Annotated in this window: 64 protein-coding genes (2 of these 64 running past the window's edge); 43 read left to right on the forward strand and 21 right to left on the reverse strand. The window is 66.5% G+C overall.

From position 1 onward, the window contains the following. The 3 genes from gatB to gatC all read right to left on the reverse strand — a co-directional run. Positions 1-10 carry the 5' end (the start) of an Asp-tRNA(Asn)/Glu-tRNA(Gln) amidotransferase subunit GatB gene (gene gatB, locus G4D77_RS18270; RefSeq protein ID WP_016453590.1) on the reverse strand. It extends 1436 nt beyond the left edge of the window, so only the first 10 of its 1446 coding nucleotides appear in the window; it begins with the start codon at positions 8-10; its stop codon lies off the left edge, out of view. 6 nt (positions 11-16) lie between these two features. Next, positions 17-1513, reverse strand: coding sequence for an Asp-tRNA(Asn)/Glu-tRNA(Gln) amidotransferase subunit GatA (gatA, locus tag G4D77_RS18275; protein WP_016448551.1), 1497 nt, complete (start codon positions 1511-1513; stop codon positions 17-19). A 66-nt stretch (positions 1514-1579) separates the two neighbouring features. Further along, entirely contained in the window at positions 1580-1879 is a 300-nt protein-coding gene (gene gatC, locus G4D77_RS18280; protein WP_016448550.1) for an Asp-tRNA(Asn)/Glu-tRNA(Gln) amidotransferase subunit GatC, read from the reverse strand. 212 nt (positions 1880-2091) lie between these two features. On the opposite strand from gatC, the gene G4D77_RS18285 reads away from it, so the two are divergent. The 4 genes from G4D77_RS18285 (at position 2092) to mrdA (ending at position 6966) form a co-directional block, all read left to right on the forward strand. Then, positions 2092-3135, forward strand: a complete 1044-nt coding sequence (locus G4D77_RS18285) for a rod shape-determining protein (protein ID WP_012202293.1) — start codon at positions 2092-2094, stop codon at positions 3133-3135. Between the two features lie 183 nt (positions 3136-3318). Then, positions 3319-4392 carry a rod shape-determining protein MreC gene (mreC, locus tag G4D77_RS18290; protein ID WP_043791091.1) on the forward strand — a complete coding sequence of 358 codons (1074 nt, stop codon included), beginning with the start codon at positions 3319-3321 and terminating at the stop codon, positions 4390-4392. Next, positions 4389-4907 (forward strand): rod shape-determining protein MreD, encoded by a 519-nt coding sequence (mreD, locus tag G4D77_RS18295; protein WP_047218823.1) that lies wholly within the window; start codon positions 4389-4391, stop codon positions 4905-4907. The genes mreC and mreD overlap by 4 nt, the downstream gene beginning before the upstream one ends. Before the next feature lie 13 nt (positions 4908-4920). Beyond that, the gene (gene mrdA / locus G4D77_RS18300) at positions 4921-6966 is read left to right on the forward strand and encodes a penicillin-binding protein 2 (RefSeq protein WP_047326955.1); all 2046 of its coding nucleotides are present in this window, start codon (positions 4921-4923) and stop codon (positions 6964-6966) included. Positions 6967-7171: 205 nt separating this feature from the next. Here mrdA and G4D77_RS30890 read toward each other — a convergent pair whose 3' ends face one another. The 7 genes from G4D77_RS30890 to G4D77_RS18335 form a co-directional block, all read right to left on the reverse strand. After that, positions 7172-7435 carry a PIN domain-containing protein gene (locus G4D77_RS30890; RefSeq protein WP_227740882.1) on the reverse strand — a complete coding sequence of 88 codons (264 nt, stop codon included), beginning with the start codon at positions 7433-7435 and terminating at the stop codon, positions 7172-7174. Then, on the reverse strand, positions 7432-7680 hold the full coding sequence (locus tag G4D77_RS18310; RefSeq protein WP_016453586.1) for a FitA-like ribbon-helix-helix domain-containing protein: 249 nt from the start codon (positions 7678-7680) through the stop codon (positions 7432-7434). The genes G4D77_RS30890 and G4D77_RS18310 overlap by 4 nt, the downstream gene beginning before the upstream one ends. Before the next feature lie 111 nt (positions 7681-7791). Beyond that, positions 7792-8550 carry an amino acid ABC transporter ATP-binding protein gene (locus tag G4D77_RS18315; protein WP_047326956.1) on the reverse strand — a complete coding sequence of 253 codons (759 nt, stop codon included), beginning with the start codon at positions 8548-8550 and terminating at the stop codon, positions 7792-7794. Beyond that, positions 8547-9329 (reverse strand): amino acid ABC transporter permease, encoded by a 783-nt coding sequence (locus G4D77_RS18320; RefSeq protein WP_012202298.1) that lies wholly within the window; start codon positions 9327-9329, stop codon positions 8547-8549. Before G4D77_RS18320 ends, G4D77_RS18315 begins: the two co-directional genes overlap by 4 nt. A gap of 65 nt (positions 9330-9394) precedes the next feature. Continuing rightward, on the reverse strand, positions 9395-10165 hold the full coding sequence (locus G4D77_RS18325; RefSeq protein ID WP_154833226.1) for an ABC transporter substrate-binding protein: 771 nt from the start codon (positions 10163-10165) through the stop codon (positions 9395-9397). A 254-nt stretch (positions 10166-10419) separates the two neighbouring features. Beyond that, the gene (locus G4D77_RS18330; RefSeq protein ID WP_154833228.1) at positions 10420-11178 is read right to left on the reverse strand and encodes a sulfite exporter TauE/SafE family protein; all 759 of its coding nucleotides are present in this window, start codon (positions 11176-11178) and stop codon (positions 10420-10422) included. 297 nt (positions 11179-11475) lie between these two features. Further along, positions 11476-12504, reverse strand: coding sequence for a zinc-dependent alcohol dehydrogenase family protein (locus tag G4D77_RS18335; protein ID WP_250134228.1), 1029 nt, complete (start codon positions 12502-12504; stop codon positions 11476-11478). 99 nt (positions 12505-12603) lie between these two features. Here G4D77_RS18335 and G4D77_RS18340 point away from each other — a divergent pair, with 99 nt between their 5' ends. Beyond that, positions 12604-13527 carry a LysR family transcriptional regulator gene (locus G4D77_RS18340; RefSeq protein ID WP_213757720.1) on the forward strand — a complete coding sequence of 308 codons (924 nt, stop codon included), beginning with the start codon at positions 12604-12606 and terminating at the stop codon, positions 13525-13527. Here G4D77_RS18340 and G4D77_RS18345 read toward each other — a convergent pair. Next, positions 13524-15251, reverse strand: coding sequence for a GMC family oxidoreductase (locus tag G4D77_RS18345; RefSeq protein WP_017404919.1), 1728 nt, complete (start codon positions 15249-15251; stop codon positions 13524-13526). The genes G4D77_RS18340 and G4D77_RS18345 overlap by 4 nt on opposite strands. 326 nt (positions 15252-15577) lie before the next feature. Here G4D77_RS18345 and G4D77_RS18350 point away from each other — a divergent pair, with 326 nt between their 5' ends. The 7 genes from G4D77_RS18350 (at position 15578) to G4D77_RS18380 (ending at position 21584) form a co-directional block, all read left to right on the forward strand. After that, entirely contained in the window at positions 15578-16708 is a 1131-nt protein-coding gene (locus G4D77_RS18350; RefSeq protein ID WP_047326961.1) for an MlaE family ABC transporter permease, read from the forward strand. Further along, positions 16708-17511 (forward strand): ABC transporter ATP-binding protein, encoded by an 804-nt coding sequence (locus G4D77_RS18355; RefSeq protein ID WP_012202305.1) that lies wholly within the window; start codon positions 16708-16710, stop codon positions 17509-17511. Before G4D77_RS18350 ends, G4D77_RS18355 begins: the two co-directional genes overlap by 1 nt. A 198-nt stretch (positions 17512-17709) precedes the next feature. Beyond that, a complete protein-coding gene (locus G4D77_RS18360) occupies positions 17710-18672 on the forward strand; it encodes an MlaD family protein (RefSeq protein ID WP_016448535.1) in 963 nt (320 codons plus the stop codon). A gap of 13 nt (positions 18673-18685) precedes the next feature. Further along, positions 18686-19354, forward strand: a complete 669-nt coding sequence (locus tag G4D77_RS18365; RefSeq protein ID WP_016453581.1) for an ABC-type transport auxiliary lipoprotein family protein — start codon at positions 18686-18688, stop codon at positions 19352-19354. 523 nt (positions 19355-19877) lie between these two features. Beyond that, complete coding sequence (locus G4D77_RS18370; protein WP_012202308.1) at positions 19878-20096, forward strand: CsbD family protein; 219 nt, start codon at positions 19878-19880, stop codon at positions 20094-20096. Positions 20097-20241: 145 nt separating this feature from the next. Next, entirely contained in the window at positions 20242-20829 is a 588-nt protein-coding gene (locus G4D77_RS18375) for a hypothetical protein (RefSeq protein WP_016453580.1), read from the forward strand. Positions 20830-21083: 254 nt separating this feature from the next. Next, complete coding sequence (locus G4D77_RS18380) at positions 21084-21584, forward strand: hemerythrin domain-containing protein (RefSeq protein WP_126311665.1); 501 nt, start codon at positions 21084-21086, stop codon at positions 21582-21584. A 33-nt stretch (positions 21585-21617) separates the two neighbouring features. On the opposite strand, the gene G4D77_RS18385 is transcribed toward G4D77_RS18380, so the two are convergent. Together G4D77_RS18385 and G4D77_RS18390 are read right to left on the reverse strand one after the other, a co-directional pair. Continuing rightward, a complete protein-coding gene (locus G4D77_RS18385; RefSeq protein ID WP_016448531.1) occupies positions 21618-22265 on the reverse strand; it encodes a MarC family protein in 648 nt (215 codons plus the stop codon). A gap of 13 nt (positions 22266-22278) precedes the next feature. Beyond that, positions 22279-23031: an SDR family oxidoreductase gene (locus tag G4D77_RS18390; protein WP_154833232.1), complete on the reverse strand. Its 753-nt coding sequence runs from the start codon at positions 23029-23031 to the stop codon at positions 22279-22281. A 118-nt stretch (positions 23032-23149) separates the two neighbouring features. Between G4D77_RS18390 and G4D77_RS18395 the strand changes: the two genes are divergently transcribed. The 3 genes from G4D77_RS18395 to G4D77_RS18405 all read left to right on the forward strand — a co-directional run bounded on the left by G4D77_RS18395 (position 23150) and on the right by G4D77_RS18405 (position 24620). After that, the gene (locus tag G4D77_RS18395; RefSeq protein ID WP_016448529.1) at positions 23150-23842 is read left to right on the forward strand and encodes a dienelactone hydrolase family protein; all 693 of its coding nucleotides are present in this window, start codon (positions 23150-23152) and stop codon (positions 23840-23842) included. A 122-nt stretch (positions 23843-23964) separates the two neighbouring features. Continuing rightward, positions 23965-24255, forward strand: a complete 291-nt coding sequence (locus G4D77_RS18400) for a nucleotidyltransferase family protein (RefSeq protein WP_047326971.1) — start codon at positions 23965-23967, stop codon at positions 24253-24255. Continuing rightward, a complete protein-coding gene (locus tag G4D77_RS18405) occupies positions 24252-24620 on the forward strand; it encodes a HepT-like ribonuclease domain-containing protein (RefSeq protein WP_013800235.1) in 369 nt (122 codons plus the stop codon). The genes G4D77_RS18400 and G4D77_RS18405 overlap by 4 nt, the downstream gene beginning before the upstream one ends. A gap of 33 nt (positions 24621-24653) precedes the next feature. Here the strand turns inward: G4D77_RS18405 and G4D77_RS18410 are convergent, their stop codons facing one another. The 3 genes from G4D77_RS18410 to G4D77_RS31010 form a co-directional block, all read right to left on the reverse strand. Continuing rightward, complete coding sequence (locus tag G4D77_RS18410) at positions 24654-24968, reverse strand: hypothetical protein (RefSeq protein WP_047326964.1); 315 nt, start codon at positions 24966-24968, stop codon at positions 24654-24656. A 294-nt stretch (positions 24969-25262) separates the two neighbouring features. Further along, positions 25263-25907 carry a molybdopterin-dependent oxidoreductase gene (locus tag G4D77_RS18415; protein ID WP_154833234.1) on the reverse strand — a complete coding sequence of 215 codons (645 nt, stop codon included), beginning with the start codon at positions 25905-25907 and terminating at the stop codon, positions 25263-25265. Beyond that, positions 25904-28525: an Ig-like domain-containing protein gene (locus G4D77_RS31010; RefSeq protein ID WP_154833236.1), complete on the reverse strand. Its 2622-nt coding sequence runs from the start codon at positions 28523-28525 to the stop codon at positions 25904-25906. Before G4D77_RS31010 ends, G4D77_RS18415 begins: the two co-directional genes overlap by 4 nt. Before the next feature lie 210 nt (positions 28526-28735). Here G4D77_RS31010 and G4D77_RS18425 point away from each other — a divergent pair, with 210 nt between their 5' ends. Both G4D77_RS18425 and G4D77_RS18430 read left to right on the forward strand, forming a co-directional pair. Next, on the forward strand, positions 28736-29473 hold the full coding sequence (locus tag G4D77_RS18425; RefSeq protein ID WP_016448525.1) for a response regulator: 738 nt from the start codon (positions 28736-28738) through the stop codon (positions 29471-29473). Between the two features lie 19 nt (positions 29474-29492). Continuing rightward, positions 29493-31451 carry a sensor histidine kinase gene (locus tag G4D77_RS18430; RefSeq protein WP_154833238.1) on the forward strand — a complete coding sequence of 653 codons (1959 nt, stop codon included), beginning with the start codon at positions 29493-29495 and terminating at the stop codon, positions 31449-31451. Here G4D77_RS18430 and G4D77_RS18435 read toward each other — a convergent pair. Together G4D77_RS18435 and hemB are read right to left on the reverse strand one after the other, a co-directional pair. Next, the gene (locus G4D77_RS18435; RefSeq protein WP_154833240.1) at positions 31448-32665 is read right to left on the reverse strand and encodes a magnesium transporter CorA family protein; all 1218 of its coding nucleotides are present in this window, start codon (positions 32663-32665) and stop codon (positions 31448-31450) included. The two genes, G4D77_RS18430 and G4D77_RS18435, sit on opposite strands and share 4 nt — an antisense overlap. A gap of 4 nt (positions 32666-32669) precedes the next feature. Further along, positions 32670-33677 carry a porphobilinogen synthase gene (hemB, locus tag G4D77_RS18440; RefSeq protein ID WP_017405507.1) on the reverse strand — a complete coding sequence of 336 codons (1008 nt, stop codon included), beginning with the start codon at positions 33675-33677 and terminating at the stop codon, positions 32670-32672. 123 nt (positions 33678-33800) lie between these two features. Here hemB and G4D77_RS18445 point away from each other — a divergent pair, with 123 nt between their 5' ends. The 21 genes from G4D77_RS18445 (at position 33801) to G4D77_RS18545 (ending at position 48592) form a co-directional block, all read left to right on the forward strand. Continuing rightward, entirely contained in the window at positions 33801-34229 is a 429-nt protein-coding gene (locus tag G4D77_RS18445) for a CopD family protein (protein WP_016453572.1), read from the forward strand. Positions 34230-34260: 31 nt separating this feature from the next. Then, a complete protein-coding gene (locus G4D77_RS18450; RefSeq protein ID WP_074922622.1) occupies positions 34261-35415 on the forward strand; it encodes a VanZ family protein in 1155 nt (384 codons plus the stop codon). 10 nt (positions 35416-35425) lie between these two features. Further along, the gene (locus G4D77_RS18455; RefSeq protein ID WP_016448519.1) at positions 35426-35800 is read left to right on the forward strand and encodes a (2Fe-2S) ferredoxin domain-containing protein; all 375 of its coding nucleotides are present in this window, start codon (positions 35426-35428) and stop codon (positions 35798-35800) included. A gap of 80 nt (positions 35801-35880) precedes the next feature. Beyond that, positions 35881-36516, forward strand: a complete 636-nt coding sequence (locus tag G4D77_RS18460) for an alpha/beta hydrolase (protein ID WP_017405508.1) — start codon at positions 35881-35883, stop codon at positions 36514-36516. Between the two features lie 90 nt (positions 36517-36606). After that, on the forward strand, positions 36607-37776 hold the full coding sequence (locus G4D77_RS18465; RefSeq protein ID WP_016453570.1) for a D-alanyl-D-alanine carboxypeptidase family protein: 1170 nt from the start codon (positions 36607-36609) through the stop codon (positions 37774-37776). 157 nt (positions 37777-37933) lie between these two features. After that, positions 37934-38311 (forward strand): 30S ribosomal protein S12, encoded by a 378-nt coding sequence (gene rpsL / locus G4D77_RS18470; protein ID WP_003059441.1) that lies wholly within the window; start codon positions 37934-37936, stop codon positions 38309-38311. A gap of 160 nt (positions 38312-38471) precedes the next feature. Further along, on the forward strand, positions 38472-38945 hold the full coding sequence (gene rpsG, locus G4D77_RS18475) for a 30S ribosomal protein S7 (RefSeq protein WP_016448516.1): 474 nt from the start codon (positions 38472-38474) through the stop codon (positions 38943-38945). Between the two features lie 152 nt (positions 38946-39097). Then, on the forward strand, positions 39098-41206 hold the full coding sequence (fusA, locus tag G4D77_RS18480; protein WP_016448515.1) for an elongation factor G: 2109 nt from the start codon (positions 39098-39100) through the stop codon (positions 41204-41206). A 162-nt stretch (positions 41207-41368) separates the two neighbouring features. Beyond that, positions 41369-42559, forward strand: a complete 1191-nt coding sequence (gene tuf / locus G4D77_RS18485; protein WP_016448514.1) for an elongation factor Tu — start codon at positions 41369-41371, stop codon at positions 42557-42559. Between the two features lie 24 nt (positions 42560-42583). Beyond that, positions 42584-42895, forward strand: a complete 312-nt coding sequence (rpsJ, locus tag G4D77_RS18490; RefSeq protein WP_003059431.1) for a 30S ribosomal protein S10 — start codon at positions 42584-42586, stop codon at positions 42893-42895. A gap of 211 nt (positions 42896-43106) precedes the next feature. After that, on the forward strand, positions 43107-43781 hold the full coding sequence (rplC, locus tag G4D77_RS18495) for a 50S ribosomal protein L3 (protein WP_012202329.1): 675 nt from the start codon (positions 43107-43109) through the stop codon (positions 43779-43781). Beyond that, a complete protein-coding gene (gene rplD, locus G4D77_RS18500; RefSeq protein WP_012202330.1) occupies positions 43781-44401 on the forward strand; it encodes a 50S ribosomal protein L4 in 621 nt (206 codons plus the stop codon). The genes rplC and rplD overlap by 1 nt, the downstream gene beginning before the upstream one ends. Beyond that, the gene (rplW, locus tag G4D77_RS18505; protein WP_012202331.1) at positions 44398-44712 is read left to right on the forward strand and encodes a 50S ribosomal protein L23; all 315 of its coding nucleotides are present in this window, start codon (positions 44398-44400) and stop codon (positions 44710-44712) included. Before rplD ends, rplW begins: the two co-directional genes overlap by 4 nt. A gap of 2 nt (positions 44713-44714) precedes the next feature. Continuing rightward, positions 44715-45539 (forward strand): 50S ribosomal protein L2, encoded by an 825-nt coding sequence (gene rplB, locus G4D77_RS18510; RefSeq protein WP_012202332.1) that lies wholly within the window; start codon positions 44715-44717, stop codon positions 45537-45539. Between the two features lie 10 nt (positions 45540-45549). Then, the gene (gene rpsS / locus G4D77_RS18515) at positions 45550-45825 is read left to right on the forward strand and encodes a 30S ribosomal protein S19 (protein ID WP_012202333.1); all 276 of its coding nucleotides are present in this window, start codon (positions 45550-45552) and stop codon (positions 45823-45825) included. A 10-nt stretch (positions 45826-45835) separates the two neighbouring features. Continuing rightward, complete coding sequence (gene rplV / locus G4D77_RS18520; RefSeq protein ID WP_012202334.1) at positions 45836-46168, forward strand: 50S ribosomal protein L22; 333 nt, start codon at positions 45836-45838, stop codon at positions 46166-46168. 16 nt (positions 46169-46184) lie between these two features. After that, a complete protein-coding gene (rpsC, locus tag G4D77_RS18525; RefSeq protein ID WP_012202335.1) occupies positions 46185-47057 on the forward strand; it encodes a 30S ribosomal protein S3 in 873 nt (290 codons plus the stop codon). A gap of 2 nt (positions 47058-47059) precedes the next feature. Further along, positions 47060-47476, forward strand: a complete 417-nt coding sequence (rplP, locus tag G4D77_RS18530) for a 50S ribosomal protein L16 (RefSeq protein ID WP_012202336.1) — start codon at positions 47060-47062, stop codon at positions 47474-47476. Between the two features lie 10 nt (positions 47477-47486). After that, a complete protein-coding gene (rpmC, locus tag G4D77_RS18535) occupies positions 47487-47684 on the forward strand; it encodes a 50S ribosomal protein L29 (protein WP_012202337.1) in 198 nt (65 codons plus the stop codon). A 13-nt stretch (positions 47685-47697) separates the two neighbouring features. After that, positions 47698-47967, forward strand: a complete 270-nt coding sequence (gene rpsQ / locus G4D77_RS18540; RefSeq protein ID WP_016448513.1) for a 30S ribosomal protein S17 — start codon at positions 47698-47700, stop codon at positions 47965-47967. 118 nt (positions 47968-48085) lie between these two features. Beyond that, the gene (locus tag G4D77_RS18545) at positions 48086-48592 is read left to right on the forward strand and encodes a peroxiredoxin (RefSeq protein ID WP_154833244.1); all 507 of its coding nucleotides are present in this window, start codon (positions 48086-48088) and stop codon (positions 48590-48592) included. A gap of 107 nt (positions 48593-48699) precedes the next feature. On the opposite strand, the gene G4D77_RS18550 is transcribed toward G4D77_RS18545, so the two are convergent. Together G4D77_RS18550 and G4D77_RS18555 are read right to left on the reverse strand one after the other, a co-directional pair. Continuing rightward, positions 48700-49191, reverse strand: coding sequence for a GNAT family N-acetyltransferase (locus G4D77_RS18550; RefSeq protein ID WP_016448511.1), 492 nt, complete (start codon positions 49189-49191; stop codon positions 48700-48702). Positions 49192-49256: 65 nt separating this feature from the next. Beyond that, positions 49257-49955: a cytochrome b/b6 domain-containing protein gene (locus G4D77_RS18555; protein WP_016453566.1), complete on the reverse strand. Its 699-nt coding sequence runs from the start codon at positions 49953-49955 to the stop codon at positions 49257-49259. A gap of 159 nt (positions 49956-50114) precedes the next feature. Between G4D77_RS18555 and G4D77_RS18560 the strand changes: the two genes are divergently transcribed. Beyond that, positions 50115-50561: a c-type cytochrome gene (locus G4D77_RS18560; protein WP_016448509.1), complete on the forward strand. Its 447-nt coding sequence runs from the start codon at positions 50115-50117 to the stop codon at positions 50559-50561. Positions 50562-50624: 63 nt separating this feature from the next. Here the strand turns inward: G4D77_RS18560 and G4D77_RS18565 are convergent, their stop codons facing one another. Further along, positions 50625-51128, reverse strand: a complete 504-nt coding sequence (locus G4D77_RS18565; RefSeq protein WP_017403794.1) for a TlpA disulfide reductase family protein — start codon at positions 51126-51128, stop codon at positions 50625-50627. A gap of 152 nt (positions 51129-51280) precedes the next feature. Here G4D77_RS18565 and G4D77_RS18570 point away from each other — a divergent pair, with 152 nt between their 5' ends. The 4 genes from G4D77_RS18570 to ptsP form a co-directional block, all read left to right on the forward strand. Then, positions 51281-51874 (forward strand): hypothetical protein, encoded by a 594-nt coding sequence (locus G4D77_RS18570; RefSeq protein WP_227469533.1) that lies wholly within the window; start codon positions 51281-51283, stop codon positions 51872-51874. Between the two features lie 118 nt (positions 51875-51992). Beyond that, positions 51993-52454 carry a PTS sugar transporter subunit IIA gene (locus G4D77_RS18575; RefSeq protein WP_026061990.1) on the forward strand — a complete coding sequence of 154 codons (462 nt, stop codon included), beginning with the start codon at positions 51993-51995 and terminating at the stop codon, positions 52452-52454. Next, the gene (locus G4D77_RS18580) at positions 52423-52692 is read left to right on the forward strand and encodes an HPr family phosphocarrier protein (protein ID WP_016448505.1); all 270 of its coding nucleotides are present in this window, start codon (positions 52423-52425) and stop codon (positions 52690-52692) included. The genes G4D77_RS18575 and G4D77_RS18580 overlap by 32 nt, the downstream gene beginning before the upstream one ends. Positions 52693-52809: 117 nt before the next feature. Continuing rightward, positions 52810-52955, forward strand: the 5' portion of a protein-coding gene (ptsP, locus tag G4D77_RS18585; protein WP_154833246.1) for a phosphoenolpyruvate--protein phosphotransferase. It continues 1633 nt past the right edge of the window; the window shows 146 of its 1779 coding nt (coding positions 1-146); it begins with the start codon at positions 52810-52812; its stop codon lies beyond the right edge, outside the window.

Raw genomic sequence — 52955 nt, forward strand, 5'->3', positions numbered from 1 at the left:
TCGCGGTCATGGGGTCTCAGATGCCCTTCGGAGCTTGAAGGTGGAAATCGGTGGCCTGCTGGAAGCGGTGGGCGGCGTTGAGCAACTGGCCTTCCTTGAAGTAGTTGCCGATCAGCTGCAGGCCCACGGGCATGCCGGCCTCGCCAAAGCCTGCGGGCACGCTCATGCCGGGCAGGCCGGCCAGCGATGCGGGCAGCGTGAAGATATCGGCCAGGTAGTTGGCCAGCGGGTCGCTCTTTCCGCCCAGCTGCCAGGCCACGGTGGGCGCGGCGGGGCCGGCGATCACGTCGCACTGCTGGAAGGCGGCCTGGAAGTCGTCGGCGATCATGCGGCGGATCTTCTGCGCCTGCAGGTAGTAGGCGTCGTAGTAGCCCTCGGACAGCACGTAGGCGCCGATCATGATGCGGCGCTTGACCTCGTCGCCGAAGCCTTCGGCGCGGGTCTTCTTGTACATGTCCACCAGGTCCGTGTAGTCCTTGGCGCGGTGGCCGAACTTCACGCCGTCGAAGCGCGAGAGGTTGGACGATGCCTCGGCCGGGGCCAGGATGTAGTACACGGGAATCGACAGCTCGGTGCGCGGCAGCGAGATCGGCACCAGGCGGGCGCCCAGCTTCTCGTATTCCTTGAGCGCGCCATCCACGGCGGCGCGCACGTCGGCCGACAGGCCTTCGCCGAAGAACTCGGCGGGGATGCCGATGCGCAGGCCTTCGATGCCGTCGTTCAGGCGGGCCGTGAAGTCCTCGGCGGGCACGTCCAGGCTGGTGGAGTCGCGGTCCAGGTCGGGGCCGCACATCTCGGACAGCAGCAGGGCGCAGTCCTCGGCGCTCTTGCCCATGGGGCCGGCCTGGTCCAGGCTGGACGCGAAGGCGATCATGCCGTAGCGGCTGGCGCGGCCATAGGTGGGCTTGATGCCCGTGATGCCGCAAAACGATGCGGGCTGGCGGATGGAGCCGCCCGTGTCGGTGCCGGTGACGGCGGGCGCCAGGCCGGCGGCCACGGCCACGGCCGAGCCGCCCGAGGAGCCGCCGGGCACGCGGTCCAGGTTCCAGGGATTGCGCACGGGCGCGGGTGCGTCGAAGCCCACGGGCGCGACGGCCGAGTTCTCGTTGGCCGAGCCCATGGCGAATTCATCGCAGTTGAGCTTGCCCAGCGTCACGGCGCCGGCCTCGGCCAGGCGGGTGACCACGGTGGCGTCGAAGGGCGAGCGGTAGCCGGCCAGCATCTTGCTGGAGGCCGTGGTCGGGAAGTCGCGCGTGACGAAGATGTCCTTGTGCGCAATGGGCACGCCAGCCAGGCGACCGCCCTTGCCTTGGGCAATCAGGGCGTCGGCAGCGCGGGCCTGGGCCAGGGTGGCCTCTTCGTCGATGCTGACGAAGGCGCCCAGGTTCTGGTGCGCCTGGGCGCGGGCCAGGAAATGCTGGGCGGCTTCGACGGCGCCGAGCTTGCGCTCGCGCAGCAGGGCCGACAGGGCCGACACGCCGAGCGTGTGCAGATCAGTGGTTTGCTGGGTCATGTATGGGATGCGGAAAACGGGGACGGATGCCAGGGGACAGGAAGCAGGGCGAGCGACGCCCGGCGCTCACTCGATCACCTTGGGGACCAGGAACAGGCCGCGCTCGACGGCCGGGGCGCTGCGCTGATTGGCGTCGCGCTGGTCGGGCTCGCTGGCAATGTCCTCGCGCAGGCGCAGGGCAATGTCCTGGATGGCGGCGACCGGATGTGACAGCGGGCTGACGCCCGAAGTATCCACAGCCTGCATCTTCTCCACGATGCCGAAAAAATCATTGAGCTGGCCTAGCATGCGCTCACTCTCTGCGGAAGAGAGCTCGAGCCGTGCGAGGTTCGCGATGCGTGCGATGTCTTGTGCGTTCAGTGCCATAGGAATTTTGAAGGGGGCAACGGGATGTAAACCCGCATTTCAAGCCCCGGCAGTACAAGTTATTCACAGGGGATACGGTATTATCTCGGCTTTGCCGCAAGACCCTCTCCGAGCTGGTCATTGTGCGAAAAGCCAACCCCATCCAGACTCCCTAACTTTCATCCCGGCGATGGCAGGCCGACGAGCATGCCGTGCCTGAGAGGACTCTCGTAATGTTCGGAGCTTTCCGTCGGTATTTCTCCACCGACCTTGCCATTGATCTTGGCACAGCCAACACCCTGATTTTCGCCCGCGACAAGGGCATTGTTCTGGACGAACCCTCCGTTGTCGCCATCCGCCACGAAGGCGGCCCGCATGGCAAGAAGGTGATCCAGGCGGTGGGCCGTGAAGCCAAGGCCATGCTGGGCAAGGTGCCCGGCAACATCGAGGCCATCCGCCCGATGAAGGATGGCGTGATTGCCGACTTCGTCATCACCGAGCAGATGATCAAGCAGTTCATCAAGATGGTGCATCCGCGCTCGGTGCTCACGCCCAGCCCGCGCATCATCATCTGCGTGCCCTGCGGCTCCACCCAGGTCGAGCGCCGCGCCATCAAGGACGCGGCCGAGGCGGCAGGCGCCACCTCCGTCTACCTGATCGAGGAACCCATGGCCGCCGGCATCGGTGCCGGCCTGCCGGTGTCCGAGGCCTCGGGCTCCATGGTGGTGGACATCGGTGGCGGTACCACCGAAGTCGGCGTGATCTCGCTGGGCGGCATGGTCTACAAGGGCTCCGTGCGCGTGGGCGGCGACAAGTTCGACGAAGCCATCATCAGCTACATCCGCCGCAACTACGGCATGCTGATCGGCGAGCCCACGGCCGAATCCATCAAGAAGAACATCGGCTCGGCCTTCCCCGGCTCCGAAGTCAAGGAGATGGAAGTCAAGGGCCGCAACCTCTCCGAAGGCGTGCCGCGCAGCTTCACCATCTCGTCCAACGAGGTGCTCGAAGCCCTGACCGACCCGCTCAACCAGATCGTCAGCGCCGTCAAGAACGCGCTGGAGCAGACCCCGCCCGAGCTGGGCGCCGACATTGCCGAGCGCGGCATGATGCTGACCGGCGGCGGCGCGCTGCTGCGCGACCTGGACCGCCTGCTGGCCGAAGAGACGGGCCTGCCCGTGCTCGTGGCCGAGGAACCGCTGACCTGTGTGGTGCGCGGCTGCGGCATGGCGCTGGAGACCATGGACCGCCAGGGCAGCATCTTCACCAGCGACTGACGCGGCGCAGGCCGGGGCCCGTTGTCGCGGGCCCGGGCGGCAGCCGACCGACTGCAACGTTTTTCTTCTCCCTTCCGTGGTGACCTGCATGCTTGCCCTGCCTTCCTTCGCACCGGGCCCGGCCCGTGCTTTCCAGGCCGCAGCAAGTGCGGCAGGGCAGGCCCTGCCGCGCGGGAGGGGCGCATGAATCCCAACACCCTGGACCACTCGGCGCCCTCGCTGTTCAAGCGGCGGCCCTCGCGCGTCTCCCAACTGGCCATCTACAGCGCATTGGCGCTGTTTCTGATGGTGGCCGACGCGCGTTTCAGGATCACCGACCCCGTGCGCGTGGCCGTGTCCACCGTGCTGTACCCCGTGCAGTGGGTGATGCTCAAGCCGGTGGAGGCCGTGCACGACGCCAGCCGCTACCTGGGCTCGCTGGACGAGGCCCAGGCCCGGGAGCAGGGCGCGCGCAAGGAACTGGTGGCCATGGCCCAGCGTGCCTCGCTGGCCGACGAACTGATCCAGGAAAACGACCATCTGCGCGAGCTGCTGCAGCTGCGCGACCGCCTGACCACGCCCGGCACGGCGGCCGAAGTGGTCTACGACAGCCCCGACCTCTATACCCGCCGTGTGGTCATCGACCGAGGCCAGGTGGACGGCATCGCCCAGGGCTCGCCCGTGCTCGATGAAAAGGGCGTGGTCGGCCAGGTCACGCGCGTGTATCCGCTGCGTTCCGAGGTCACCCTGCTCATCGACCGCGACCAGGCCATTCCCGTCTTCAACCCACGCACCGGTGCACGCAGCGTGGCCTATGGCGACCCGTCGCCGCTGCGCACCGGCGGCATCGAGCTGCGCTTCATGCCCAGCAATGCCGATGTGCAGGAAGGCGACCTGCTGACCACCAGCGGCGTCGACGGCCTGTACCCGCCGGGCCTGCCCGTGGCCAAGGTGGTCTCGGTGGAGCGCCGCGCGGACTCGGCCTTCTCCCGCATCTACTGCGAACCCGTGGGCCGCGTGCAGGGCGTGCGCCACGTGGTGGTGCTCAAGCCGCTGGACCGCGCCACGCATCCCGAGGCGGAAGGCGCTGCCGAACCCCTGCGCGCCGGCAAGGGCAAGGAAAAAGACAAGGGCAAGGAAAAAGACAAGCCCAAGGATGGCAAGGGCAAGGAAGCCTCTAAGGACGGTGGCAAGGCCGGCAAGACAGATGCGCCGGCCACGCCTGCAGCACCCGCTGCTCCCGCCGCACCCGCCTCCGCCAGGAAGGAGCCCGCATGATCATGCCGCGCGGCCAGCAGCTGCTGCTGCCGGTCAATCCCCTGTTCATCGTCGTCAGCCTGCTGGCGGCGCTGGCACTCAACATGCTGCCCTTGGGACGCCAGGCCTGGCAACCCGACCTGCTCATGGTGCTGCTGGCCTTCTGGGCATTGAACCAGCCCCAGCGCGTGGGCATGGGCGTGGCCTTCCTGCTGGGCCTGTGCATGGACGTGGACCGCTCCTCCCTGCTGGGCCAGCATGCGCTGGCCTATGCGCTGCTGGTGTTCGCGGCCGGCGCCATGAGCCGGCGCCTGTCGTGGTTCTCCACGCCCGTGCAGGCGCTGCACCTGCTGCCGCTGTTTGCCGTGGTGCACGGCCTGCAGGTGCTGCTGCGCATGGTGGCCGGTGGCATCATGCCCGGCCCGCTGGTGGTCGTCGCGCCTTTGATCGAGGCCCTGCTGTGGCCCCTGGTCAGCGGCCTGCTGCTGGCGCCTCAGCGCCGCCCGCCGGACAGTGACGAGAACCGTCCCTTGTGAGGCTTGACGCGTGATGGAAATCCGCAATACAGAAGCCGAGCTGCAGCGATTCAGGTTGCGCGCATGGGTGATGAGCGTGGTGGTGCTGCTGGCCTTCGGGCTGGTGGTGGCGCGCTTGCTGGTGCTGCAGGTGCAGCGCCATGAGGAGCTGTCCGAGCGCGCCGAAAGCAACCGCACGGCCGTGGTGCCCATCGTGCCCAACCGGGGCCAGATCCTGGACCGCAACGGCGTGGTGCTGGCCACCAACTACTCGGCCTACACGCTGGAGATCATGCCCTCGCGCGCGGGCAACCTTGAAGAGACCATCGACAGCCTGGCCGAGATCGTCGAGATCACGCCGCGCGACCGGCGCAAGTTCAAGCGCCTGGTGGATGACTCCCGCAGCTTCGACTCCCTGCCCATCCGCACGCGCCTGACCGATGACGAGGTCGCGCGCTTTGCCGCGCAGCGCTACCGCTTCCCGGGCGTGGACATCAAGGCGCGGCTGTTCCGCACCTATCCCATGCAGGACACGGCCAGCCATGTCATCGGCTACATAGGCCGCATCAACCAGCGCGAGAAAGAGGCGCTGGAAGACTCCGACGACGCCGCCAACTACCGTGGCACCGACGTCATCGGCAAGCTGGGCGTGGAGCAGAGCTACGAAACCGACCTCCACGGCCAGACCGGCTGGGAGGAAATGGAAACCTCGGCCGGCGGACATGCCGTGCGCAAGCTCGGCAGCCGCCCCGCCACGCCCGGCGACAGCCTGGTGCTGTCGCTGGACATCAAGCTGCAGCGCATGGTGGAGGAGCTGTACGGCGACCGCCGCGGCGCCCTGGTGGCCATCGATCCGCGCAGCGGCGAAGTGCTGGCCATGGTCAGCCGTCCCACCTTCGACCTGAACCTCTTCGTCGATGGCATCGACCAGGAGAGCTGGACCACGCTCAACGAATCCATCAACCGCCCGCTGCTCAACCGCGCGCTGCGGGGCACCTATCCGCCGGGCTCCACCTACAAGCCCTTCATGGCGATTGCCGCGCTGGAGTCGGGCAAGCGCCGCCCGGACACCACCATCATGGACAACGGTAGCTGGACCTTCGGCGGCCACACCTTCCGCTCGGGCCACCCCAACGGGCCGACCAACCTGCGCCGCTCCATCATCAAGTCGTCCAACGTGTACTACTACATGCTGGCCAACGACATGGGCGTGGACATGATCCACGACTACATGAAGCCGCTGGGCTTCGGCCAGCTCACCGGCATCGATGTGCGCGGCGAGGCGCGCGGCGTGCTGCCCAGCACCGAGTGGAAGCGCAACACCTACAAGCGGCCCGAGCAGAAGAAGTGGTACGCGGGCGAGACCATCTCGCTGGGCATCGGCCAGGGCTACAACAACTTCACCATCCTGCAGCTGGCCAATGCCATGTCCACGCTGGCGGCCAAGGGCGTCAAGCACCGCCCCCACCTGGCCGTGGGCCGTGTCGATGCCGTCACGCAGCAGTTCTCGGCCATCAACAAGGATCCAGGCACCAGCATGGGCTACAAGCCCGAGAACGTGGAGGCCGTGCGCGCCGCCGTGGCCGCCGTGACGGTGGAGGGCACCTCGCGCGGCATCTTCGGCAACGCGCCCTACACCTCCACCGGCAAGACCGGCACGGCCCAGGCCGTGGGCGTGCGCCAGAACGAGAAGTACAACGCGGCACGCCTGTCCGAGTTCCAGCGCGACCACTCGCTGTACATCGCCTACGCGCCGGCCGACAACCCCACCATTGCCGTCGCTGCCATCGTGGAGAACGCCGGCTTCGGTGCCGCTGCCGCCGCACCGCTGGCGCGCCGCGTGTTCGACTACTGGCTGCTGGGCCGTTACCCCAGCGTGGAAGACATGGCCGCCATGCGCAAGGGCCAGGCCGGCGTGCCCATAGGCACCCCGCGCCGCGTCTCCGAAATCACGCTGGATGCGGAAACCGTGAACCTGCCCGGCCTGCCGCGCTATGAGCCGCCCGAGGCGCCGGTCCCCGTGCCCGCAGGCCGCCCGGCGGTGCTGTCGCCGCCTTCGGCTGCCGAGCTGGAGGATTGAGGCACGCTTGTGTGCCGCTGCAAGCGGGTCTGAGCCCTGCGCGGCAGATTCAGCGCTGCCAGGGATCGATGACCGTGACCCCGCAGTCCGCAAAGTCCCGCACATTGCGGGTGGCAAGGCTGGCTCCCCTTGAGCGGGCGATGGCCGCAATCATGGCGTCGAACTGGCTGATGGGTCTGCCGGACTGCCTTCGGGCCGCAGCGATCTACGCATAAGCGTCAGCGGCACCGTTGTCGAACTCCAGGACGCGGCCTGCCATATCGATGTCCAAGATGGCCTGCACTGCAGCCAGCAACCCATGCTTGCGCTGTCCCTGCGGCAACAGCAGGACGCCGTACAGCAATTCTCCGCGCGTGATGGCTGTGGTGAGCAAACTGGAGCGGGGCTGGCTGGCCAGCCGATCCATGGCGCGCCTGTCGGGATCGGGGCGCAGAGCCTCGGACAGGACGTTGGTGTCGAGAATGATCACCGGCTGGCACCCAGCGGATTGCGAATGGGCTCGCGCTGCGCAAGCACCAGTTCAACGCCGCCCAGGGGCTCGACCCGGGCCCGGATGGAGTCGAACAGTGAATGCCCCTCCGCCGCATTGGCTGCGAGTGCCGCGCGCAAGATGTTGCGGGCCTCTTCTTCCATGGAGTGGCCGTGCAGGTCCGCCTGCAGACGCAGCCGGGCCTGCAGGTCTTCATCCAGATCGTGGATCGTCATGGTAGTCATGGCCAGGCTCCTTTCAGGTCAATGACGCATGGTAGTCATGGACACGCAAGGCGACAACGGCATGCCCCCTGCGCATGAGGGCACGCAAGGCGACGAATCAGGGCTTCGGCCTCAATGCCCCATGCGCCCGATGAACGCCGCGATCCGCTCGCTGGCCGGGTTGCCGAAGAATTCGGCCGGTGGCGCCTCGTGGGCGATGCAGCCCTGGTCGAAGAACATCACGCGGTCGGCGACCTCGCGGGCGAAGCCCATTTCGTGGGTGACCACGATCATGGTCATGCCGCCGCGTGCCAGCTCGCGCATCACGTCCAGCACCTCCTGCACCATCTCCGGGTCCAGCGCGCTGGTGGGCTCGTCGAACAGCATCACCTGCGGCTCCATGGCCAGGGCACGGGCAATGGCCACGCGCTGCTGCTGGCCGCCCGACAGCTGCCAAGGGTACTTGTGGGCATGGGCCTGCATGCCCACGCGCTCCAGCAGGGCCATGGCCTTGGCATTGGCCTGGGCGCGCGGCGTTTTGTGGATGCGGCGCGGCGCCAGGGTCACGTTGTCCAGCACCGTCATGTGGCCGAACAGGTTGAACTGCTGGAACACCATGCCCACTTCGCAGCGCTGCTTTTGCAGCGTGGCTTCGTTGTCGGTGACTTCGACGCCGTCGATGGTGATGCGCCCGCCATCATGCGGCTCCAGCCGGTTGATGGCGCGCAGCAGCGTGGACTTGCCCGAGCCCGAGGCGCCGATGATCACCGTCACCTCGCCCGTGCAGAACTGCGTGGAAACGCCCTTGAGCACCTGGTGGTTGCCGAAGGACTTGGTGACCTTCTCGGCCACGATGTAGGGCATGCCCCGTGCCAGCTTGTCGGCGCTCATTTGTGGCGGCCCTCCACGTCGAAGCGGTACTCCACGGCAGCCGTGACCTGGGTCACCAGCGTGGTCAGCACCAGGTAGGTCACGCCCACGGTGACCAGGGTCTCCACGGGCTGGAAGGTGGCCGACTGGATGCGGTTGCCCACATTGGTCAGCTCCACCACGCCGATGGCGTACGCCAGCGACGAATCCTTGAGCAGGGCCACGAAGTTGCTCACCAGCGGCGGCAGCGAGATCTTGAAGGCCTGCGGGAACACCACGTCCATGAAGACGCAGATGCGCGGCAGGCCCAGGGCGCGTGCGGCCTCGGCCTGGCCGCGCGGCACGGCCTGCAGGCCGGCGCGCACGGCTTCGGCGTTGTAGGCGCCCACGTTCAGCGCCAGTGCAATGCAGGCGGCGGCGAAGTCGGGCAGGTTCAGGCCCGGGATCAGCACCGGCAGCGCGAAGTAGATGAACAGGATCTGCACCAGCAGCGGCGTGCCGCGGATCGCCCAGACGTAGAAGCCCGCGGCCCAGCGCAGGGCGGCCGTGCGCGAGGTGCGCGCCAGCGCGGCGGCGATGCCCAGCACCAGGCCGGCGGCGCCGCTGACCAGCGTCAGGTACAGCGTGGTGCGCGCGCCTTCGGCGAAGGTGTCGGCATTGGAGCCTATGGGCTCGGGCAGCAGGGACAGCAGTTGCCCCAGCAGCGAAACCACGAGCACCATCAGCAGCAGGGCCGTGACCAGGGTGGCGTTGCTGCGCTGCGAGCGGCTCCAGTGGGCGGGCCAGAGGACGGTAAGCATAGGTGGGCTAGAAACAAAAAGGCGCCCTGCAAGTGGGCGCCGGTCGGGCAGATCTGCCCGGGGCCTCAGTCAGGGCAGCGGATGTCTTCGTGGAAATATTTCTGCGACAGCTTGGCGTAGCTGCCGTCGGCCAGGGCGTCCTTGAAGGCCTTGTTCCAGGCGTCGGCCAGCGACTTGTTGTCCTTGGCCACGGCGGCGGCGATGCGCTCGACCAGCAGCAACTCGCCCTGCTTGAGCTGGGCATTGGGGTTCTTCTGCTGCAGTTCCTTGGCAATGAAGCGCTCGGTCACCCAGGCGTCCACCCGCTTGGACAGCAGCGCATTGCGCGCGGCCTCGTTCGTGGGGAAGTTGACCAGGCGCTTGATGCCGGGCAGGTTCTTCTCCATGTACTGCAGATAGGTGGTGCCGGTCTGCACCGACACCGTCTTGCCCGCCAGGTCCTTGCCCGAGCGGATGGCCGGGTCCAGCGACATCACGATGGCGCCAGAGCAGTAATGGGGCTGGGTGAAGGTCACGGCCTTCTCGCGCTCGGGCGTGATGCCGTGCGAGGAAATCACCAGATCCCAGCGGTCCTGCTGCAGGCCGGTCAGCAGGGCGTCGAAGCTGATGGTCTTCCACTCGTACTTCACGCCCATCTTGCCGGCCAGCATCTGTGCCAGCTCGACCTCGAACCCGGTCAACTGCTTGCCCTCGAAATGGGCAAAGGGCGCGTAATAGCCTTCGGTGGCCAGGCGCAACGTGCCTTCCTTCTGGATGGCGTCGAAGGGGCGGGCCTGAACGCCTGCGGCGGTCCACAGGGCCAGCGCGGCGGCGGCGATGACGGTAATGCGTTTCATGGAAGCTCCAGGAGGGCTGTCGCTCAGGACCTGACCCCGGCGCCGCAAGAGGGGGAAAGCGCCAACGCACGGATCGGTGCATGGCCATGGACGGCGGGGCCGATTGCGTGGCTGCGCGGCGGGTCGGGTGCAGCCGCTGGCAGGGGTGCGACATGCACCTGCCGCCGCAGCTCAAGGCGAAAAGTCGGCAATTATAGAAGGTTGCCGTCGCCGATGCCGATGGCAGGTGTTGCGGATGCCGCTGGCCTGCGTGCTCAGGCGATGAAGGCGTCGTAGCCGGTCTTGAGGATCAGCAGGCTCACCACGCCGATGAAGATGCCCCGCACGAAGCCCGTTCCATGGCGCAGGGCCATGTGCGTGCCCAGCATGGCGCCCAGCACATTGGCCACTGCCATGGGGACGGCCAGGTGCCACCAGATATGGCCCTTGAGCGTGAACAGCGCCAGCGCCGCCAGGTTGGTGGCCATGTTCAGCAGCTTGGCCGAGGCCGATGAGTTCAGGAAGTCATAGCCCATCAGCCGCACGAACAGGAACACGAAGAAGCTGCCCGTGCCGGGGCCGAAGAACCCGTCATAGAAGCCGATGGCCAGGCCGATGGCGCAGGCGATCAGCGTCTCGGCGCGGCCCGAATAGCGCGGCGTGTGGTTGCGGCCCATGTCCTTGCGCGCCAGCGTATAGACCAGCACGCCCAGCAGCACCAGCGGCAGCAACTGGCGCAGGAAGTCGGGGGAGATCTGCGTGACGGCCCAGGCCCCCGCAAAGGAGCCCGCCATGCCCACGCAGGCGGCCGGCATCATCGCGCGCCAGGGCAATTGCACCTTGCGGCCGTACTGCCAGGTGGACATGGCCGTGCCCCAGACGGAGGCGCTCTTGTTGGTGCCCAGCAGGGTGGCCGGTGGTGCGGTGGGGAAGGTGGCGAACAGCGCGGGCAGCAGGATGAGGCCTCCGCCGCCCACGATGGCGTCCACGAAGCCGGCCAGCATCGAGGCCAGCGAGACGATGATCCATTCCATAGGGCGGCGATTGTCGCACCGCCACGGTGCCGCATCAGGCTGGCCGCAGGCATAAAAAAAGCGCCGGACTTGCCGGCGCTCTGGGAAATGCATCTTGGGATGCTATTTATGAATGTTGATCTGGTTGTGTACGAGTTGTCTCCTCGGCCCCTCTTGTGCAGCACTGTGGTACCGCGAGAGTGGATGGACTTTAATGGCCGCACCTGGGTGGTGCATCGGGGATTTCCCGCAGTTGCCGCGAAAGTGCGGGATTGCACCAGCAAGGGGCTGGGACGATGATTGCCGGTTGCCGGACGTTCAGCGCATGCGCAGCACCAGCTTGCCGAAAGCACCCCGCTCCAGATGCTCCAGGGCTGCCGGCAGATCGGCCAGCGCGTATTCGCTGTCGATCACAGGTTGCAGCTTCAGCCAGTCCACGGCACGCACCAGATCCTGCAGCGCACGCCGGTGTGCCACGCCGATGCCCTGAACGGTGGCGCGCCCCAGCAGCAGCGGATAGACCGAGCCGCGCAGCTCGTCGCCCTGCAGATTGCCGATCACCGACACGAGGCCTCCCTGTGCCAGGGCCGATAGCGAGCGGCCGAAGTTATCCCCCCCGGCCAGTTCCAGCACATGGTCGGCGCCGCGTCCTCCCGTGAGGGCACGCACCTCGGCGGCCCAGTCCGGCGTGCGGTGGCGGTGGATGCCGTGGTCTGCACCCAGCTGCGCAGCCCGCGCCAGCTTGTCGTCGCTGCCCGAAACCACCACCACGCGCGCACCCTGGGCATGGGCGATCTGCATGGCGAACAGCGCCACGCCGCCCGTGCCCATGATGACCACGGTGTCCCCGGGCCGCGTGGGCGCGGACTCGGCCAGTGCGAACCAGGCGGTTGCGCCCGCGCACGTCAGGGTGCTGGCCTGCGCAAAGTCCAGATGACGGGGCGCGGCGACCAGGTTGTCTTCGCCCAGCACCACGTATTCCGACAGCATGCCCGGCCCGGGCGAGCCCAGCGGCAGGCTGGTGCGCGGCTGCACGCCGTCCTGCCAGCCGCAGAAGAAGGTGCTGATCACGGCGTCGCCAACCGCGAACTCCGCGACGCCCGGGCCGATGGCGACCACCTCGCCAGCCATGTCCGAGCCGGGCACCAGGGGCAGGGCCGGCCCCATGCCCATGCCGTCGCGCAGGATCAGCAGATCGCGGTAGTTCAGCGATGCCGCATGCACGCGCACCAGTACCTGGCCCTGCCCGGGCTCGGGAATGGGAACTTGCACCAGCTGCAGGTTTTCATGGCCCAGGGCGGGCAGTTGCCATTGCTGCATGAATGGGGAAGACGCAGGCACGGTCATGGAAGGCGGTCCTTTCGAGGCAGATATCAAACAGGACTTCAGTCTATTGATTCCTCCATAATTGCATTGATTCAATTGAGGCTATGGTTTGTAGAATTTATGGAACCAATTGCAAATGACAGGCTGGCAGGCGTCAGCGCTTTCGTCGCCTCGGCCGAGGCCGGCAGCTTCGCCCAGGCGGCCGAGCGCCTGGGCCTTACGCGCTCGGCTGTTGGCAAGGCCGTGGCGCGGCTGGAAGAGCGCCTGGGCGCGCGGCTGTTCGTGCGCACCACGCGCAGCCTGGGGCTGACCGAGGACGGCCAGATGTTCTACGAGCGCTGCGCGCAGGCGCTGGAGGACCTGGATGCCGCCCGGCACATGCTGGAAGCCGGGCGGCGGGAAGTGGTGGGCCGGCTGCGCATCAGCGCACCCGTGGTCTTCGGCCGCCACCACGTGGCTCCCTTGCTGCTGGAGCTGGCGCAGCTGCATCCGCGCCTGCGCATCGAGGCCAGCTTCACCGACCGCCAGCTGGACTTCGCCGATGACGGCATCGACCTGGCCATACGCAGCGGGGAACTGTCTGACAGCGACTGGCTGGTTGCGCGGCGCCTTGGCATGCAAACCATGGTGCTGTGCGCATCACCCGCCTATCTGCAGGCCCATGGCGCGCCGCGCAGCGTGGCCGACCTGGCCGGGCATCGCTGTATTGCCTATATGCGCAGCGGCCGCGCCGCCCCCTGGGGGCTGGCCGGTGAGGATGGATCGCTGGCCGCGCCCGTGCTGGAGCCGGCGCTGGGCTTTGACGACATAGAAACCATCGCCACGGCCACGCTGCAGGGCGCGGGCCTGGCCCACATGCCGCTGTGGCGGGTGCGCAGCGCGCTGGACAGCGGGGCGCTGGTGCGCCTGCTGCCCGAGGTGCCGGCCGCGCGCATTCCCCTGCATGTGCTGTGGCCGCGCACGCGCTTTCTGCCCTACCGGCTGCGCGTGACCATCGATGCGCTGCTGGCGGCGATCCCGCCGCTGCTGCAGGAGCAGTCCTAGGCGGCCAGCGCAACGGCCGGTTCCGTGCTCTGCCGTGCCGGCTCCTGGCCCCGGCCCTGCCTGTCCGCAAGAATCCAGCCGGCGGCCTTCTCCGCCATCATCAGCGTCGGGCTGTTGGTGTTGCCGCTGGTGATGCGCGGCATGGCGCCTGCATCGATCACGCGCAGGCCCTGTACGCCGCGCACGCGCAGGCGGCTGTCGAGCACAGCCATGGGGTCGTCGGCGCGGCCCATCTTCGTGGTTCCCACGGGGTGGAAGATGGTGGTGGCAATGTCGCCGGCCAGGCGGGCCAGGTCCTCGTCGCTCTGGTATTGCACGCCGGGCTTCCATTCCTCGGGGGCAAAGCGCGCCAGCGCGCTCTGGCTGACGATGCGCCGCGTCACGCGCAGGCTGTCGGCGGCCACCTGCCGGTCCTCGGGCGTGGACAGGTAGTGCGGCGCAATGGCAGGCGCCTGGCGGAAGTCCCCGCTGCGGATGCGTACCGTGCCCCGGCTGGTGGGGTTGAGGTTGCAGACGCTGGCCGTGAAGGCCGGAAAACCGTGCAGCGGCTCGCCGAAGGCGTCCAGCGACAGCGGCTGCACGTGGTACTGGATATTGGGGTGCGCCTGCTGGGGGCTGCTGCGCGTGAAGGCGCCCAGCTGCGAGGGCGCCATGCTCATGGGGCCGCTGCGGCGCAGCAGGTACTCCAGGCCGATGCCGGCCTTGCCCCACAGCGAATTGGCCATGGTGTTGAGCGTGCGCGCGCCCTTGATCTTGTAGACCGAGCGGATCTGCAGATGGTCCTGCAGGTTCTCGCCCACGCCGGGCAGGTCGTGGCGCACGGCGATGCCGTGGCCTTGCAGCAGCGCCCCCGGGCCTATGCCCGACAGCTGCAGGATCTGCGGGGAGTTCACGGCGCCCGCGCACAGCAGGACCTCCTGGCTGGCCTGCACATCGACCATTTCCGAGCCGGTCCAGACCTGTGCGCCGCTGCAGCGCAGGCCGCCGGCGGGCAGCGGCTCGAACAGCAGCCGGCTGACCTGGGCATGGGTCCACAGCTCGAAGTTGGGGCGGCCATAGCAGGTGGGCCGCAGGAAGGCCTTGGCGGTGTTCCAGCGCAGGCCGCCCTTTTGGTTGACCTCGAAGTAGCCCACCCCCTCGTTGCTGCCGCCGTTGAAGTCCTCGGTGGCCGGAATGCCGGCCTGCTGGGCGGCTTCGGCAAAGGCGTCCAGGATGTCCCAGCGCAGGCGCTGCCGCTCCACGCGCCATTCGCCGCTGCCGCCTGTGCCCGTGCCGCCGTGCAGGGCGCGAAAGCGCGCATCGGCGTTGCCCCCTGCGTCCAGCCGCCAATGGCTTTCATGCTGGCGAAAGGCCGGCAGCACCTGGTCCCAGCGCCAAGCGTCGTCGCCGGTCAGCTCGGCCCAGCCGTCGTAGTCGCGGGCCTGGCCGCGCATGTAGATCATGCCGTTGATGCTGGAGCAGCCGCCCAGCGTCTTGCCGCGCGGATAGCGCAGGCTGCGGCCGTTGAGCCCTTCGTCGGGTTCGGTCTGGTAGAGCCAGTCGGTGCGCGGATTGCCGATGCAGTACAGGTAGCCCACGGGGATGTGGATCCAGTGGTAGTCGTCCTTGGCGCCCGCCTCGATCAGCAGCACGCGGCTGCGGCCGTCGCGCGAGAGCCTGTTGGCCAGGAGGGCGCCTGCCGTGCCGGCGCCGATGACGATGTAGTCGAAGGTGGTATTGCTCATGGAGATGGGCGGGCGTCCGCTGCGGGCCGGAACGTCCTTGGGAGCCGGGGTTGGTGCTTCGGCCCATTGTGCGGACGGCATGCGCACTGTCGAGAGGGAAAGCGCGCTGGACTCCTTTTTTCGCAGCAGCGCATGCAGCAGCGATGGCCGTCCCGCTGGTTTTTTGATAAAAATTGCACGCGTAGGGCAAAGCCGTCGCGCACACGGCGTTGCGGGGCAATCTGCGGGCCGCGCCGCTCGGTTATCCTGCGGTCTTGGCGGGCGTGCCACCGTGCCTGCCCGCGCGCCTCGGCCTCGCCTTCGCAACCCCCAAGGACTTCCTGCACTTGTCTGCCCTCAACAATCCCCCCCAATGCAGCCTGCGCCGTGACAACGACGGCCAATGGGCGTTGCTGACCGGCTCCTGGGGCGCGGCCGAGCTGGGCCGGCGGGCGCAATGGCGCAGGCTGCGTGCACAGCTGGCCGACGCCAAGGGCGATGACCTGGGCTGGAACCTGCAAGGGCTGGACTGGCTGGACCACGTGGGCGCGCAACTGCTGTGGAACCACTGGGGCCGTCGCCTGCCCGCGCGCCTGGCGGCCAGCGACGCGCAGCGCGCCATGCTCGACCGCGTGGCCCGTTTTTCCAAGGAGCCTGCACCGCCGGCTCCGCGCCTGAGCCTGCTGGAGCACATCGACAGCCTGGGCTGCCTGGTCATCAACGCCTGTGGCCATTTCGCACAGCTGACGCGGCTCATCGGCCAGTTGCTGATCGACGTGGTGCGCTTTGCGCGTGCCCCGCACCGGGGGCCCTGGCGCGACATTTCCGGCCACCTCTACTCCATGGGCGCCACGGCCCTGCCCATCACGGCCCTGGTGGGCTTTCTGATCGGCGTGGTGCTGGCCTACCTGATGGCGCTGCAGCTGCGCCAGTTCGGGGCTGAATCCTTCATCGTCAACATCCTGGGCATCTCGCTGATCCGCGAGCTGGGCCCGCTGCTGGCGGCCATCTTGGTGGCGGGCCGCACGGGCTCGGCCATCACCGCCCAGATCGGTGTGATGCGCGTCACCGAAGAGCTGGACGCCATGCAGGTCATGGGCATACCGCACGGCTTTCGCCTGGTGCTGCCGCGTGCGCTGGCGCTGGCCATTGCCATGCCCCTGGTCTCGCTGTGGACCACGCTGGCCGCGCTGGCCGGCGGCATGCTGGCCGCCGACCTGACCATGGGCGTCACGGGCGCCTACTTTGCCGAGGCGCTGCCTGCCGCCGTGAAGATCGGCAACCTCTGGATCGCCATGGGCAAGTCCGTGGTCTTCGGCGCCCTCATCGCCTTGATCGGCTGCCACTGGGGCCTGCGCGTGGAGCCCAATACGCAGAGCCTGGGCAAGGGCACGACGGCCTCGGTGGTGTCGGCCATCACCATGGTCATCGTGGTGGATGCGATCTTCGCAATCCTTTTCAAAGATGTCGGAATCTGATGGCCATGGACACCGAAACCTCCTCCACACCCGCAGCCGACGAGCCCATCGTGCGCATCGCCGGGCTGTGGAGCGTGTTCGGCGAAGGCGAGAACGCCTTTGCCGTGCACCAGGACCTGGACCTGGATGTGCAGCGCGGCGAGATGCTGTCCATCGTCGGCGGCTCGGGCACGGGCAAGACCGTGCTGCTGCGCCAGATGCTGGGGCTGCTGGAGCCCACCAAGGGCCGCGTCGAAGTGCTGGGCCGCCCGGCCAGCGAAATGGGCCGCGAGGGCGCTGCCAGCCGCGTGGGCATGCTGTTCCAGCACGGGGCGCTGTACTCGGCCTTCAGCGTGCTGGACAACGTGGCCTTCGCGCTGCGCGAGCAGGGCACGCTGCCCGACGATCTGGTGCGCGACGCGGCCCTGGTCAAGCTGCAGATGGTGGGCCTCAAGCCCGAGCATGCCTCGCGCATGCCGGCCGATCTCTCGGGCGGCATGATCAAGCGCGTGGCGCTGGCGCGGGCGCTGATCATGGACCCGCCCCTGCTGCTGCTCGACGAGCCCACGGCCGGCCTGGACCCCACCAGCTCCGACGAATTCTGCGAACTGCTGCGCGAGCTGCGTGCCGAGCTGGGCCTGACCGTCATCATGGTCACGCACGACCTGGACACGCTGTTCGCACTGTCCTCGCGCGTGGCCGTGCTGGCCGAGAAGAAGGTGCTGGTCAGCGGCCCGCCGCGCGAGGTGGCCGAGTTCAAGCATCCGTTCATCGAGCATTTCTTCCAGGGCGAGCGCGGCAGGCGCGCGATGAGCACGGTATGAGAAGCCCCCCTGAGTCGCTTCGCGCCTTCCCCCCTCTCGCTTTGCGGGGGGGGACGACACCCTCGCGGCGGGGCGGCCCTTGCTCGGTGTCCCTTGCCTTGGGGTGCGCCGGTTTTGAAGGCCGCGCTCTGAGTGCTGGCCCTGGGGGCTGTGGCCCCATGCCTTGTTTTGCTGGGCTCAACGTTATGGACCATTGATATGGAAAACAAATCACATGCCATGGCGGCCGGCATTTTCGTGCTGGTCGTGGCGGCCCTGCTGGCGGGGCTGGCGATCTGGCTGACGCGCGATACGCGGCAGTACAACGAGTACGAGCTGTCCACCAAGGACGGCATCAGCGGCCTGCAGGCCCAGGCTGCCGTGCGCTACAAGGGCGTGGCGGTGGGCAAGGTCACGCGGATCGGGTTCGATCCGCAGACCAATGGCAACGTGCTGATCCGCATCGCCATCGGTGTGAACACGCCCATCACGCCCACCACGTTCGCCGTGCTGGGCTACCAGGGCGTCACGGGCCTGGCCCATGTGCAGCTGGACGACGCGGACCAGCCGCAGCCCCAACTGCCACCGGGCCCCAGCGGTCTGCCGCGCCTGCCGCTGCGCTCTTCGCCCCTGAGCATGCTGGCCGACCAGGGGCAGGTGCTGCTGGAGCGCGCCGATGAAATCTCGCGCCGCCTCAGCGACATGCTGGACACCGACAACCAAAAGCGCGTGAGCCAGGCGCTGGAGAACATTGCGGCCGCTGCCGCAGGCGTGCAGCAGCTCACGCAGAACCTGGACCGCACGCTGTCCACCCAGGTGCCGCAGCTCGCCGCCGACGCCCACAACACCCTGCAGTCGCTGGAGAAGGCCAGCAACGGAGCCGCCGCCGTGGCGTCCGAGCTGCAGCAGACCGTGCGCCGCGTGAACGCGCAGGACGGGCCGCTGGAGCAGATCGCCCAGAGCACGCGCGCACTGACCCGCATGGCCGATTCGCTGGGCCGCAGCACGGTGCCGCACGCCAACCGAGCGGCCGATGATGTCTCGCGCGCCGCGCGCCAGATGGGCACGGCGGCCAGCCGCTTCAGCGACAACCCGCAGGCCGTGATCTACGGGCCGGGCCAGGCCCGTCCGGGGCCGGGCGAGCCCGGCTTCGTCGCCCCGTCTGCAGCCACCCAGCCCTGACCGAGGAACCCGCATGTCCCCATCTCGCAAGACCGCCGTGGCCAGCGCTGGACTGGCCGCCGCCCTGATCCTGCTGGCCGGCTGCTCGGCCCTGCCGCAGCCCCCCGCCCAGCCCGCGCGCTATGACTTCGGCCTGGCGCCGCTGTCCACGCCCGCGCAGTCCGCCACATCCGCAGCCCCGCAGGCACGCACGCCGCTGGCGCTGGCCGATGTGGAGGCCCCCGCCCTGTCCGACGGCAGCACGGCCATGTTCTACCGCCTGGCCTATGCCAACGGCCAGGAACTGCGCCCCTACCAGCTGGCGCGCTGGAGCCAGCCTCCTGCACTGCTGCTGCAGCAGCGCCTGCGCAGCCAACTGGGCCTGCAGCGCCCCGTGCTGGCCAGCAGCGAAAGCGTGGCCCAGCCGCGCCTGCAAGGCGCCGTGCCCACGCTGCTGCGCGTGGACATCGAAGAGTTCAGCCAGGTCTTTGACGCGCCCGGCTCCAGTGCCGGCGTGGTGCGCCTGCGCGCCACCCTGGTCGAGCAAAGCGGTGCCGTGGACCGACTGCTCGGACAGAAGGTGTTCGAGGTGCGCAGTCCTGCAGCTTCGGGCGATGCGGCGGGCGGCGCCCAGGCCCTGGCCAAGGCCACGGATGCGGCCATTGCGCAGATCGATGCGTGGCTGGGGCAGCAGGGGCACTGAGCGGCTGCTGGATTTCCAGCCCATCCATTCTCTTGAGAACGGCTGGTGGGTGCATTGCATCCGCTGGCCGTTTTTTGTTTTCGGCAACTGGCTCTGCAAGCAAGTGGACTTTTTCTGCCCCTGCCGGATGGTTGCTTTTCGAGGCCGGGTCTCGGCCCGGCAGCCGACTGCCCTTTTCTTGATTCGCCAAGAAAGGTCAGATCACGAAGCAAGCCTGTCCTTCGGCAGGCTTGCAACCCCGCAACCGCCACGGCGCAGGTGCGGACATACGGGGAAAAGGCTGGGTACTCAGGGCAGGGGCGGGCCGCGCCTGACCCAGCGCTTCCCGCGCGTCCGTCAGGGGCTGTAGTCCCGATCCCACCGTCTCGGCTGCCCCTGGGACGACCGTCAACACTAGGTCCAGACTACGGCGCGCGGCGCGCAGGTTTTTTACAGTGGAACCGTCGCTGATGCAGATCGCGGCTTTGAAAAAACAAGGCCTGATTGCACGGCACGACTTCAACATCACTGAAAGGAACAAGCCATGAATGAAGACCGCATCAAGGGCAACTGGAAGCAATTCACCGGCAAGATCCGTGAGCAATGGGGCAAGCTCACCGATGACGATCTGGACGTGATCGCCGGCAAGCGCGAGCAATTCCTGGGCAAGCTGCAGGAGCGCCAGGGCCTGGCCCGCGACGCTGCCGAAAAGCAGCTGACCGACTGGCAAAAGCGCAACCCCGACTTCCGCTTCGAAGACTGACGAGGGTGGACTGCGGATGGGCTGGTCGCCCTGGCCGGCGCCCCCATCCGCTCCTCGATAGCCGGCATGCCCCCAGGGCATGCACCCAAGGCCCGCCGCCGCAGGCATCAAGGGCCACCTCAGTACAAATACAAGGAGTTCCATCATGCAAACACCGCAACGCTTTCGCCACATGCTGTCCGCCGTCGCCCTGGGCCTGATGGCCTCCGGCGCCATGGCCATGACCAATGCCGAGCACACGGCCGCCAAGAACCAGATCGAGGCCGACTACAAGGCTGCCAAGGAACAGTGCAAGCCGCTCAAGGACAACGCCAAGGACGTCTGCGAGAAGCAGGCCAAGGGCCAGGAAAACGTCGCCAAGGCTGAACTGGAATCGCGCCGCAATCCTTCGCCCAAGAACAGCGAAAAGGCACTCAAGGCCAAGGCTGATGCGGACTACGACATCGCCAAGGAAAAGTGCGATGACCTCAAGGGCGACGCCAAGGACGTCTGCGTGAAGGATGCCAAGGCTGCCCATGTGCGTGCCGTCGAAGCCGCCAAGGTGAACAAGGCCCAGGCCGAACCTGCCGCCAACTCTGCCGCCAAGGCCGCCAACGTGGCCGAGACCCGCAAGGACGCTGCCGAGGAAACCCGCGAAGCCGACTACAAGGCTGCCAAGGCCCGTTGCGACACCATGAGCGGTGACGCCAAGGACACCTGCGTGGCGGATGCCAAGCGTAAATATGGACAGTAAGCTGGTAGGCACCCCCTGAGGCGCTGCGCGCCTTCCCCCTCTCTACTTGCTTCGCAAGGGAGGGGGACGGCACCTTCGCCGCGAGGCGGCTCTTGCTCGGTGCCCCTGGCCTTTTGGCCGCGCCAGTTTTATCCGCCTTGACCAAGCCCCGCTCGCGGGGCTTTGCTGTTTTCGGGTTGGCTGATGTGGGTCAAACGGGTTGGGCGGTGCTGTTCCTAAGCTGCAGTCTTTCATGATGAAGGCAGGAGAAGCATATGGCCGTGCTGGAATGGAGCGGAGCGCTGGCATTGGAGTTGCCGGCCATGGACGAGGTGCACCAGGAGTTCGTGCTGCTGCTGGCCGAGGTGGAGGCGGCCGATGATGCGCAGCTGTGCGTGCGCTGGGATGAGCTGATCGCGCATACGCAAGTGCACTTCGACCAGGAAGACCGCTGGATGCAGTCCACGCGGTTCACCAGCACCAACTGCCACAGCCTGCAGCACAAGGTAGTGCTGCAGGTGATGCGCGAGGGGGCGGCCAAGGCGGCAGCGGGGGATCTGGCCGTGATCCGCAGCATGGCGGGCGAGCTGGCGGCCTGGTTCGTGCACCATGCGCAGACCATGGATGCGGCGCTGGCCCTGCATCTGCGCAGCGCGGGCTTCGATCCCGCCACGGGCTCGCTGGCCCACCCCGAGGCCTTGCCCGAGCAGCCCATCACGGGCTGCGGCGGTGCATGCGACGGCAGCGTCGACCGCGCGCGGGCCGTGCCGGCCTGATCCGGCGGGCCTTCAATCGGCCAGCCAGCCCGCTCAGGGCACGATCGCGGGCGAGGCCAGGATGGGGAAGATCTTCACCAGCCCGCCCGCCATCACCTCCACGGCCAGGGCCGCGAGGATCAGGCCCATGAGCCGCGTCATCACGTTGATGCCGGTCTTGCCCAGCACGCGCGCAATCGGGTCGGCCAGCGAAAAGCAGACCATCACCACCAGCGCCACCACCACGCCATAGCCCACCAGCGCCAGGTGCTGCCAGATGGTGCGTGCCTGGTCGGCATAGATCACCACGGTGGACATGGAGGCCGGCCCCGTCAGCAGCGGAATCGTCAGCGGCACCACGGCAATGCTGTTGCCCATGGCGGCCTTTTCCGCGCCTGCCGCCAGCGTGGGCGCGTTGGGCCGTTCCTCGGCCGGGCGGGCGTTGAGCATGTTCATCGCGCTGATCAGCAGCAGCAGGCCGCCGCCCACCTGGAAGCTCTGCAGCGAGATGTTGAAGAAGTCCAGCACCTGCAGCCCGATGATGGCGCAGGCCGCGATCACGCAGAACGAGGCCAGCGCCGCCGTGCGAATGGTCTGCTGGCGCTGCTGGGCGCTGAATCCCTCGGTGTAGTGGATGAAGAAGGGGACGATGGCCAGCGGGTTGATGATGGCCACCAAAGTGATCAGCGGTTTGAGGTCCATGGTTGCCTTGGAGCTAGAGGTTGCCGCCCGAGATATCGACCAGGCTGCCCGTGGTGTAGTGCGAGCCGTCGGACATCAGCCAGAGGATGGCGTCGGCCACTTCCTCGGCCCTGCCGCCGCGCTGCATGGGCACGTTGGGCGCCAGGCGCTCGACGCGGTCGGGCTGTCCGCCGCTGGCGTGGATGCCGGTCTCTATCAAGCCGGGCCGCACGGCGTTCACGCGTATGCCCTGGGCGGCGACTTCCTTGGCCAGGCCCAGCGTCATCACGTCCAACGCGCCCTTGGCGGCCGCATAGTCCACGTACTGGCCCGGTGCGCCCAGCCGCGAAGCGATGCTGGAGACGTTCACGATGGCGCCACCCCGTCCGCCGTGGCGGGTGCTCATGCGCCGCACGGCCTCGCGCGCGCAGATGAAGCTGCCGATGGTATTGACGCGGAACATGCGCTCCAGCCGCTGCACGCTCATCTCGGCCACGGTCTGCGCGCGGTCCACCACACCGGCGTTGTTGACCAGGGCATCCAGCCGGCCGAACTGCGCATCCACCGCACCGAACAGGGCCAGCACCTCGGCTTCGTCGCCCACATCGGCCTGCACGGCCAGCGCGCGGGTGCCGGCCAGTTGCACGTCGGCCACCACGGCCTCGGCCGCATCGCGCTGGTGCTGGTAGCTGATCACCACGTCCCAGCCCCGGTGCGCTGCCATGCGTGCCGTTGCGGCGCCTATGCCGCGGCTGCCGCCGGTGATGAGCACGACTTTTCGTTCCATCGAATGTCTCCTGTGAAAGAATTGCCGCACGGGCCGGCCCGCCGCCATTACAGCATTGCGGGGCGCGTCCGCCCACCGGGAAATCACAACAGGTTCTCAGACAGAAAGGAACGCGGACATGGGCAGTTTTGTGCAGTTGACTTCATTGGATGGCACGTCTTCGCCGGCCTGGGTGGCCCGCCCCGACGTGCCCGCGCGCGGTGCCATCGTCGTGCTGCAGGAGATCTTCGGCGTCAACGCCCATATCCGCGCCGTGACCGACCGGCTTGCGGCGCGGGGCTATGTGGCCGTGGCGCCGTCACTGTTCACGCGTGTGGAGCCGGGTGTGGACCTGGGCTACGGCGACGCCGACCGTGCCAAGGGCATGGCGCTGAAATCCGCCGCCGAGGCGCTGCCCCAGCCCGGCGTGCTGCCCGAGATCGAGGCCGCCATCGCCCATGCCGCCACGCTGGTGCCCGGCGGCAAGGTGGGCATCGTGGGCTTTTGCTGGGGCGGCCTGTGGGCCTGGCGCGCGGCCTGCAACCTGCCCAGCCTGTCGGCTGCGGCCTGCTACTACGGCGGCGGCATGACCACGCCGCTGGAGATGGGCCGCGAGCCGCTGTGCCCCGTCATCGCCCACTTCGGCCGGCGCGATGCGCACATTCCCGTGGACGCCGTGCAGGCCTTCGCCCAGGCGCAAAAGCATGTGCAGGTGCACCTGTACGACGCAGACCACGGCTTCAACTGCGACCAGCGCAGCGCCTACGACGAGGCCAGCGCCCTGCAGGCGCGCGATCGCACGCTGGCCTTCTTCGACCAGCACCTGGCCTGATCTGCCGTGCCGGGCGTGGCCCGGCATGGAAAATCCAGGCATCGGGATTTCCGGGAGTGCTGCTTGAAACCCGGTGCCTGATGCAATAGGCTTTCCAGAAGTCTCAACAGGAAAGGATGTCCATGCGACCGTCCGTGGTGCTCGACATGAATCGCAGCGCAGTGCGTGAAATGGCCAGCCGTTTCCGCACTGCGAACCCGCGCGTCTTCGGCTCCGTGCTGCATGGCACCGACCGGGACGGCAGCGACCTCGACCTGCTGGTCGATGCATTGCCGGGCGCGACGCTGTTCGACCTGGGCGGCCTGCAGGCCGAGCTGGAATCGCTGCTCGGCCTTCGCGTTGATCTGCTGACGCCCGGAGACCTGCCGCTGAAGTTCCGTGCCCAGGTGCTTGCGGAGGCGCAGCCGATATGAACGGGCATCGCCTTCCCGATTACCTCGATCACATACAGCAGGCCGCAACGGATGCCTGTAGCTTCGTGGAGGGCTTGGCCAAGGAGGATTTCCTGGAGGACAAGCGCACCCAGCAGGCCGTCATCATGAGCCTCGTCATCATCGGCGAGGCTGTCACGAAGGTCATGGATGGCTATGCCGAGTTCGCCCAGACACACGGGCAAGTGCCATGGCGCAACATGCGCGGCATGCGCAACCGCATCGCCCATGGCTATTTCGACATCAACCTCGATCTGGTGTGGGACACCGTGCAGACGGCCTTGCCTGAATTGCTCAGGCAATGGCCATCCATTCGCCGGGATGCGGACGGCGCCAGGCCGGGCTGACCGGTGCTGCGCGAGTGTCCGCAACTGGCCTGATCAACCCCCGGGGTCCGGATCACAGGCCGGCCCCGGCGTCGCCTTGCGCGCCTGCACGGTCTGCAGCGTGCCCCGCAGCGCGCGCTGCTGCGCGGTCAGGAAGCTCATCAGCCCGCCCAGGTCGTTCAGTTGTTGGTCGGGGCCGGCCATGCAGCACAGGTCGATCACCAGGCCCATCTGGTGCATGCAGTCCTTGATGCGATAGACCTCGTATTCGGAAATGGGGTAGTACAGGCCGGTCTCTTCCCCGGGCGGGCCTAGGGTGGAAGAGGGAGGGGTGGCAACTGATTCGCCGGATGGAGTGATGTCAGCCATGGCAGCTCCTACGTGACATAAAGAGCCTGCCGCCACTCCGCCAAGAGAGGTGGCAGGACTGTGCAGGTTGGCGGACCGGACGTAGGACCGGCACCCCCTTACGGAGGTCCCGCACAGCCCCGCCAAAAACGGAACCGTGCCCGGCGCAGCACCGGGAAGATGAAAAGCCGCTGCCTCATCAAAAGGCGTGCGGCTGCTGCGCCTACGTTGTTCCGGGCCGCCAAGCCCGTATCCCCCGAGGGGATCGCGAAATGGTACTTCAAATGCGCGCCCTGCCGCGCTCTGAAGCCAGCTTCAGCCCTGGGGCTGCTGCGCGTGTAGCCCCACGTGGTACAGCCCCCAGGGCGCCTGCGCAAAGCGTTCCTTGAGCGGCTTGCCTGCCAGATCGGCAATGCGGTCGGCGTCGTACATGGCCCATTGCGGGCCCAGGCCGCCCAGGCCCAGGCGCCGGCCGTCCATGTGCGTGGCCAGCAGCATGCGCCATTGCAGGGCCTGCGCCAGCGGCAGCTGGGCGCGGTAGCCGTCGATGGCCTGCAGGGTGATCCACTGGCCCTTGGCCGCTGCGGCGGCGCTGTCCACGCCGGCCGCCTGCAGCACGGTGGCCAGCAGCGGGCCGCGCAGCCGGTGGGGCTGGCCGTCGTATTCGATATGGGGCGTGATCTCCACCGTGGGCAGGCGCTCCAGCGCACCGGCCCCTGTGGTCCAGGCCGAGTCGAAGGCCAGGCCATGGTTTTTCAGCAGCAGATCGGCCACCGGGTCCAGCGGCCCCCGGTTGCCGCGCACGCCGGGGCCGCTGATGGTGAGCACGGCGGCTTCGGTGCTTTTCCCGGGGGCGGCGGGGGCGGCCAGGGCGCTTTCGCACAGGGCCAGGCCGGTGGCTGCGCTGGCGGCCAGCAGGCTGCGGCGTGAAAGCGGGCTCCGGCTTGCGGATGCGGTCATGGGGAACTCCTGGGGGTGCGTGGCGATGTGCCAGCGCCGATTTTCCGTGAAGTGCCCATCCTGCGCGACAACGCCGCGCCCGCTGCGGTCAGCAGGCTCAGCAGCGCCAGCCCCCCGGCGCCCAGCCCGGGAACGGGCGCCGCAGATGGTGCGGGGGCCGCCGTGACGGTCACGGTGTTGCTGTCCGAGCCGGAGGTATTGCCATCACCGGGCACATAGCGCGCCTGCACCGTGGCCGTGCCCGGTGGCAGCCGGGGCACGCTGCAGCTGGCCTGCCCGCCGGTCACCGCAACGCTGGCGCACAGCACCTGCGTTCCGTTCAAGAAATCCACGGTGCCGCTGGCGCCGGCAGGCAGCGTGACCTGGGCGCTGAAAGTCACGCTCTGGCCAGGGCCTGGCGCAGCGGGGGAGGCCGACAGGTGGGCGCTGGTGGCTGCCGGGCCGATCACCACGGTCACGGCTGCGGGTTCGGTGGTGGCGCCGTTGGCATCGGTGGCGGTCAGCGTGAAGCTGTAGCTGCCTGCCGCCTGCGTGGCTGGAGCCGAGAGGGTGCCGGCGGCCTGGCTGAAGCCTGCGGGCAAACCGCTCACGCTGTAGCTGAACGGCCCCACGCCGCCGCTGGGCACGGGCGCCAGAAGCTGGCTGTAGGCCGTGCCGTAGGTGCCGGAGGCCAGGCTTGCCGTGACGCTGAAGGCCGTGAAGCTGGCCTGTACGCTCCTGGCTGCATCGATGGTGACGCTGCAGGTGGACGTGCTGCCGCTGCAGGCGCCGCCCCAGGCGGCAAAGGCATGGCCAGCGTCGGGCGTGGCGGCCAGGGTCACCAGGGTGGGCGCGCCTTCGAAGTAGCCATAGCCGGCCTGGCACAGGCCGCCTGGGCGGCCGCAGTCCTGTATGGCACCCGTGGCCGCAGGCGGGAAGGCCTGCGCCGATACGCCGCCCGCGCCGCTGGCCAGCACGGTCAATGCCGCCTGGAAGACGTTCGCCTCCACGGCGCCGATGTCGCACCGTGCACCCTGGGGCCTGACCACGCCGCGCTGGTCCGTGCCGGGTGCGGCCGTGCAGGCCACCCCGTCCAGTGCCGGGCTGCCGGTGGTGTTCAACATGGTCTGGGTGGGGCCGCCGTGGCTGGCCAGGGGGCCGAGCTGCGGGTTGCCCGTGGTGAAGGCCAGGGCGCTGATGTCGGCATTGTTCAGGGCCTGCGCCAGGCCCAGCAGGTTGTCGCTGCCGCTGGCATCGCTGGTGCCGCCATTGCGCAGGTCCAGAACCACGTCCCTGCCAGCGGGCTGTTTGGTGGCCGGCTCGAACACGCTGTCCTGGGCAATGCTGGCCTGCATCTGCAGCGAGGCACCGCTGCGGGTGCAGCTGATGTTGCCACCCGCACTGCAGGCGGCCTGGGAATCGCCCAGGCTATAGATGGCGCCGCCTTGCGCGGCCGGGTTGTCGTCGCCATTGGCCTGCACGGTATTGCCGGCCAGGGTGGAGAAACGGATGGTGAGCACGCCGTTGTAGTTGAAAACGGCGCCACCCAGGCCGGCGCCGCCGCCGCTGCTGTTGCCCAGCCCGCCGTGTGCACCGTTGCCAGCCAGGGTGACCTGGTTCAGCGTCAAGGTGCCTGCGTTGTTGAAAATGGCCCCTCCCATGCCGCCTGCGCCACCGCCAGCGTCGAAGGGGCCGCCCCCACCGTTGCCGGCGCCGAAGCCGCCACCGCTGCCACGACGGCCACCACCACCGCCAAATCCGCCACCGCCGGAGCCGCCGCCGCCACCACCGAAGCCGCCGTTCTTGCCGCTGGCGCTGCCACTGCCACCGCCCAGGCCGCCATCGTTCGGGCCGCCAGCGTTCGGCCCTCCCCCCGGGGACAAAGTCCCATCCTCGCCCACGCCGGCACCTGCAAAGGAGTTCAAGGAAAGCCTGCCTCCTTGCCCCCCTTGTGCGTGATTGCGCGTGAGCGTGCTGCGTTCGATGGTGAGCTGGCCCCGATTGAAGATGGCACCGCCCGCACCCAGCGCGCCGCCGCCAAAGCGGCTGGAGCCGCCTGTGGCCTGCCCCCCGGCCAGGGTCAGGCCGCGCAGGACCAGGCCACCCTGCGCATCGATGTCGAACAGCCGGAAACCGGGTGCGGTACCGAGGCGCTGCACGCTCACGCCCTGGGGCGTCAGGCCATTGGCGGTGGCATCGATGGTGATGTGCTTGCCGCTGATGAAGAAGGCGCTGGGGCCGAACTGCGAGACGTAGCCGGGCCAGCTGGCCAGCGGCAGGCAGGTGGCGCCGGCGGCCTGCCCGGTGTCCAGGCAGTTGGTAAAGCGGGTCAGCGAGATGGTTTGTCCATCCAGGGCCGCGCCGAAGACGATGGTGTCGCCATCGGCGGCATGGTTGATGGCGTCGCGCAGGGTGTCGCAGTTGCGGTCGCCTGCGGCAGGCGAGCATTGCGCACGAGACAGCGGCTCGGTGTCTGCAATCTCGCCGGCGGTGGTGACGGTGAGTGTGGCGGCCTGGGCCGCGGCGCCGACAAGGGCCAGTACCAACCCGACCGTCAGGCCCGGCAATGTCCGGACCCAGGGGCTTGGCGTGGGCATGGGTGGTACGTCGGCTGCAGCAGACGGGTGGATGATGGACATGGCGGACCCCCTCGGTAGGCACAGCATCTCGGTGATGTGCTGAAGAGGGCAAATCTATGGGGTGTCCGGCTTTCTGTATGTCCCCCGTTCGGGCTACATGGCCGATGAGAGGGGGTGGGGCCGCCATGCCGCCCATGTCACCTATCCGGGCGACATGACAGCGGTCTTGTTCCATGTGAACATGCGGCCCTCGCCACGCACTCCACCTCCATGGACACGCACACAGACCCTTCCTCTGCCGCCGCGACGGGTGGCTCCACACCCATCCGCGTGGCCGTGGTGGAGGACGACGCCGCCTGCCGCCACGCCCTGGTGGGCGTGATCAATGCCGCGAAGGACATGGCCCTGTGCTGGGCGGCAGCCAGCCGCGCGGAGGCCCTGCACCAGCTGGGCCGGGCCGATGGGGTCGGTGCCATGGACGTGATGCTGGTGGACCTGGGCCTGCCCGACGGCAGCGGCCTGGAGGTGATTGCTGCCGTGCGCGCCCGCCACCCCGGGGCGGCGGTGATGGTCAGCACCATCTTTGGCGACGAGCAGCATGTGCTGGCCGCCATCGAGGCCGGCGCCATGGGCTATCTGCTCAAGGACCTGGCCGCCGACGCGGTGCTGGAGGAAGTGCGCAGCCTGCACGCGGGCGGCAGCCCCATCAATCCCATGGTGGCGCGCAAGCTGCTGCTGCGCCAGCAGCGGGCCGGGGCGGTGGCAGGGCTGGAACGGCCTGTGGAGCCGCAGGCCGCCGCGCAGGCGCTGTCCGCGCGCGAGCTGGAGGTGCTGCGCCTGGTGGCGCGCGGCCATACGCTGGACGAGGTGGCGCGCCAGCTGGGCGTGTCGCGCCACACGGTGCGCACCTTCGTGCGGCGCATCTACGGCAAGCTGCAGGTGTCCAGCCGCACGCAGATGATGCATGTGGCCTTGCAGCGCGGCTGGCTGGCCGAGGGGCGGCAATGAGCGCCGCCACGGTGGGCAGATGACGCAGCCGCTGCTGCAGGGGAGGGTCTTGCTGGTTTCGGCGGGACTGGTGGCGCTGGCGATGCTGCTGGCGGGGGCATTCGGGCTGCGTGGCCCCGCCGCAGGCGAAGCGGTGCAACTGCGCCAGGCGCAGCTGTGGCGGTCGGACAGCCCGCACTGGGCGCCGCCTGCGGCGCTTGCGTCGGCCGACGACGCGGTGCTGGATGCATCGACGCCGTGGAGCGATGTGGACCTGCCCTATGGGGGCGACAGGGCCGTGTCGGGCAGCGGCGACCTGGCAGCGGCGCCGCCCGAGGTGCGCTGGTTCCGCGCCGTGGTGCCGCCCGAGGCGCTGGCGCCCACGCCGCAGGGCGCGCGCCTGTATATCCCGCGCTGGCAGACGGTGGGCACGGTGGCGGTGTATGTGGACGGGAAGCTGGCCTGGCAGACGCGCGGCAGCCGGGTGTGGAACAGTTTCAACCGGCCGGTGTGGCTGGACCTGGGCGGGCTGGCGCAGCCGGGCAGGCCGCTGCAGGTGCATGTGCGCATGGCCAGCCAGCAGGGCGTGGGCGGGGCGCTGTCCAGCCTGTGGGCGGGGCCTGCCGAGTCGCTGCGCCTGTCCTGGCGGCTGCGCAGCCTGCTCCAGGCCGATCTGGTGGTCTATACGGCAGGCTCCTACCTGGTGCTGGGCCTGTTCGCGCTGGCGCTGTGGACGCTGCAGCGGCGGCGAGGGGATGTGGTGTTCCTGCTGTTCTTCCTGATGTCGCTGTGCCAGTTGCTGGGCTCGCTGCAGTTCATGGTGGACGGCGAGGGGCTGGCCCTGTCGGACGGCTGGTTCTCCTGGCTGACGCTGGCCGGCCTCATGGGCGCCACGGTGGCGGCCTTCCATTTCCTGTGCCTGATGCAGCGCAGGCGCCGGCCCTGGCTGGGCCGGGTGCTGCAGGGCTATGTGGGCACGGTGCTGCTGGTGGCGGTGCCGCTGTGGGGCCCGGCGCACGAGACCATCCTGCCGCTGCTGCGGCTGCTGATGGTGCCGCCGGAGATCCTGGTGCTGTGCATGGCCGTGGCGGGAGCCTGGCGCATGCGCGATGGTGGCAGCACCATGCTGGCCGTGTGGATGCTGCTGTCGTTTCCCATCGGCTTCCATGACCTGGCGCTGCAAAGCTACCTGATTAGCATGGAGAGCATCTACCTCACGCCCTATGTGTACCTGGGGCTGTTCACGCTGTTCCTGCTGGTGGCCTACCGGCGCTACAACGGCGCGCTGGCCGTGGCCGAGAACGCCAACCTGCATCTGGCGGAACGGCTCAAGGCCCAGGAGGCGGAGCTGGCCCAGGCCCATGAGCGCCTGCTGGCCGTGGAGCGCGAGCAGACGCTGATGCAGGAGCGCCAGCGCCTGATGCGCGAGATGCACGACGGCGTGGGCTCCTCGCTGATGAGCGCGCTGCGCGTGGTGGAGTTCAACCAGGCCGGCACGGTGGACCTGGTGCAGCTGCTGCAGGAGTGCATCGATGACCTGAAGCTGTCCATCGACTCGCTGGAGCCGCTGGACTGCGACCTGCTGGCGCTGCTGGCCGGGCTGCGCTACCGGCTGGGGCCGCGCCTGGAGGGGGCGGGGCTGCGGCTGCACTGGGAGGTGAGCGACCTGCCCGCGCTGCCCTGGCTGGACGCGCAGGCCGCCCTGCATGTGCTGCGCATCCTGCAGGAGGTGCTGACCAACATCATCAAGCACAGCGGCGCGCGCGAGATCACGGTGCGCACGGCCCAGGCCCCCCTGGAAGGCCGGGCCGGCGTGCAGGTGCTGGTGGAGGACGACGGCCACCCCTTCGACCGCGCCCGGGCACCCACCGAGGGCCGCAAGGGACTGGCGAACATGCGCACGCGCGCGCTGGCGCTGCAGGCGCGGCTGGACTGGGCGCCGCTGGCCGGCGGCAATCGCTTCACGCTGTGGATGCCGCTGGAGCGGGCGGGGCCCTAGCCCTGCGCCGTGCGCGCCATGTAGCGCTTGCGCCAGAAGAACATGGTCAGGCCCACGGCAATCGCCATCATCGAGCCCATGGCCCACCAGAAGCCGTCCTGCTTGTGCACCAGGGGGATGAACTCGAAGTTCATGCCGAAGATGCCGGCAATCAGGTTCAGCGGCAGGAAGACGGCCGTCAGCGCGGTCAGCGTGCGCATGATGTCGTTGGTGCGGTTGCTCTGCACCGAAAAATGCATCTGCACCACGGTCTCGGTGCTTTGCTCCAGCCGCCGCACGTGGTGGACCACGCGCTCTATGTGTTCCAGCACGTCGCGGCTGCGCACCTTGAGCAGGTCCAGCTCGCGCAGCGCCGCCGCGCCCTCGGGAGGTGCCCAGGTCTCCAGCGCGTCCGTCCAGTCCTGCACGGCAGCGCGCTGGTCTTCGCAGACTTCGTCCAGCTCATGCAGGGCCAGCCGTGCGTCCAGCAGCGCCCCCCAGTTGGCAAAGCGCGTGCGCGGGCGCAGCAGCTCGGTCTGCCAGTGGTCCAGCTGGCGCGACAGTTCGCGGCGCAGGTCCAGGAAGCCGTCCACGATGAGGTTGACCACGCGCAGCATGAGGTCGGCCGGGCTGGCCGGCAGCCGCGTGCCGGATGTGGGGTTCAGCCGTCCCTCGCGCAGATCGCTGGGCATGGCGGCCAGCAGCCGCGCGGCATAGGCGTCGCGCACGGTGCAGTCGTCGGGGTGCACGGACAGCAGCACCTGGTCGAACATGGCAAAGCCCACGGGGCTGGTGTCAATGTTGCGCAGCACGGGCGGGCCTGTGCGGCGCACGGGAGGCGAGGGGGGCGCCGCCTGCGCCGCAGGCGAAGAGGCCGTGCCGGCCTGCGCGGCGGCACGCGCCTGCCCGCTGGCCAGGCGGCGAAAGACCAGCAGGTCGTACTGCGAGGTGTAGTCGTAGCGCGATGGCAGCTGGGCGTTGAGCAGGTCCGAGACATGCAGGTCCACCAGCTGCTGGCCCGACAGCAGCTGCAGCGTGCGCTGCACGTCGGCCAGCCGCTCCTGCAAGGTGGCGCGGGTGCAGGAGATCCACAGGAAGCCCTGCGCGGGCGCCTGCCCGGGCAGGTCGGCCAGTTCGGTGGCGCCGCCCGGCTGCAGGTGGAAGATGCGCATGCTCCTGGCGTTCCCGGCTGGGGGAGCGGCTCCCGTGCCCGTGGGCGGCGTCACCGGCGGCATGCGTTCAGCCGCGCAGCTTGCGCGCGGCGTCGATGGCGAAGTAGGTCAGGATGCCGTCGGCACCCGCGCGCTTGAAGGCCAGCAGCGATTCCATCATCACCTGGTCATGGTCCAGCCAGCCGTTGGCGGCGGCGGCCTTGAGCATGGCGTACTCGCCGCTGACCTGGTAGGCGAAGGTGGGCACGCCGAATTCGTCCTTGACGCGGCGCACCACGTCCAGGTACGGCATGCCGGGCTTGACCATGACCATGTCGGCACCCTCGGCCAGGTCCTGGGCGACTTCGCGCAGGGCCTCGTCGGTGTTGGCGGGGTCCATCTGGTAGACGTTCTTGTCGGCCTTGCCCAGCGCGCCGCGCGTACCCACGGCGTCGCGGAACGGGCCGTAGAAGGCGCTGGCGTACTTGGCGCTGTAGGCCATGATGCGCGTGTGGATGTGGCCGTGGGCCTCCAGCGCCTCGCGGATGGCGCCGATGCGGCCGTCCATCATGTCGCTGGGCGCCACCATGTCAACGCCGGCCTCGGCATGGGTGAGGGCCTGGCCCACCAGGACCTGCACGGTCTCGTCGTTGATGATGTAGCCGGACTCATCCAGGATGCCGTCCTGGCCGTGGCTGGTGTAGGGGTCCAGGGCCACATCGGTCATCACGCCCAGTTGCGGGAACTCCTTCTTGAGCGCACGCACCACGCGCGGGATCAGGCCGTCGGGGTTGAGCGCCTCCTTGCCGTCGGGCGTCTTCAGCGAGGTCTCGATGGCGGGGAACAGCGCCAGGAACGGGATCTCCAGCTGCACGCACTGCTCTGCCACGGGCAGCAGCAGGTCCAGGCTCAGGCGGTCCACGCCGGGCATGGAGGGCACGGCCTCGCGCTGGTTCGTGCCTTCGTGCACGAACACGGGGTAGATGAAGTCATGGGCCGTGAGCACGTTCTCGCGCACCAGATTGCGCGTGAAGGCATCGCGGCGCAGGCGGCGGGGGCGGTTGTGCGGGAAGGGGGTGGGGCTGGACAGATGCATGCCGAAAATTGTGCCCCATTCCCGCCGCAGGCCCCGCAACCCCGGCGACGACGCCGGCACGCGGGACTCGGCTTTTGCGCCTGCGCAGCCTGGCGCACCCCTGTACGCACGTACACTGCCCGCATGCTGTGGGTCAAAGCCTTTCATATCGTTTTCGTGGCAAGCTGGTTCGCGGGCCTGTTCTATCTGCCTCGCATCTTCGTCAACGTGGCCATGGTCACGCCCGGCTCGGTGGCCGAGCGCGAGCGCCTGCTGCTCATGGCACGCAAGCTGCTGCGCTTCACCACGCTGCTGGCCGTGCCCGCATTGGGCCTGGGCCTGTGGCTGTACCTGGGCTACGGCATCGGCAAGGGGCCGGGCAACGGCTGGATGCATGCCAAGCTGGCCGGCGTGCTGCTGGTCATCGGCTACCACCATGCCTGCGGGCGCCTGCTGCGCAAGCTGATCGACAACCGGGACCAGCACAGCCACCGCTGGTTCCGCTTCTTCAACGAGGTGCCGGTGCTGCTGCTGGCGGCCATCGTCATCCTGGTGGTCGTCAAACCTTTCTGAGAAACCGTTCCAACGAAGAGGGAGGCAGGGCGTGGTGCAAAAGACTTCGGCCTGGCCGCTGGCACTGGTCTATGCGGTGCTCATCGTTTTCGCCAGCCTGTTTCCCTTCGATGGCTGGCGCGCCCAGGGCATTGATCCGCTGGTCTTCCTGACGGCAAAGATCCCGCCGCCGTACTGGACCTGGTTCGACGTCAATACCAATATCGTCGGCTACGCGCCGCTGGGCTTTTTCCTGGCGCTGGCCCTGGTGCGCAGCGGCAGCCCGCGCGCGGCCGTGCCGCTGGCGGCGCTGGCAGGCACCCTGCTGTCGCTGTCCATGGAGTTCCTGCAGATCTACCTGCCGCGGCGCGTTCCCTCCAATCTGGATCTGGTGCTCAATGCGGGCGGCACCTTGTTGGGCGCGCTGGTGGCGCTGCTGCTGGAGCGCCTGGGCGCCCTGGCGCGCTGGAGCGCCTTTCGCACCCATTGGCTGGGCGAGGATGGCGGCGGCGCCATGGTGCTGCTGGCGCTGTGGCCCTGGGCGCTGCTCTTTCCCGCCGCCGTGCCCTTTGGCCTGGGCCAGGTGCTGGAGCGGCTGGAGCAGGGGCTGCTGGATCTGCTCGAAGGCACGCCCTTTCTCATGTGGCTGCCGCTGCGCGAGTCGGCCCTGACGCCGCTGTCGCCCGTGACCGAGATGCTGTGCGTGATGCTGGGCCTGTGGGTGCCCTGCCTGCTGGCCTATTGCGTGATGCGCCACATGGGCCGGCGCGCCGTGCTGGCGGGCTCGGCCATCGTGATCGGCATCGCGGTCTCGGCGATGTCGGCCGCGCTGAGCTGGGGGCCTGCCCATGCCTGGGAGTGGGTGGACCTGCCGGTGCGCATGGGCGTATGGGGCGGCGTGGGCCTGGCCATGGTGGCCCTGCCGCTGCCGCGCCGCGCCTGTGCAGCCCTGCTGATGCTGGTGCTGGTGCTGCAACTGAGCATCCTGAACCAGGCGCCCACCAGTGCCTATTTCTCCGAGACGCTGCAGGCCTGGGAGCAGGGGCGTTTCATCCGCTTCTACGGGCTGGGGCAGTGGCTGGGCTGGCTGTGGCCCTATGCCACCCTGGTCTACGTGCTGCTCAGGGTGGCGCGCCGCGATGCAGGGCCGCTGCCGCCTGCACCTTCAGCGCCCCCGGCGCCTTCGGGGCAGCAGACGCAGGCCTAGAATCCGCTGCATGAGCGAAAACCCACGTCCCGGGGCCGAAGGCGGCCAGCAAGGCGCAGGCAACTACTATGCGCGCCACATCTTCTTTTGCCTCAACGAGAGGCCTGGCGGCGAGGACTGCTGTGCGCTGCACGGCGCCAAGGCAGGCTTCGACCACTGCAAGAAGCAGGTCAAGCAGCTGGGCCTGGCCGGCAAGGGCCAGGTGCGCGTGAACAAGGCCGGCTGCCTGGACCGCTGCGCGGGCGGGCCCGTGGCCGTGGTCTACCCCGAAGGCACCTGGTACACCTTCGTGGACGAGACCGATATCGACGAGATCGTCGAGTCCCATCTCAAGAACGGCCAGCCCGTGGAGCGCCTGCTGCTGCCGCCCGACGTGGGCCGCTGAGCACCGGCTGGAACTTTGGGCCTTTCCGGGCATCAGTGCTTTGTCAGCTTGGACTGGCTGCTACTACTAGGATAGCGATTGTGAATGCGCAGACCGAACGTTTGACCCTGACCGGCCTTGCCGGGGCCGTGGAGGCCCTGCGCGACGCGCCGGCCGCCGATGCGACTGCGCGCGGCGTGGCCATCATCGCCCACCCCCATCCGCTGTTTGGCGGCACCATGGACAACAAGGTGGTGCAGACCCTGGCGCGGGCCTTCGTGCAGTGCGGCTACACGGCCGTACGCTTCAACTTCCGTGGCGTGGGTGCCAGTGCCGGCGAGCACGACGCAGGCATCGGCGAGGCCGAGGACATGCTGTCCGTGGTCCGCCAGGTCGCTCCCGAAGGGCCGATCGCGCTGGCGGGCTTTTCCTTCGGCGCCTTCGTCACCAGCCATGTGCTGGCGGGCCTGTGGAATGAAGGCCGGGTGGAAAAGGCTGTGCTGGTGGGCACGGCGGCCAGCCGTTTCTCGGTGGCCCCCGTGCCGCCCGAAGCCCATGACCGGACATTGGTGGTGCACGGCGAGGCCGATGACACGGTGCCGCTGTCGGCCGTCATGGACTGGGCGCGCCCGCAGATACTGCCTGTTACCGTCGTGCCCGGGGGCGGTCATTTCTTTCACGGACAATTGCCGCTGCTCAAGAGTCTCGTGGTCCGCCATTTGCGCTCACTTCCCTAGCGGCCCGCGCCGCTGCTCAATAGGCCCGCCCCAGCCGGCGGCATCTTCCGCCTTTCCTGCTTTACCTGCCCTTTAGCGAGAGTTTTCCTCATGAAGCCCATTTCCTCCACGCTGCGAGTCCTGGCACTGGCAGCGGCCATGGCGCCGGCCCTGGCGCTGGCGCAGATCACCCCGCCCCAGCCGCCCGAGATCGCGGCGCGCAACTATCTGCTGGTCGATGTCACCGCCAACCAGGTGCTGGGTGCCAAGGACATCGATGCGCCCATCGAGCAGGCCTCGCTGACCAAGCTGATGACCGGCTACCTGGTCTTCGACGCACTGCGCGCCAAGAAGATCACGCTGGAGCAGCGCCTGCCCGTCAGCGAGCGCGCCTGGAAGATGCCGGGCTCGCGCATGTTCATCGACCCCAAGATGCAGGTGCCGGTGGATGACCTGATCAAGGGCATGATCGTGCAATCCGGCAACGACGCCACCATGGCCCTGGCCGAAGGCGTGGGCGGCTCGGCCGAGAACTTCGTGCGGCTCATGAACGAGCAGGCCAAGGCGCTGGGCATGAAGAACACCAGCTACAAGAACCCCGAAGGCCTGACCGAGCCCGGCCACCTGACCACGGCGCGCGACCTGTCCATCCTCGCGCAGCGCCTGATGCAGGACTTCCCCGAGTACATGCACTACTACTCGACCAAGAAGTACTTCTACCCGGGCACGCCGGCCTCCAACGGCACCAACCGCAACTCGCTGCTGTTCCGCGACCCGACCGTGGACGGCCTCAAGACCGGCCACACCGCTGCGGCCGGCTACTGCCTGGTGGCCACGGCCAAGCGCGATCTGCCCAACGTGGGCAGCCGCCGCCTGATCTCCATCGTGCTGGGCGCCGCCAGCGAGAACGCGCGCGCCAATGAAAGCCAGAAGCTGCTGAACTGGGGCTATGCGGCCTTCGACTCGGTCAAGCTGTTCGATGCCGAGCAGGCCGTGGCCACGCCCGAGGTCTGGAAGGGCAAGGCGGGCACCGTCAAGATCGGCCGCACCACGCCCATCGTGGTCACCGTGCCGGCCGGCAGTGGCGGCAAGCTGAGCACCGAAGTCGTGCGCCAGGACCCGCTGATCGCTCCGTTCACCAAGGGCCAGGCCATGGGCACGCTCAAGGTCAAGCTGGGGGCCGACACCGTGGCTGAAGTGCCGCTGGTGGCGCTTGAAGGCGTGGAGCAGGCAGGCTTCTTCGGCCGTGCCTGGGATGCGATCCGCCTCTGGATCAAGTAAGCCCTGCGCCTGTCGCGCAGGCCCTCGCGTACCGGCTTGAAGGGGGTGCAGTTGTGCGATCTCCTGCAAGCTGGTACAGTCGAGGGCTTTTCGGAATTTCCGAAGGGATTCACGTTTTCGCTTTTCGCAAGCAATTCACGTTTAGGGACGTTTATTAATGCCAACCATTAACCAACTCGTGCGTCAGGGCCGCACGGTCGAAGTTGTCAAATCCAAGAGCCCTGCTATGGAAAACTGCCCTCAGCGCCGCGGCGTGTGCACCCGTGTGTACACCACGACGCCCAAGAAGCCTAACTCCGCTCTGCGTAAGGTTGCCAAGGTGCGCCTGACCAACGGCTTCGAGGTCATCTCCTACATCGGTGGTGAAGGCCACAACCTGCAAGAGCACAGCGTTGTGCTGGTGCGCGGCGGCCGTGTGAAGGACTTGCCCGGTGTGCGTTACCACATCGTGCGTGGCTCCCTTGACCTGCAAGGCGTCAAGGACCGCAAGCAAGCCCGTTCCAAGTACGGCGCGAAGAAGCCCAAGGCCAAGTAAGCCCTGCGTTTTTTCGAAGAAGGTGCTGTATCCCGCGTGGCGCGAGATCCAGCGTAGTGACCCCAAACGCAAGTGTTTTGCGCGGGTCGAGTAAGTGGGAGTCCTGTTGGCTCTCGCGGTGTCTGAAAAGACGCCAACTGAAGCAAGATAGAGGTAAAAAATGCCACGTCGTCGCGAAGTCCCCAAACGTGAAATCCTGCCGGATCCCAAGTTCGGCAATGTCGAGCTGTCCAAGTTCATGAACGTGATCATGGAAGGCGGCAAGAAGGCGGTCGCAGAACGCATCATCTACGGTGCCCTGGACCTGATTCAAAAGAAGCACCCTGACAAAGACCCGCTGGAAGCCTTCATCGTTGCCATCAACAACGTGAAGCCCATGGTCGAAGTGAAGTCCCGCCGCGTCGGCGGTGCCAACTACCAGGTGCCCGTCGAAGTGCGTCCCGTGCGTCGCCTGGCCCTGTCCATGCGTTGGCTGAAGGAAGCTGCACGCAAGCGCGGCGAGAAGTCCATGGCCCAGCGCCTGGCCAACGAGCTGCTCGAGGCCACCGAAGGCCGTGGCGGCGCCATGAAGCGCCGTGACGAAGTGCACCGCATGGCCGAAGCCAACAAGGCGTTCAGCCACTTCCGCTTCTAAGAGCGCTTCGCTCCTGATCAGACGGGCCGCATGCATTTTTGCCTGCGGCCTTGTCTCGATTAGGAGCATCCCCAGATAAGACTGCTGTCCGTCTGCACCATGAGGCTGGAACGGGCAGAGACTCCCTCCATACGATCAATCAAGGATCCATCATGGCTCGCAAGACCCCCATCGAGCGCTACCGCAATATCGGTATCTCCGCCCACATCGACGCCGGCAAAACCACCACCACCGAACGTATCCTGTTCTACACCGGTGTGACCCACAAGCTGGGCGAAGTGCACGACGGCGCTGCTACGACCGACTGGATGGAGCAAGAGCAAGAGCGCGGCATCACCATCACTTCCGCTGCAGTGACCTGCTTCTGGAAGGGCATGGACCTGTCCTACCCCGAGCACCGTTTCAACATCATCGACACCCCCGGCCACGTGGACTTCACCATTGAGGTGGAGCGTTCCATGCGCGTGCTGGACGGCGCCTGCATGGTGTACTGCGCCGTGGGCGGCGTGCAGCCCCAGTCGGAAACCGTGTGGCGTCAGGCCAACAAGTACAAGGTGCCTCGTCTGGCCTTCGTGAACAAGATGGACCGTACCGGCGCCAACTTCTTCAAGGTCGTCGAGCAGATGAAGCTGCGCCTGAAGGCCAACCCCGTGCCCGTCGTGATCCCGATCGGTGCCGAAGAAAACTTCAAGGGCGTGGTCGACCTCGTCAAGATGAAGGCCATCATCTGGGACGAAGCCTCGCAAGGCATGAAGTTCGAATACCACGAAATCCCCGCCGAGCTGGTGGAGACCGCCAACAAGTGGCGTGAAAATCTCGTGGAAGCCGCTGCCGAAGCCAGCGAAGACCTGATGAACAAGTACCTGGAAGAAGGTACTCTGTCCGAAGAAGACGTGAAGGCCGGCCTGCGCGCTCGTACGCTGGCTACCGAAATCCAGCCCATGCTGTGCGGTACCGCCTTCAAGAACAAGGGTGTGCAGCGCATGCTGGACGCCGTGATCGACTACCTGCCGGCGCCTGTGGACATCCCTGACGTCACCGGTACCGATCCCGAAAACGAAGAAACCAAGCTCAGCCGCAAGGCAGACGACGGCGAAAAGTTCTCGGCCCTGGCCTTCAAGCTGATGACCGACCCGTTCGTCGGCCAGCTGACCTTCGTGCGCGTGTACTCGGGCGTCCTGACCAAGGGCGACACCGTGTTCAACTCGGTCAAGGGCAAGAAGGAGCGTATCGGCCGTATCGTGCAGATGATGGCCAACGAGCGCGTGGAAGTCGAAGAAATCCGCGCCGGCGACATCGCTGCCTGCGTGGGCCTGAAGGACGTGACCACCGGCGAAACGCTGTGCGCCGTCGAAGCTCCCATCGTGCTGGAACGCATGGTCTTCCCCGAGCCCGTGATTGCACAGGCCGTGGAGCCCAAGTCCAAGGCCGACCAGGAAAAGATGGGCATCGCCCTGTCGCGCCTGGCTGCTGAAGATCCGTCCTTCCGCGTGCGCACCGATGAAGAATCGGGCCAGACCATCATCGCCGGCATGGGCGAGCTGCACCTGGAAATCATCGTTGACCGCATGAAGCGCGAATTCAACGTGGAAGCCAACGTGGGCAAGCCCCAGGTGGCCTACCGCGAAACCATTCGCCAGAAGGTTACCGATGTGGACGGCAAGTTCGTTCGCCAGTCCGGCGGCAAGGGCCAGTACGGCCACGTCGTGCTGACCCTGGAACCCCAGGAAGCCGGCAAGGGCTTCGAGTTCGTCGACGAAATCAAGGGCGGTGTGGTTCCTCGCGAATACATCCCTGCGGTCGAGAAGGGCGTGATCGAGGCGCTGACTTCCGGCGTGCTGGCCGGCTACCCCGTGGTGGACGTCAAGGTGCGCCTGACCTTCGGTTCGTACCACGATGTGGACTCGAACGAAATGGCCTTCAAGATGGCTGCCATCTTCGGCTTCAAGGAAGGCGCCAAGAAGGCCAGCCCCGTCATCCTCGAGCCCATGATGGCCGTGGAAGTCGAGACGCCTGAAGACTACGCCGGCACCGTGATGGGCGACCTGTCCTCGCGTCGCGGCATGGTCCAGGGCATGGACGACATGGCCGGCGGTGGCAAGTCCATCAAGGCCGAAGTGCCGCTGTCGGAAATGTTCGGCTACGCCACTTCGCTGCGTTCGCAGACGCAAGGCCGCGCTACGTACACGATGGAGTTCAAGCACTACGCCGAAGCTCCCCGCAACGTGGCCGAAGCCATCGTGGCTGCTCGCGCCAAGTAAGGCTTTTTGTATAATCGAAGGCTTTTGAGTCGCAGCCCCTGAAAAGGGGCTGCGATTTTTGCCGGTCTGCGATCCCATGCCGTCCTGTCACCTGTGCGGGGCGACCAAGCAATGGGATGCAGACCTTAAACATCACACAGGTTTTGCTCTTTCGGAGAAATCATGGCAAAGGAAAAATTCGAGCGGACCAAGCCCCACGTCAACGTGGGCACCATCGGTCACGTGGACCACGGCAAGACGACCCTGACGGCTGCCATCGCCACCGTTCTGTCCAAGAAGTTCGGCGGCGAAGCCAAGGCTTACGACCAGATCGACGCAGCACCTGAAGAAAAGGCTCGCGGCATCACGATCAACACCGCCCACGTCGAGTACGAAACGGCCAACCGCCACTACGCTCACGTTGACTGCCCCGGCCACGCCGACTACGTCAAGAACATGATCACCGGCGCTGCTCAGATGGACGGCGCTATCCTGGTGTGCTCGGCCGCTGACGGCCCGATGCCCCAGACCCGCGAGCACATCCTGCTGGCTCGTCAGGTGGGCGTGCCCTACATCATCGTGTTCCTGAACAAGTGCGACATGGTGGACGACGAAGAGCTGCTGGAGCTGGTCGAAATGGAAGTGCGCGAGCTGCTGGCCAAGTACGACTTCCCCGGCGACGACACCCCCATCATCCGCGGCTCGGCCAAGCTGGCCCTGGAAGGTGACGCAAGCGACAAGGGCGAGCCCGCCATCCTGCGTCTGGCTGAAGCCCTGGACACCTACATCCCCACGCCCGAGCGCGCTGTGGACGGTGCCTTCGCAATGCCCGTGGAAGACGTGTTCTCGATCTCCGGCCGTGGCACCGTGGTGACCGGTCGCGTGGAGCGCGGCATCATCAAGGTCGGCGAAGAAATCGAAATCGTCGGTATCCGCGACACCCAGAAGACCATCGTCACCGGCGTGGAAATGTTCCGCAAGCTGCTGGACCAAGGCCAGGCTGGCGACAACGTGGGCCTGTTGCTGCGCGGCACCAAGCGTGAAGACGTGGAACGCGGCCAAGTGCTGTGCAAGCCCGGCTCCATCAAGCCCCACACCCACTTCACGGCTGAGGTGTACGTGCTGTCCAAGGACGAAGGTGGTCGCCACACTCCGTTCTTCAACAACTACCGTCCCCAGTTCTATTTCCGCACGACCGACGTGACCGGCTCCATCGAGCTGCCCGCCGACAAGGAAATGGTGATGCCTGGCGATAACGTGTCGATCACCGTCAAGCTGATCGCCCCCATCGCCATGGAAGAAGGTCTGCGCTTCGCTATCCGCGAAGGCGGCCGTACCGTGGGCGCTGGCGTGGTTGCAAAGATCATTGCGTAATTCTTAGAAAACTAGGAATACACAATGTCCAAGCAAAAAATCCGCATCCGCCTGAAGGCGTTTGACTACAAGCTGATCGACCAGTCGGCTGCTGAAATCGTTGACACTGCCAAGCGCACCGGCGCCATCGTCAAGGGTCCCGTGCCCCTGCCGACACGCATGAAGCGCTTCGACATCCTGCGCTCGCCGCACGTCAACAAGACCAGCCGCGACCAGTTCGAAATCCGCACTCACCAGCGCCTGATGGACATCGTTGACCCGACTGACAAGACGGTTGACGCTCTGATGAAGCTGGACCTGCCCGCAGGTGTGGACGTCGAGATCAAGCTGCAATAAGTACTTCACAGGCCCCTTGCGGGGCCGTTGAAGGGCTTTGATTTAACGCGAACTTGCTTGAAAAGGCAGTTCGCGTTAAAATTTGGGGCTTCGCCTTTCTTGAGCGAAGTTTTATCAACCTTCTTTCGTGCGCAAGGCCTTGGTCATCTGGGGCGGGAGCGCAACGCTGGGCCAATTGCAGTTTCAGCGGCGGAAGTTTTGGAGCAAACAAATGAGTCTGAGCAACTCCCTCGGGTTGCTGGGTCGCAAGGTGGGCATGATGCGTCTGTTCACTGATGATGGGGACGCAGTGCCTGTCACAGTGGTGGATGTGTCGAACAACCGCGTGACTCAGGTCAAAACCCAAGAGAACGATGGCTACGTGGCCCTGCAGGTCACTTTCGGTTCGCGCAAGGCATCTCGCGTGACCAAGCCAGAAGCCGGCCACCTTGCCAAGGCAGGTGTCGAAGCCGGTGAAGTGATGGGTGAATTCCGCGTGACCGAAGAAACCGCTGGCAAGTACGCCGCAGGCTCCGTCCTGCCCGTCGCCGAGCTGTTCTCGGTGGGCCAGAAGGTGGACGTGCAAGGCACTTCCATCGGTAAGGGCTTCGCCGGCACCATCAAGCGTCACAACTTCCGCTCGCAGCGCGCCTCGCACGGCAACAGCCGTTCGCACAATGTTCCCGGCTCCATCTCGATGGCCCAGGATCCAGGTCGCGTGTTCCCGGGCAAGAAGATGACCGGCCACATGGGCGATGAAACCATCACCACCCAAAATCTCGACGTGGTTCGCATTGACGAAGCACGCCAACTGCTCTTGATCAAGGGCGCTGTTCCGGGCTCCAAGGGTGGCTTCGTGACGGTGCGCCCCGCCATCAAGGCCAAAGCTTCCAAGGGAGCGAACTAATGCAGCTCGAACTCCTGAATGAACAAGGCCAGGCCGCATCCAAGTTTGATGCGCCCGAGACTGTTTTCGGCCGTGAATTCAACGAAGACCTCGTCCACCAGATCGTGATCGCCTACCGTGCCAACGCACGCCAGGGCACTCGCGCTCAGAAGGACCGCGAGCAGGTTCGTCACACGACCGCCAAGCCGTTCAAGCAAAAGGGCACCGGCCGTGCTCGTGCCGGTATGTCCTCCTCGCCTCTGTGGCGTGGCGGCGGCCGCATCTTCCCGAATCTGCCTGAAGAAAACTTCACGCAGAAGATCAACAAGAAGATGTACCGCGCCGGCATGGTTGCCATCCTGTCGCAGCTGGCCCGCGAAGGCCGTCTGGCCGTGGTGGACTCGCTCAAGCTCGAAAGCCCCAAGACCAAGGTGCTGGCCGACAAGTTCAAGGCCATGAACCTGGAATCGGTCATGGTGATCGCTGAAGAAGTCGACGAGAACCTGTACCTGGCTTCCCGCAATCTGAAGAACGTGTTCGTGGTCGAGCCGCGCTACGCCGACCCCGTGTCGCTGGTGCACTACAAGAAAGTGCTCGTCACCAAGGGTGCGATCGACAAACTCAAGGAGATGTTCGAATGAGCACGCTCAAGTTTGACGAAGGTCGTCTGATGCAGGTGTTGGTTGCTCCCATCGTGTCCGAAAAGGCCACCATGGTTGCAGAGAAGTCCAACGCCGTGACGTTCAAGGTGCTGCAGAGCGCCACCAAGCATGAAATCAAGGCCGCCGTGGAACTGATGTTCAAGGTGGAAGTTGCTGGTGTCTCCGTGGTGAACATCAAGGGCAAGACCAAGCGCTTTGGCAAGACCACCGGCCGCCGCGACCACGTTCGCAAGGCCTACGTGATGCTCAAGCCCGGTCAAGAGCTGAACCTGTCCGGGGAGGCTGCGTAATCATGGCTGTTATCAAGCTCAAACCGACGACCCCCGGCCAACGCGGCACGGTCAAGGTCACGCGTGACCATCTGCACAAGGGTGCAGGTTTCGCCCCCCTGCTGGAGCCTCAGCACCAGAAGTCGGGCCGTAACAACAACGGTCACATCACCACCCGTCACAAGGGCGGTGGCCACAAGCACCACTATCGCGTGGTGGACTTCAAGCGCACCAAGGACGGCATCCCCGCCAAGGTCGAGCGCATTGAGTACGACCCCAACCGTACGGCCCACATCGCTCTGGTGTGCTATGCCGACGGCGAGCGTCGCTACATCATTGCTCCGCGCAACCTGGAAGTCGGCGCAACGATCGTCAGCGGTTCGGAAGCCCCGATCCGCGTGGGCAACACCCTGCCGATCCGCAACATCCCCGTGGGTTCGACCATCCACTGCATCGAACTGAAGATCGGCGCTGGCGCGCAGATCGCCCGTTCGGCTGGTACGTCGGCTACGCTGCTGGCCCGTGAAGGCATCTACGCCCAAGTGCGTATGCGTTCCGGCGAAGTGCGCAAGGTGCACATCGAATGCCGCGCGACCATCGGTGAAGTCGCCAACGAAGAGCACAGCCTGCGCCGTCTGGGCAAGGCCGGTGTGAAGCGCTGGATGGGTATCCGCCCGACCGTTCGCGGCGTGGTGATGAACCCTGTCGATCACCCGCACGGTGGTGGTGAAGGCAAGACCGGTGAAGGTCGTCACGCTGTTGACCCATGGGGCAACCTGACGAAGGGCTACCGTACCCGTAACAACAAGCGCACGCAGTCGATGATTGTGTCGCGTCGTAAGAAGTAAAGGGTAGCAAATGACTCGTTCTCTTAAAAAGGGTCCGTTTGTTGACCATCACTTGCTGGCAAAGGCCGAGAAGGCCGTCGCCACCAAGGACAAGAAGCCCGTCAAGACCTGGTCGCGTCGCTCCATGGTTCTGCCCGAGTTCATCGGTCTGACCATTGCCGTGCACAACGGCAAACAGCACGTGCCCGTGTATGTGACTGACCAGATGGTCGGCCACAAGCTCGGCGAATTCGCGCTGACCCGTACCTTCAAGGGTCACCCGGCGGACAAAAAAGCCAAGAAGTAAGGAATAGAACATGTCTGAAACACGTGCTGTTCTCCGTGGCGTCCGCCTGTCTGTGGACAAGGGTCGCCTGGTCGCGGACCTGATCCGCGGCAAGAAAGTGGACCAAGCCCTGAACATCCTGACGTTCACGCAGAAAAAAGCTGCCGTGATCATCAAGAAGGTGCTCGAGTCCGCCATCGCCAACGCCGAGCACAACGACGGCGCCGACATCGACGAACTGAAGGTCAAGACCATCTTCGTCGAACAAGGCACCACGCTCAAGCGCTTCACCGCGCGTGCAAAGGGCCGCGGCAATCGCATCAGCAAGCCCACGTGCCACGTGTACGTGACGGTTGGCAACTGAAAGGCCTGGGAAGAATATGGGACAGAAAATCCATCCTACCGGCTTCCGCCTGGCTGTTAGCCGCAACTGGGCCAGCCGTTGGTACGCAAGCAACCGCGACTTCGCCGGCATGCTGGCCGAAGACATCAAGGTGCGCGAGTTCCTGAAGGCCAAGCTGAAGAACGCCGCCGTGTCGCGCATCCTGATCGAGCGTCCTGCAAAGAACGCCCGCATCACGATCTTCTCGGCACGTCCTGGTGTCGTGATCGGCAAGAAGGGCGAGGACATCGAGAACCTGAAGAAGGAACTCGCAACCCGTCTGGGCGTGCCCGTGGCTGTGAACATCGAAGAAGTGCGCAAGCCTGAAATCGATGCCAAGCTGATCGCCGACTCGATCTGCCAGCAGCTCGAAAAGCGCATCATGTTCCGCCGCGCCATGAAGCGTGCGATGCAAAACGCCATGCGTCTGGGTGCCCAAGGCATCAAGATCATGTCTTCGGGCCGTCTGAACGGTATCGAAATTGCACGCTGCGAGTGGTACCGCGAAGGCCGTGTGCCACTTCACACGCTGCGCGCCGACATCGACTATGGCTTCTCCGAAGCCAAGACGACCTACGGTGTGATCGGTGTGAAGGTCTGGGTCTACAAGGGTGACACGCTGGGTCGTAACGACCTGCCGGCAGCCGAGACCCCCCGCCCCGAAGAAGAGCGTCGTCCTCGCGGCCCCCGTCGCGATGGTCGCGGCGATGGTCGTCGTGACGGTGCTGGCCGTGGTGCCCGCCGCCCCGCAGGCGCTAACGCAGCACCTGCAGACGGCAGCGACAAGCCCGCCGGCGCTGGCGCTGATTCCGTTAAGCGCGTTCGCAAGACTGACGCGCCCGCTACAGCAGCGGACGGTAAAGGAGAATAAAGATGCTGCAACCTGCTCGCCGCAAATACCGCAAGGAGCAAAAGGGTCGCAACACCGGTATTGCAACGCGTGGTAACTCCGTTGCTTTCGGTGACTTCGGCCTGAAGTCCACTGACCGTGGTCGCCTGACGGCACGTCAGATCGAAGCGGCTCGCCGCGCGATCTCGCGTCACGTCAAGCGCGGCGGTCGTATCTGGATCCGCGTGTTCCCGGACAAGCCAATCTCTACCAAGCCCGCAGAAGTGCGTATGGGTAACGGTAAGGGCAACCCCGAGTACTACGTGGCCGAAATCCAGCCCGGCAAGGTGCTCTACGAAATCGTGGGCGTCCCTGAAGAGCTGGCTCGTGAAGCGTTCCGCCTGGCCGCTGCAAAGCTGCCGCTGCGTACGACCTTCGTGTCCCGTCAAATTGGTGCCTAAGGAGAACAACATGACGAAAGCTGCTGAACTCCGCCAAAAAGACGTTGCCGGCCTGGAAGCCGAAGTGAAGTCCCTGCAAAAGGCTCACTTTGGTCTGCGTATGCAGAAGGCCACGCAACAGCTGGGTAACACGAACACGCTGCGTACCACGCGCCGTGACATCGCCCGCGCCAAGACCATCCTTGCTGAAAAGCAAGCCGCCAAGTAATCAGGAAGCCGACATGACGGAAGCTAAAAAATCCCTCAAGCGCACCTTGATTGGCAAGGTGGTCAGCGACAAGCGTGCCAAGACCGTGACGGTCATGGTTGAACGCCGCGTCAAGCACCCGATCTATGACAAGATCATGATCAAGTCCAGCAAGTACCACGCTCACGACGAGCAAGGTGAGTACAAGCTGGGCGACGTGATCGAAATCACGGAAAGCCGCCCGCTGTCCAAGACCAAGAACTGGGTTGCTACCCGCTTGGTGCAAAAGGCTGCTCTGGTGTAAGCCTACCTAGGCCCACCGGCTGCAAAGCCACAGGAAACGACCCACAATGTGGGTCGTTTTTTCGTTTGGGGACCGCCATTTCGGCGGCCCCCGGTTTTGCACCACAAAGGAGATAGAGATGATCAAAGTCGGAGATGCCCTGCCCGCTGCCACCCTGATGGAATACGTGGAAGTCGAAGGCAATGGCTGCAGCATCGGCCCCAACCCCGTGAAGCTGCCCGAAGCCGCTGCAGGCAAGACCATCGCGGTCTTCGCCGTGCCCGGTGCATTCACTCCCACCTGCTCGGCCAAGCATGTGCCCGGCTTCGTGGAGCAGGCCGAAGCCTTCAAGGCTGCCGGCGTGGACGAGATCTGGTGCCTGTCGGTCAACGACGCCTTCGTGATGGGCGCATGGGCCCGCGACCAGAAGACCGATGGCAAGGTGCGCATGCTGGCCGACGGCGACGCCGCATTCGCCAAGGCCACCGGCCTGACGCTGGATCTGAACGGCAAGGGCCTGGGCCTGCGCAGCAACCGCTATTCCATGCTGGTCAAGGACGGCAAGGTCGTCACGCTGAACGTGGAAGGCCCTGGCAAGTTCGAGGTCAGCGACGCGGCCACTTTGCTGGACCAGGCCAAGGCCTGATCGCGCTGCAGGCCTTCTGGCCTGCGCACCGCGCTATTGCGAAAAAAGGCATTGCACCCGGGTGCAATGCCTTTTTGTATTGGGGGCGCTGGTTCGGCCAGGCCGGCCTAGAAAATATCGGCCTTGAGGTAGTGCGCCCCCGCGATGGGGTTGTGATAGTAGGGCGGGATTTCCTCGAAGCCCAGGTCGACGTAGAGGGCGCGGGCCGATTCCATGTCGTCCAGCGTGTCCAGCAGCACATGGTCATAGCCGGCCTGGCGCGCCACATCAAGCATGGCTTCGGCCAGCTGCCGACCCAGTCCGAAACCGCGAAAGGCCTTGCGCACGAACAGGCGCCTCATCTCGGCGGCATTGGCGTAGTCGCAGTTGTCCAGGGGGCGCAGGGCGCAGCAGCCGGCCACTGCGCCATCGACCCTGGCCAGCAGGATGTGGCCGCGCGGCGCAGCGTAGTCGCCGGGCAGATCGGCGATCTCGGCCTCGAAATCTTGAAATTGCAGATCGACATCCAGGCTTGCAGCGTACTCCCGGAAGATCTGGCGGACTTCGTCCCAGTCTTCCGCGGGATTCGGCGCCAGCAAGGCGACAGCAGGCTTGTCCACGGGCACTCAGCTAAAACGACGGAAAGCGCAGTGTAGCGGCAAGCGGCCCACCTCTGGCTGCGCCGTCAGAAAGCGCCACCAAGCTGCTGTACCCACCATGCCGCAGCGCCTGCCCCGAAGGCCAGGGCCAAGGCCAGCCAACGGCTGCCTGCCGTGTCGCGTGAGGCGGGTACTGGCGCGGACAACTGTTTGTCCCCGGTCACCATGGCTCGCACCAGGCCGCGCCCGCGCCAGGCATAGAACACGATGGCCAGAAGATGCAGGGCCACCAGTGCGTACAGCAAATACTGTCCCCAATGCGCGTGATAGGCCGTGGCCTGCGCCACCGTGTCGCCCGATGCGAAGCGGCTCAGCGGCCCGGAGAACGCAATCTCGTCATCGCTGAGCAATCCGCTGCCTACCTGGGCGATCAGCACCGCCAGCATGGCCAGCACGGACAGAGCGCCCAACGGGCTGTGGCCTGCGCTGTCGCTCTCCGCTCCTTGTCCGCGCAGATGGCGCAGCAGGGCGGAAGGTGCATGGATGAAGCTGGCAAAGCGCGACCAGCGGCCACCCACCAGGCCCCACAACAGGCGAAACAGCAGCAAGGCCAGCATGACATGGCCCAGCAGCAGATGCCAGTTCATGGCATTGCCGCCCAGTTTGGCCGTCACGACCAGGGCAATCACGGTTGCGGCCAGCAGCCAGTGAAACAGCCGGGTGGGCAGGTCCCAGATGCGGACCTTGTGCTTGGCGGCGCCTTGTGCGGTCGGTTCTTGTGCCATGGCATGAGCGTGTGGGTGGGAATGAGTGCATTGTGCCGACCTGCATTCCGGAGCCGGCAGTCAATGCACCCTGGCTGCGGTCAATCAAAGCTGCGCCCGCAAGGCGTCACTGCCATACTGACCCGGCAGATTTCCCCACACTCGAAAAGGAAAACCACGATGAAGAAAGTTTCTGCATGGGCGCTGGCCGCCCTGGTGGCCGCTACCGCGCTGCCGGCTTCCGCCCAGTTTGCCAAGTCCGAGGACGCCATCAAGTACCGCCAGGGCGCGCTGGCCGTGCTGGGCCAGCACTTCGGTCGCCTGGGTGCGATGGCGAACGGAAAGATCCCCTTCGATGCCAAGGCGGCCCAGGAAAACGCCGAGGTGGTGGCCTTCATGGCCAAGCTGCCCTGGGCAGGTTTCGGCGCAGGCACGGAGGGTGGAAAGGCCAAGCCTGAAATCTGGAAGGAGCAGGCCAAGTTCCAGGATCTGTCGGAGAAGATGCAGGCCGAGACGGTCAAGCTCGCTGCTGCGGCCAAGTCCGGCAACCTGGACCAGCTCAAGGCGGCCTTCGGCCCGGCCGCTGCCAGCTGCAAGGCCTGCCACGACAGCTTCCGCAGCCGCTGATCGGCATGCAGATGCAAAAAAACCGGCGTGATGCCGGTTTTTTCTGGGCTTGCCTGCGCCGTATCAGGCTTCGGCCAGCAGTTTCTCGATCAGCCGGTGCAACTCGGCGAAGTCAGGCGCTCCCACATAGCGCTTCACGATGTCGCCGCGCTTGTTGACGATGTAGGTGGTAGGCGTCAGCTGCACATCACCCCAGGCGCGGGCCACGGCGCCGGTGTTGTCCAGCGCCACCTTGAACGGCAGCTTGCGCGAATCGGCGAAGTTCACCACATAGCTGGGCGGGTCGTAGCTCATGGCCACGGCCAGGGTCTCGAAGCCCTGGCCCTGGAATTTCTGGTGGGTGGCGACGATCTCCGGCATCTCGGCCACGCAGGTGGTGCAGCTGGTGGCCCAGAAATTGACCAGCGTCACCTTGCCCTTGAAATCGGCCGTGGTCTGCTTGCTGCCATCCAGCAGCACGAAGGTCGATTGCGGCGCCGCCGTCTGGCCTGCGCCCGAATACACCCATGCGCCCATTCCGGCGGCTGCGGCGATCACCACGCCTGCGATCCAATGTTTGCTTGCCATAGCGACGATTGTGCCCAAAGTTGTGCCCGTAGGCCTGCACGCATGCCGTGCACCGCGTTTCGATGCGCGGCAAGGGCAAAAGTTCGGGTCTCGGTCAAGCGGGCCGTGTCGATAATGCCGGCATGACATTGATGGAAAGCTTTTTGATCCCCATGGCAAGGCTCCGCGCTCCTGCCATGCGGCTTGCTGCCGCTGTGCTGGTGTTGACGCCCTTGGCCGCATGCAGTCCCCGGCTGGATTGGCGGCAGGTTGCGGTCGAGGGCACGCCACTGCGTGTGCTTTTGCCTTGCGATCCGCAATCGGCCACCCGGCCGGTGGAACTGGGCCAGGGCATGGGCACGGTGCAGATGTCCATGATGGGATGCGACGCCGATGCGTCCACCTACGCGGTTTCCCACTTCCTGGTCAGCGAGCCCTCCAGGGCCGCCGAGATGCTGTCGTACTGGCAGGCGGCCGTGCTCGGTCAGATGAATCCGGGTGCGCCGGGACAGGCGCCGGCCGGCGCCAAGCAATTGCGCTCCAAGGAAGATGGCTCCTTCGTGCCTGCAGGCGCCTTGAATCTGCCGCAGTCGCTGCGCACCACGTTTGAAGGCGTGGGCCCCCAGGGCTGGAAGCTCACGGCCCATGGCGTGTGGTTTGCACGAATGGAGCCGGCGGGCGCGCGCCTCTACCATGCCGTGATCTACAGCGACAAGCCGCGCACAGACGAGGCCAACAACTTCTTCGCCAGCCTGCAACTGCAGTAGCAACAGGTTTGGAGCCACGGATGCGGGAGGCAACTGTGGCATGGAGCGCAGCGCAGGCGCGCCGTTTGCCCTGCATGCGCCTTCGCACGCCATAATCGACTCCGAACCCTGTGACTTCATGACCACGCGCATCCTTTTGTTCACCCACGCACCTTTGGCCCAGGCACTGCGCGAATGCGCCCTGCATGTGTTCGCCGACAGTGCCGAGGACGTCCTTGCCCTGGATGTGCCCGCTCAGGAGCCGCCCGAGGCCACCCTGATGCGTGCCGAGCAGTTGCTTGAAGACCATGGCGGCCTGCTGGGGCTGCCCACGCTGGTGCTGACCGACCTCTTTGGTGCGACGCCCTGCAACGTGGCGCAGCGCCTTGTGGCGCAACTGCCTGCCGGGCGGCTGGTGGCCGGAGTGAACTTGCCCATGCTGCTGCGCTCCATAGGCTATCGCCACGAGGCGCTGGAAGCCGTGGCCGAGCGTGCCTTGGCGGGAGGCAGCCATGGGGTGATGCAGGTGGGCGTGAACACGCCTCAGAACCAGAGTCCGCGACCATCCAATGATCAAGACCCCTATCACCATCAGCAATAAACTGGGCCTGCACGCCCGCGCCTCTGCCAAGCTCACCAAGCTTGCAGGCAGCTTTCCCTGCGAAGTCTGGATGAGCAAGGGCGAGCGGCGCATCAATGCCAAGAGCATCATGGGCGTGATGATGCTGGCTGCCGGCATGGGCTCCGAGGTGCTGCTGGAGACCGACGGAGCACAGGAGCAGGAAGCCATGGATGCGCTGACCGCCCTGATCAACGACAAGTTTGGCGAAGGCCAGTAATGTGCCTTTGCGGCGCTGGCAGACGGTGAGCGCAACAGAGCAACACGCGCTGGAACTGGACGATGCCGCATTGCGACGGTCCGGGGCCTGCGCAGCAGCAGGCAAAGGACAGGCGCAATGACGTTTGCAATCCACGGACTGGCCGTGTCACGGGGTATCGCCATAGGGCGTGCGGTGGTGGTGGCCTCCAGCCGCATGGAGGTGGTGCACTACTTCATCCGGCCCGACCAGGTGGACGCGGAAATCGACCGTGCCCGCAGTGC

Origin of the sequence: Delftia sp. WY8, from assembly GCF_018437695.1 — a bacterium.
Lineage (GTDB): Bacteria > Pseudomonadota > Gammaproteobacteria > Burkholderiales > Burkholderiaceae_C > Comamonas > Comamonas tsuruhatensis.

Excerpts from the sequence above, each read along its gene's own strand:
- gatA (WP_016448551.1), bottom strand. The coding sequence starts at position 1,513 with ATGACCCAGCAAACCACTGATCTGCACACGCTCGGCGTGTCGGCCCTG.
- gatC (WP_016448550.1), bottom strand. The coding sequence starts at position 1,879 with ATGGCACTGAACGCACAAGACATCGCACGCATCGCGAACCTCGCACGG.
- G4D77_RS18285 (WP_012202293.1), top strand. The coding sequence starts at position 2,092 with ATGTTCGGAGCTTTCCGTCGGTATTTCTCCACCGACCTTGCCATTGAT.
- mreC (WP_043791091.1), top strand. The coding sequence starts at position 3,319 with ATGAATCCCAACACCCTGGACCACTCGGCGCCCTCGCTGTTCAAGCGG.
- mreD (WP_047218823.1), top strand. The coding sequence starts at position 4,389 with ATGATCATGCCGCGCGGCCAGCAGCTGCTGCTGCCGGTCAATCCCCTG.
- mrdA (WP_047326955.1), top strand. The coding sequence starts at position 4,921 with ATGGAAATCCGCAATACAGAAGCCGAGCTGCAGCGATTCAGGTTGCGC.
- G4D77_RS18310 (WP_016453586.1), bottom strand. The coding sequence starts at position 7,680 with ATGACTACCATGACGATCCACGATCTGGATGAAGACCTGCAGGCCCGG.
- G4D77_RS18315 (WP_047326956.1), bottom strand. The coding sequence starts at position 8,550 with ATGAGCGCCGACAAGCTGGCACGGGGCATGCCCTACATCGTGGCCGAG.
- G4D77_RS18320 (WP_012202298.1), bottom strand. The coding sequence starts at position 9,329 with ATGCTTACCGTCCTCTGGCCCGCCCACTGGAGCCGCTCGCAGCGCAGC.
- G4D77_RS18325 (WP_154833226.1), bottom strand. The coding sequence starts at position 10,165 with ATGAAACGCATTACCGTCATCGCCGCCGCCGCGCTGGCCCTGTGGACC.
- G4D77_RS18330 (WP_154833228.1), bottom strand. The coding sequence starts at position 11,178 with ATGGAATGGATCATCGTCTCGCTGGCCTCGATGCTGGCCGGCTTCGTG.
- G4D77_RS18335 (WP_250134228.1), bottom strand. The coding sequence starts at position 12,504 with ATGACCGTGCCTGCGTCTTCCCCATTCATGCAGCAATGGCAACTGCCC.
- G4D77_RS18340 (WP_213757720.1), top strand. The coding sequence starts at position 12,604 with ATGGAACCAATTGCAAATGACAGGCTGGCAGGCGTCAGCGCTTTCGTC.
- G4D77_RS18345 (WP_017404919.1), bottom strand. The coding sequence starts at position 15,251 with ATGAGCAATACCACCTTCGACTACATCGTCATCGGCGCCGGCACGGCA.
- G4D77_RS18355 (WP_012202305.1), top strand. The coding sequence starts at position 16,708 with ATGGCCATGGACACCGAAACCTCCTCCACACCCGCAGCCGACGAGCCC.
- G4D77_RS18360 (WP_016448535.1), top strand. The coding sequence starts at position 17,710 with ATGGAAAACAAATCACATGCCATGGCGGCCGGCATTTTCGTGCTGGTC.
- G4D77_RS18365 (WP_016453581.1), top strand. The coding sequence starts at position 18,686 with ATGTCCCCATCTCGCAAGACCGCCGTGGCCAGCGCTGGACTGGCCGCC.
- G4D77_RS18370 (WP_012202308.1), top strand. The coding sequence starts at position 19,878 with ATGAATGAAGACCGCATCAAGGGCAACTGGAAGCAATTCACCGGCAAG.
- G4D77_RS18375 (WP_016453580.1), top strand. The coding sequence starts at position 20,242 with ATGCAAACACCGCAACGCTTTCGCCACATGCTGTCCGCCGTCGCCCTG.
- G4D77_RS18380 (WP_126311665.1), top strand. The coding sequence starts at position 21,084 with ATGGCCGTGCTGGAATGGAGCGGAGCGCTGGCATTGGAGTTGCCGGCC.
- G4D77_RS18385 (WP_016448531.1), bottom strand. The coding sequence starts at position 22,265 with ATGGACCTCAAACCGCTGATCACTTTGGTGGCCATCATCAACCCGCTG.
- G4D77_RS18390 (WP_154833232.1), bottom strand. The coding sequence starts at position 23,031 with ATGGAACGAAAAGTCGTGCTCATCACCGGCGGCAGCCGCGGCATAGGC.
- G4D77_RS18395 (WP_016448529.1), top strand. The coding sequence starts at position 23,150 with ATGGGCAGTTTTGTGCAGTTGACTTCATTGGATGGCACGTCTTCGCCG.
- G4D77_RS18400 (WP_047326971.1), top strand. The coding sequence starts at position 23,965 with ATGCGACCGTCCGTGGTGCTCGACATGAATCGCAGCGCAGTGCGTGAA.
- G4D77_RS18405 (WP_013800235.1), top strand. The coding sequence starts at position 24,252 with ATGAACGGGCATCGCCTTCCCGATTACCTCGATCACATACAGCAGGCC.
- G4D77_RS18410 (WP_047326964.1), bottom strand. The coding sequence starts at position 24,968 with ATGGCTGACATCACTCCATCCGGCGAATCAGTTGCCACCCCTCCCTCT.
- G4D77_RS18415 (WP_154833234.1), bottom strand. The coding sequence starts at position 25,907 with ATGACCGCATCCGCAAGCCGGAGCCCGCTTTCACGCCGCAGCCTGCTG.
- G4D77_RS31010 (WP_154833236.1), bottom strand. The coding sequence starts at position 28,525 with ATGTCCATCATCCACCCGTCTGCTGCAGCCGACGTACCACCCATGCCC.
- G4D77_RS18425 (WP_016448525.1), top strand. The coding sequence starts at position 28,736 with ATGGACACGCACACAGACCCTTCCTCTGCCGCCGCGACGGGTGGCTCC.
- G4D77_RS18430 (WP_154833238.1), top strand. The coding sequence starts at position 29,493 with ATGACGCAGCCGCTGCTGCAGGGGAGGGTCTTGCTGGTTTCGGCGGGA.
- G4D77_RS18435 (WP_154833240.1), bottom strand. The coding sequence starts at position 32,665 with ATGCCGCCGGTGACGCCGCCCACGGGCACGGGAGCCGCTCCCCCAGCC.
- hemB (WP_017405507.1), bottom strand. The coding sequence starts at position 33,677 with ATGCATCTGTCCAGCCCCACCCCCTTCCCGCACAACCGCCCCCGCCGC.
- G4D77_RS18445 (WP_016453572.1), top strand. The coding sequence starts at position 33,801 with ATGCTGTGGGTCAAAGCCTTTCATATCGTTTTCGTGGCAAGCTGGTTC.
- G4D77_RS18455 (WP_016448519.1), top strand. The coding sequence starts at position 35,426 with ATGAGCGAAAACCCACGTCCCGGGGCCGAAGGCGGCCAGCAAGGCGCA.
- G4D77_RS18465 (WP_016453570.1), top strand. The coding sequence starts at position 36,607 with ATGAAGCCCATTTCCTCCACGCTGCGAGTCCTGGCACTGGCAGCGGCC.
- rpsL (WP_003059441.1), top strand. The coding sequence starts at position 37,934 with ATGCCAACCATTAACCAACTCGTGCGTCAGGGCCGCACGGTCGAAGTT.
- rpsG (WP_016448516.1), top strand. The coding sequence starts at position 38,472 with ATGCCACGTCGTCGCGAAGTCCCCAAACGTGAAATCCTGCCGGATCCC.
- fusA (WP_016448515.1), top strand. The coding sequence starts at position 39,098 with ATGGCTCGCAAGACCCCCATCGAGCGCTACCGCAATATCGGTATCTCC.
- tuf (WP_016448514.1), top strand. The coding sequence starts at position 41,369 with ATGGCAAAGGAAAAATTCGAGCGGACCAAGCCCCACGTCAACGTGGGC.
- rpsJ (WP_003059431.1), top strand. The coding sequence starts at position 42,584 with ATGTCCAAGCAAAAAATCCGCATCCGCCTGAAGGCGTTTGACTACAAG.
- rplC (WP_012202329.1), top strand. The coding sequence starts at position 43,107 with ATGAGTCTGAGCAACTCCCTCGGGTTGCTGGGTCGCAAGGTGGGCATG.
- rplD (WP_012202330.1), top strand. The coding sequence starts at position 43,781 with ATGCAGCTCGAACTCCTGAATGAACAAGGCCAGGCCGCATCCAAGTTT.
- rplW (WP_012202331.1), top strand. The coding sequence starts at position 44,398 with ATGAGCACGCTCAAGTTTGACGAAGGTCGTCTGATGCAGGTGTTGGTT.
- rplB (WP_012202332.1), top strand. The coding sequence starts at position 44,715 with ATGGCTGTTATCAAGCTCAAACCGACGACCCCCGGCCAACGCGGCACG.
- rpsS (WP_012202333.1), top strand. The coding sequence starts at position 45,550 with ATGACTCGTTCTCTTAAAAAGGGTCCGTTTGTTGACCATCACTTGCTG.
- rplV (WP_012202334.1), top strand. The coding sequence starts at position 45,836 with ATGTCTGAAACACGTGCTGTTCTCCGTGGCGTCCGCCTGTCTGTGGAC.
- rpsC (WP_012202335.1), top strand. The coding sequence starts at position 46,185 with ATGGGACAGAAAATCCATCCTACCGGCTTCCGCCTGGCTGTTAGCCGC.
- rplP (WP_012202336.1), top strand. The coding sequence starts at position 47,060 with ATGCTGCAACCTGCTCGCCGCAAATACCGCAAGGAGCAAAAGGGTCGC.
- rpmC (WP_012202337.1), top strand. The coding sequence starts at position 47,487 with ATGACGAAAGCTGCTGAACTCCGCCAAAAAGACGTTGCCGGCCTGGAA.
- rpsQ (WP_016448513.1), top strand. The coding sequence starts at position 47,698 with ATGACGGAAGCTAAAAAATCCCTCAAGCGCACCTTGATTGGCAAGGTG.
- G4D77_RS18545 (WP_154833244.1), top strand. The coding sequence starts at position 48,086 with ATGATCAAAGTCGGAGATGCCCTGCCCGCTGCCACCCTGATGGAATAC.
- G4D77_RS18555 (WP_016453566.1), bottom strand. The coding sequence starts at position 49,955 with ATGGCACAAGAACCGACCGCACAAGGCGCCGCCAAGCACAAGGTCCGC.
- G4D77_RS18560 (WP_016448509.1), top strand. The coding sequence starts at position 50,115 with ATGAAGAAAGTTTCTGCATGGGCGCTGGCCGCCCTGGTGGCCGCTACC.
- G4D77_RS18565 (WP_017403794.1), bottom strand. The coding sequence starts at position 51,128 with ATGGCAAGCAAACATTGGATCGCAGGCGTGGTGATCGCCGCAGCCGCC.
- G4D77_RS18570 (WP_227469533.1), top strand. The coding sequence starts at position 51,281 with ATGGCAAGGCTCCGCGCTCCTGCCATGCGGCTTGCTGCCGCTGTGCTG.
- G4D77_RS18575 (WP_026061990.1), top strand. The coding sequence starts at position 51,993 with ATGACCACGCGCATCCTTTTGTTCACCCACGCACCTTTGGCCCAGGCA.
- G4D77_RS18580 (WP_016448505.1), top strand. The coding sequence starts at position 52,423 with ATGATCAAGACCCCTATCACCATCAGCAATAAACTGGGCCTGCACGCC.